General features: G+C 69.1%; 63 protein-coding genes and 1 tRNA gene (2 of these 64 cut by a window edge). 29 read left to right on the top strand and 35 right to left on the bottom strand.

Annotated elements, in window-relative coordinates; genetic code table 11:
* Both L8H00_RS07640 and L8H00_RS07635 read right to left on the bottom strand, forming a co-directional pair.
* On the bottom strand, nt 1-311 hold the beginning of the coding sequence (locus tag L8H00_RS07640) for an MFS transporter (protein WP_242096684.1). The gene continues 973 nt to the left of window position 1, outside the view; only the first 311 of its 1,284 coding nucleotides appear in the window; it begins with the start codon at nt 309-311; the stop codon falls past the left edge of the window.
* Complete coding sequence (locus L8H00_RS07635) at nt 308-631, bottom strand: antibiotic biosynthesis monooxygenase (protein WP_242096683.1); 324 nt, start codon at nt 629-631, stop codon at nt 308-310. Before L8H00_RS07635 ends, L8H00_RS07640 begins: the two co-directional genes overlap by 4 nt.
* 141 nt (nt 632-772) lie before the next feature.
* Between L8H00_RS07635 and L8H00_RS07630 the strand changes: the two genes are divergently transcribed.
* Nucleotides 773-1,387: a methyltransferase gene (locus tag L8H00_RS07630; protein ID WP_242096682.1), complete on the top strand. Its 615-nt coding sequence runs from the start codon at nt 773-775 to the stop codon at nt 1,385-1,387.
* A 13-nt stretch (nt 1,388-1,400) separates the two neighbouring features.
* Here the strand turns inward: L8H00_RS07630 and L8H00_RS07625 are convergent, their stop codons facing one another.
* The gene (locus L8H00_RS07625; protein ID WP_347340716.1) at nt 1,401-2,600 is read right to left on the bottom strand and encodes a phosphatidylserine/phosphatidylglycerophosphate/cardiolipin synthase family protein; all 1,200 of its coding nucleotides are present in this window, start codon (nt 2,598-2,600) and stop codon (nt 1,401-1,403) included.
* 81 nt (nt 2,601-2,681) lie between these two features.
* On the opposite strand from L8H00_RS07625, the gene rpoZ reads away from it, so the two are divergent.
* Nucleotides 2,682-3,026: a DNA-directed RNA polymerase subunit omega gene (gene rpoZ, locus L8H00_RS07620; RefSeq protein WP_242096681.1), complete on the top strand. Its 345-nt coding sequence runs from the start codon at nt 2,682-2,684 to the stop codon at nt 3,024-3,026.
* Between the two features lie 252 nt (nt 3,027-3,278).
* Here rpoZ and L8H00_RS07615 read toward each other — a convergent pair whose 3' ends face one another.
* Together L8H00_RS07615 and L8H00_RS07610 are read right to left on the bottom strand one after the other, a co-directional pair.
* Nucleotides 3,279-3,935: an RlmE family RNA methyltransferase gene (locus L8H00_RS07615; RefSeq protein WP_242096680.1), complete on the bottom strand. Its 657-nt coding sequence runs from the start codon at nt 3,933-3,935 to the stop codon at nt 3,279-3,281.
* Nucleotides 3,932-4,972 (bottom strand): Ppx/GppA phosphatase family protein, encoded by a 1,041-nt coding sequence (locus tag L8H00_RS07610; protein WP_242096679.1) that lies wholly within the window; start codon nt 4,970-4,972, stop codon nt 3,932-3,934. Before L8H00_RS07610 ends, L8H00_RS07615 begins: the two co-directional genes overlap by 4 nt.
* A gap of 155 nt (nt 4,973-5,127) precedes the next feature.
* Here L8H00_RS07610 and L8H00_RS07605 point away from each other — a divergent pair.
* A tRNA-Gln gene (locus tag L8H00_RS07605) sits at nt 5,128-5,201 on the top strand.
* 42 nt (nt 5,202-5,243) lie between these two features.
* Here L8H00_RS07605 and L8H00_RS07600 read toward each other — a convergent pair.
* Nucleotides 5,244-5,846, bottom strand: coding sequence for a TlpA disulfide reductase family protein (locus L8H00_RS07600; RefSeq protein ID WP_242096678.1), 603 nt, complete (start codon nt 5,844-5,846; stop codon nt 5,244-5,246).
* A 31-nt stretch (nt 5,847-5,877) separates the two neighbouring features.
* Between L8H00_RS07600 and argH the strand changes: the two genes are divergently transcribed.
* From argH to L8H00_RS07575, 5 genes are read left to right on the top strand one after another with little or no spacing between them, the layout of a single operon-like run.
* Nucleotides 5,878-7,239, top strand: coding sequence for an argininosuccinate lyase (argH, locus tag L8H00_RS07595; protein ID WP_242096713.1), 1,362 nt, complete (start codon nt 5,878-5,880; stop codon nt 7,237-7,239).
* A gap of 2 nt (nt 7,240-7,241) precedes the next feature.
* Nucleotides 7,242-7,493, top strand: coding sequence for a hypothetical protein (locus L8H00_RS07590; protein ID WP_242096712.1), 252 nt, complete (start codon nt 7,242-7,244; stop codon nt 7,491-7,493).
* Between the two features lie 10 nt (nt 7,494-7,503).
* Nucleotides 7,504-8,769, top strand: a complete 1,266-nt coding sequence (gene lysA, locus L8H00_RS07585; RefSeq protein ID WP_242096677.1) for a diaminopimelate decarboxylase — start codon at nt 7,504-7,506, stop codon at nt 8,767-8,769.
* Nucleotides 8,766-9,542: a bifunctional precorrin-2 dehydrogenase/sirohydrochlorin ferrochelatase gene (locus tag L8H00_RS07580; RefSeq protein ID WP_242096711.1), complete on the top strand. Its 777-nt coding sequence runs from the start codon at nt 8,766-8,768 to the stop codon at nt 9,540-9,542. The genes lysA and L8H00_RS07580 overlap by 4 nt, the downstream gene beginning before the upstream one ends.
* On the top strand, nt 9,539-10,489 hold the full coding sequence (locus L8H00_RS07575) for a zinc transporter ZntB (RefSeq protein ID WP_242096676.1): 951 nt from the start codon (nt 9,539-9,541) through the stop codon (nt 10,487-10,489). The genes L8H00_RS07580 and L8H00_RS07575 overlap by 4 nt, the downstream gene beginning before the upstream one ends.
* 15 nt (nt 10,490-10,504) lie before the next feature.
* On the opposite strand, the gene fliS is transcribed toward L8H00_RS07575, so the two are convergent.
* The 18 genes from fliS to L8H00_RS07485 are packed head-to-tail and all read right to left on the bottom strand — an operon-like array spanning nt 10,505 to nt 26,219.
* Nucleotides 10,505-10,903, bottom strand: a complete 399-nt coding sequence (gene fliS, locus L8H00_RS07570) for a flagellar export chaperone FliS (RefSeq protein WP_242096675.1) — start codon at nt 10,901-10,903, stop codon at nt 10,505-10,507.
* Entirely contained in the window at nt 10,903-12,399 is a 1,497-nt protein-coding gene (gene fliD / locus L8H00_RS07565; protein ID WP_242096674.1) for a flagellar filament capping protein FliD, read from the bottom strand. Before fliD ends, fliS begins: the two co-directional genes overlap by 1 nt.
* A gap of 57 nt (nt 12,400-12,456) precedes the next feature.
* The gene (locus tag L8H00_RS07560) at nt 12,457-13,584 is read right to left on the bottom strand and encodes a flagellar type III secretion system protein FlhB (RefSeq protein WP_242096673.1); all 1,128 of its coding nucleotides are present in this window, start codon (nt 13,582-13,584) and stop codon (nt 12,457-12,459) included.
* On the bottom strand, nt 13,584-14,357 hold the full coding sequence (gene fliR / locus L8H00_RS07555) for a flagellar biosynthetic protein FliR (protein ID WP_242096672.1): 774 nt from the start codon (nt 14,355-14,357) through the stop codon (nt 13,584-13,586). The genes L8H00_RS07560 and fliR overlap by 1 nt, the downstream gene beginning before the upstream one ends.
* A 3-nt stretch (nt 14,358-14,360) precedes the next feature.
* A complete protein-coding gene (gene fliQ / locus L8H00_RS07550; protein ID WP_242096671.1) occupies nt 14,361-14,630 on the bottom strand; it encodes a flagellar biosynthesis protein FliQ in 270 nt (89 codons plus the stop codon).
* A 6-nt stretch (nt 14,631-14,636) separates the two neighbouring features.
* Nucleotides 14,637-15,509, bottom strand: coding sequence for a flagellar type III secretion system pore protein FliP (fliP, locus tag L8H00_RS07545; protein WP_242096670.1), 873 nt, complete (start codon nt 15,507-15,509; stop codon nt 14,637-14,639).
* Nucleotides 15,506-15,760, bottom strand: a complete 255-nt coding sequence (locus L8H00_RS07540; protein ID WP_242096669.1) for a flagellar biosynthetic protein FliO — start codon at nt 15,758-15,760, stop codon at nt 15,506-15,508. The genes fliP and L8H00_RS07540 overlap by 4 nt, the downstream gene beginning before the upstream one ends.
* Before the next feature lie 4 nt (nt 15,761-15,764).
* Nucleotides 15,765-16,067 (bottom strand): flagellar motor switch protein FliN, encoded by a 303-nt coding sequence (gene fliN, locus L8H00_RS07535; RefSeq protein WP_242096668.1) that lies wholly within the window; start codon nt 16,065-16,067, stop codon nt 15,765-15,767.
* Complete coding sequence (locus tag L8H00_RS07530) at nt 16,064-17,017, bottom strand: flagellar motor switch protein FliM (protein WP_242096667.1); 954 nt, start codon at nt 17,015-17,017, stop codon at nt 16,064-16,066. The genes fliN and L8H00_RS07530 overlap by 4 nt, the downstream gene beginning before the upstream one ends.
* Nucleotides 17,018-17,020: 3 nt before the next feature.
* On the bottom strand, nt 17,021-17,617 hold the full coding sequence (locus L8H00_RS07525) for a flagellar basal body-associated FliL family protein (RefSeq protein ID WP_242096666.1): 597 nt from the start codon (nt 17,615-17,617) through the stop codon (nt 17,021-17,023).
* 11 nt (nt 17,618-17,628) lie between these two features.
* The gene (locus L8H00_RS07520; RefSeq protein ID WP_242096665.1) at nt 17,629-19,425 is read right to left on the bottom strand and encodes a flagellar hook-length control protein FliK; all 1,797 of its coding nucleotides are present in this window, start codon (nt 19,423-19,425) and stop codon (nt 17,629-17,631) included.
* 28 nt (nt 19,426-19,453) lie between these two features.
* The gene (locus L8H00_RS07515) at nt 19,454-19,882 is read right to left on the bottom strand and encodes a hypothetical protein (protein ID WP_242096664.1); all 429 of its coding nucleotides are present in this window, start codon (nt 19,880-19,882) and stop codon (nt 19,454-19,456) included.
* Nucleotides 19,882-21,213: a FliI/YscN family ATPase gene (locus L8H00_RS07510; protein WP_242096663.1), complete on the bottom strand. Its 1,332-nt coding sequence runs from the start codon at nt 21,211-21,213 to the stop codon at nt 19,882-19,884. Before L8H00_RS07510 ends, L8H00_RS07515 begins: the two co-directional genes overlap by 1 nt.
* Nucleotides 21,207-21,926 (bottom strand): FliH/SctL family protein, encoded by a 720-nt coding sequence (locus L8H00_RS07505; RefSeq protein WP_347340715.1) that lies wholly within the window; start codon nt 21,924-21,926, stop codon nt 21,207-21,209. The genes L8H00_RS07510 and L8H00_RS07505 overlap by 7 nt, the downstream gene beginning before the upstream one ends.
* Entirely contained in the window at nt 21,910-22,935 is a 1,026-nt protein-coding gene (gene fliG / locus L8H00_RS07500) for a flagellar motor switch protein FliG (RefSeq protein WP_242096662.1), read from the bottom strand. Before fliG ends, L8H00_RS07505 begins: the two co-directional genes overlap by 17 nt.
* Nucleotides 22,932-24,593: a flagellar basal-body MS-ring/collar protein FliF gene (gene fliF, locus L8H00_RS07495; protein ID WP_242096661.1), complete on the bottom strand. Its 1,662-nt coding sequence runs from the start codon at nt 24,591-24,593 to the stop codon at nt 22,932-22,934. Before fliF ends, fliG begins: the two co-directional genes overlap by 4 nt.
* A gap of 4 nt (nt 24,594-24,597) precedes the next feature.
* Nucleotides 24,598-24,960 (bottom strand): flagellar hook-basal body complex protein FliE, encoded by a 363-nt coding sequence (fliE, locus tag L8H00_RS07490; RefSeq protein ID WP_242096660.1) that lies wholly within the window; start codon nt 24,958-24,960, stop codon nt 24,598-24,600.
* Nucleotides 24,957-26,219 carry a sigma 54-interacting transcriptional regulator gene (locus L8H00_RS07485; protein ID WP_242096659.1) on the bottom strand — a complete coding sequence of 421 codons (1,263 nt, stop codon included), beginning with the start codon at nt 26,217-26,219 and terminating at the stop codon, nt 24,957-24,959. The genes fliE and L8H00_RS07485 overlap by 4 nt, the downstream gene beginning before the upstream one ends.
* 278 nt (nt 26,220-26,497) lie before the next feature.
* Between L8H00_RS07485 and L8H00_RS07480 the strand changes: the two genes are divergently transcribed.
* From L8H00_RS07480 to L8H00_RS07465, 4 genes are all read left to right on the top strand, one after another.
* Nucleotides 26,498-27,322 (top strand): flagellin, encoded by an 825-nt coding sequence (locus tag L8H00_RS07480; RefSeq protein WP_242096658.1) that lies wholly within the window; start codon nt 26,498-26,500, stop codon nt 27,320-27,322.
* Between the two features lie 221 nt (nt 27,323-27,543).
* Nucleotides 27,544-28,371 (top strand): flagellin, encoded by an 828-nt coding sequence (locus L8H00_RS07475; RefSeq protein WP_242096657.1) that lies wholly within the window; start codon nt 27,544-27,546, stop codon nt 28,369-28,371.
* 217 nt (nt 28,372-28,588) lie between these two features.
* Nucleotides 28,589-29,356, top strand: coding sequence for an EAL domain-containing protein (locus L8H00_RS07470; protein WP_242096656.1), 768 nt, complete (start codon nt 28,589-28,591; stop codon nt 29,354-29,356).
* A gap of 69 nt (nt 29,357-29,425) precedes the next feature.
* Entirely contained in the window at nt 29,426-30,412 is a 987-nt protein-coding gene (locus L8H00_RS07465; protein WP_242096655.1) for an amidohydrolase family protein, read from the top strand.
* A 10-nt stretch (nt 30,413-30,422) separates the two neighbouring features.
* On the opposite strand, the gene L8H00_RS07460 is transcribed toward L8H00_RS07465, so the two are convergent.
* The 9 genes from L8H00_RS07460 to L8H00_RS07420 form a co-directional block, all read right to left on the bottom strand.
* A complete protein-coding gene (locus L8H00_RS07460) occupies nt 30,423-31,070 on the bottom strand; it encodes a YoaK family protein (protein ID WP_242096654.1) in 648 nt (215 codons plus the stop codon).
* A 58-nt stretch (nt 31,071-31,128) separates the two neighbouring features.
* Entirely contained in the window at nt 31,129-31,902 is a 774-nt protein-coding gene (locus tag L8H00_RS07455; RefSeq protein ID WP_242096653.1) for a FliA/WhiG family RNA polymerase sigma factor, read from the bottom strand.
* Nucleotides 31,899-33,962, bottom strand: coding sequence for a flagellar biosynthesis protein FlhA (gene flhA / locus L8H00_RS07450; protein WP_242096652.1), 2,064 nt, complete (start codon nt 33,960-33,962; stop codon nt 31,899-31,901). Before flhA ends, L8H00_RS07455 begins: the two co-directional genes overlap by 4 nt.
* 4 nt (nt 33,963-33,966) lie before the next feature.
* A complete protein-coding gene (locus L8H00_RS07445; RefSeq protein ID WP_242096651.1) occupies nt 33,967-34,824 on the bottom strand; it encodes a lytic transglycosylase domain-containing protein in 858 nt (285 codons plus the stop codon).
* 79 nt (nt 34,825-34,903) lie between these two features.
* Nucleotides 34,904-35,218, bottom strand: a complete 315-nt coding sequence (locus L8H00_RS07440) for a flagellar protein FlgN (RefSeq protein ID WP_242096650.1) — start codon at nt 35,216-35,218, stop codon at nt 34,904-34,906.
* The gene (flgM, locus tag L8H00_RS07435) at nt 35,205-35,504 is read right to left on the bottom strand and encodes a flagellar biosynthesis anti-sigma factor FlgM (protein WP_242096649.1); all 300 of its coding nucleotides are present in this window, start codon (nt 35,502-35,504) and stop codon (nt 35,205-35,207) included. The genes L8H00_RS07440 and flgM overlap by 14 nt, the downstream gene beginning before the upstream one ends.
* A 69-nt stretch (nt 35,505-35,573) precedes the next feature.
* On the bottom strand, nt 35,574-36,098 hold the full coding sequence (locus L8H00_RS07430) for a flagella basal body P-ring formation protein FlgA (protein WP_242096648.1): 525 nt from the start codon (nt 36,096-36,098) through the stop codon (nt 35,574-35,576).
* Nucleotides 36,095-36,625, bottom strand: coding sequence for a flagellar motor protein MotB (locus L8H00_RS07425; RefSeq protein WP_242096647.1), 531 nt, complete (start codon nt 36,623-36,625; stop codon nt 36,095-36,097). The genes L8H00_RS07430 and L8H00_RS07425 overlap by 4 nt, the downstream gene beginning before the upstream one ends.
* Nucleotides 36,622-37,272 carry a MotA/TolQ/ExbB proton channel family protein gene (locus L8H00_RS07420; RefSeq protein ID WP_242096645.1) on the bottom strand — a complete coding sequence of 217 codons (651 nt, stop codon included), beginning with the start codon at nt 37,270-37,272 and terminating at the stop codon, nt 36,622-36,624. The genes L8H00_RS07425 and L8H00_RS07420 overlap by 4 nt, the downstream gene beginning before the upstream one ends.
* A 227-nt stretch (nt 37,273-37,499) precedes the next feature.
* Between L8H00_RS07420 and flgB the strand changes: the two genes are divergently transcribed.
* The 13 genes from flgB to L8H00_RS07355 all read left to right on the top strand — a co-directional run bounded on the left by flgB (nt 37,500) and on the right by L8H00_RS07355 (nt 48,202).
* A complete protein-coding gene (gene flgB / locus L8H00_RS07415; RefSeq protein WP_347340714.1) occupies nt 37,500-37,856 on the top strand; it encodes a flagellar basal body rod protein FlgB in 357 nt (118 codons plus the stop codon).
* 1 nt (nt 37,857) lies between these two features.
* On the top strand, nt 37,858-38,271 hold the full coding sequence (gene flgC / locus L8H00_RS07410) for a flagellar basal body rod protein FlgC (protein WP_242096641.1): 414 nt from the start codon (nt 37,858-37,860) through the stop codon (nt 38,269-38,271).
* A gap of 2 nt (nt 38,272-38,273) precedes the next feature.
* Entirely contained in the window at nt 38,274-38,969 is a 696-nt protein-coding gene (locus tag L8H00_RS07405; protein WP_242096639.1) for a flagellar hook capping FlgD N-terminal domain-containing protein, read from the top strand.
* A 22-nt stretch (nt 38,970-38,991) separates the two neighbouring features.
* Nucleotides 38,992-40,254, top strand: a complete 1,263-nt coding sequence (locus L8H00_RS07400; RefSeq protein ID WP_242096637.1) for a flagellar hook protein FlgE — start codon at nt 38,992-38,994, stop codon at nt 40,252-40,254.
* Nucleotides 40,255-40,280: 26 nt separating this feature from the next.
* The gene (gene flgF, locus L8H00_RS07395) at nt 40,281-41,033 is read left to right on the top strand and encodes a flagellar basal body rod protein FlgF (RefSeq protein ID WP_242096635.1); all 753 of its coding nucleotides are present in this window, start codon (nt 40,281-40,283) and stop codon (nt 41,031-41,033) included.
* Between the two features lie 12 nt (nt 41,034-41,045).
* Nucleotides 41,046-41,834, top strand: coding sequence for a flagellar basal-body rod protein FlgG (gene flgG / locus L8H00_RS07390; protein ID WP_242096633.1), 789 nt, complete (start codon nt 41,046-41,048; stop codon nt 41,832-41,834).
* A 1-nt stretch (nt 41,835) separates the two neighbouring features.
* Nucleotides 41,836-42,567: a flagellar basal body L-ring protein FlgH gene (locus L8H00_RS07385; RefSeq protein ID WP_242096631.1), complete on the top strand. Its 732-nt coding sequence runs from the start codon at nt 41,836-41,838 to the stop codon at nt 42,565-42,567.
* A gap of 52 nt (nt 42,568-42,619) precedes the next feature.
* The gene (locus L8H00_RS07380) at nt 42,620-43,720 is read left to right on the top strand and encodes a flagellar basal body P-ring protein FlgI (protein WP_242096709.1); all 1,101 of its coding nucleotides are present in this window, start codon (nt 42,620-42,622) and stop codon (nt 43,718-43,720) included.
* Nucleotides 43,717-44,025: a rod-binding protein gene (locus L8H00_RS07375; protein WP_242096630.1), complete on the top strand. Its 309-nt coding sequence runs from the start codon at nt 43,717-43,719 to the stop codon at nt 44,023-44,025. Before L8H00_RS07380 ends, L8H00_RS07375 begins: the two co-directional genes overlap by 4 nt.
* A 58-nt stretch (nt 44,026-44,083) precedes the next feature.
* The gene (flgK, locus tag L8H00_RS07370) at nt 44,084-45,427 is read left to right on the top strand and encodes a flagellar hook-associated protein FlgK (RefSeq protein WP_242096628.1); all 1,344 of its coding nucleotides are present in this window, start codon (nt 44,084-44,086) and stop codon (nt 45,425-45,427) included.
* 6 nt (nt 45,428-45,433) lie between these two features.
* Nucleotides 45,434-46,327, top strand: coding sequence for a flagellar hook-associated protein FlgL (gene flgL, locus L8H00_RS07365; RefSeq protein WP_242096627.1), 894 nt, complete (start codon nt 45,434-45,436; stop codon nt 46,325-46,327).
* 107 nt (nt 46,328-46,434) lie between these two features.
* Nucleotides 46,435-47,298 carry a flagellar motor stator protein MotA gene (gene motA, locus L8H00_RS07360; RefSeq protein WP_242096626.1) on the top strand — a complete coding sequence of 288 codons (864 nt, stop codon included), beginning with the start codon at nt 46,435-46,437 and terminating at the stop codon, nt 47,296-47,298.
* Between the two features lies 1 nt (nt 47,299).
* Nucleotides 47,300-48,202 (top strand): flagellar motor protein MotB, encoded by a 903-nt coding sequence (locus L8H00_RS07355; protein WP_242096625.1) that lies wholly within the window; start codon nt 47,300-47,302, stop codon nt 48,200-48,202.
* A 75-nt stretch (nt 48,203-48,277) separates the two neighbouring features.
* Here the strand turns inward: L8H00_RS07355 and L8H00_RS07350 are convergent, their stop codons facing one another.
* Nucleotides 48,278-48,775: a MucR family transcriptional regulator gene (locus L8H00_RS07350; protein ID WP_242096708.1), complete on the bottom strand. Its 498-nt coding sequence runs from the start codon at nt 48,773-48,775 to the stop codon at nt 48,278-48,280.
* A 245-nt stretch (nt 48,776-49,020) separates the two neighbouring features.
* On the opposite strand from L8H00_RS07350, the gene L8H00_RS07345 reads away from it, so the two are divergent.
* Nucleotides 49,021-49,815: a hypothetical protein gene (locus L8H00_RS07345; protein ID WP_242096624.1), complete on the top strand. Its 795-nt coding sequence runs from the start codon at nt 49,021-49,023 to the stop codon at nt 49,813-49,815.
* 15 nt (nt 49,816-49,830) lie between these two features.
* Here the strand turns inward: L8H00_RS07345 and cobU are convergent, their stop codons facing one another.
* Complete coding sequence (cobU, locus tag L8H00_RS07340; protein WP_242096623.1) at nt 49,831-50,349, bottom strand: bifunctional adenosylcobinamide kinase/adenosylcobinamide-phosphate guanylyltransferase; 519 nt, start codon at nt 50,347-50,349, stop codon at nt 49,831-49,833.
* A 40-nt stretch (nt 50,350-50,389) separates the two neighbouring features.
* Here cobU and L8H00_RS07335 point away from each other — a divergent pair, with 40 nt between their 5' ends.
* The 3 genes in view from L8H00_RS07335 to L8H00_RS07325 are tightly spaced (each overlapping or abutting the next) and all read left to right on the top strand, a layout consistent with a single transcriptional unit that may run on beyond the window.
* Nucleotides 50,390-51,409: an aminotransferase class I/II-fold pyridoxal phosphate-dependent enzyme gene (locus L8H00_RS07335; protein ID WP_242096622.1), complete on the top strand. Its 1,020-nt coding sequence runs from the start codon at nt 50,390-50,392 to the stop codon at nt 51,407-51,409.
* The gene (gene cbiB, locus L8H00_RS07330) at nt 51,402-52,340 is read left to right on the top strand and encodes an adenosylcobinamide-phosphate synthase CbiB (protein ID WP_242096621.1); all 939 of its coding nucleotides are present in this window, start codon (nt 51,402-51,404) and stop codon (nt 52,338-52,340) included. The genes L8H00_RS07335 and cbiB overlap by 8 nt, the downstream gene beginning before the upstream one ends.
* Nucleotides 52,328-53,354, top strand: the 5' portion of a protein-coding gene (locus tag L8H00_RS07325) for a cobyric acid synthase (RefSeq protein ID WP_242096619.1). 428 nt of this gene lie beyond the right edge of the window; the window shows 1,027 of its 1,455 coding nt (coding positions 1-1,027); its start codon is at nt 52,328-52,330; its stop codon lies beyond the right edge, outside the window. Before cbiB ends, L8H00_RS07325 begins: the two co-directional genes overlap by 13 nt.

Raw genomic sequence — 53,354 nt, 5'->3', positions numbered from 1 at the left:
GCGATCCAGTGGTTGATGCCGGCCGCCAGGAACAGGCCGCACAGCGTGAGCGACAGCGAAAACCCGCCGAGACCCAGCAGGATCATCGCGCGCCGCCCGAACCGATCGAGCCGGTTCGCCCAGAACGGCGCGGCGATCACCCACAACAGCGCCGAGACGGAAAAGGCCGCGGCCGTCTCGCGGTCGGCCACGCCCAGCGAGCGGCTGAGCGCGGGCAGGATCGATTGCAAAGCGGTGTTGCCGCCCGCGATCGTCAGCATCACGAGGAACATCAGCGCGAAATTGCGGTCGAAGCGCGGCGCCCGCGTCATTCGCCGGGCCCCGCATAGCTGCGCGCGACGGTGGCGACCGCGACGCTGTAGCGATCATACCAGACCGTACGCCCACGCGCGCGAATCGCGGCATGCGCCGGGTGCGCGCGCCAGGCGGCCGCAGCGGCCTCGTCCGTCCAATAGCTGACGGTGATGCCCAGCCCCGCGGCATCGCGAACGCTGTCGATCCCGCGATAACCCGGCTGCACGCGCGCGAGCGCCTCCATCGCCGCTGCCGCCGCCGCATAGCCTTCGGCATCCGAGTCGGAGCGCTGCGACACGAAGATCACCGCCGTCTGCCCTGTGCGATCCGCCATCATCCGCCCCGCGTAGGATGCTTCCTTCCTGAAACAAAGCGTCACGATCGGGCCGCGCGTGCAACCCACGGCCTTGAACATCGTTCGGCAAACGTGCGACGGGAGGACCTGTTGCCCGCGCTTGCGGATCAGGTAAGGAAGCCGATGCCCAGTTCGACCACCGCCGCCCGCCGCGCCCGAAGCCGCGCCGCCGGCGTCCCCTCGCCCTGGCAGATGTTCTTTTCCGGTTTCCTGAAACATCCCGTCATGGTCGGATCGATCGTGCCGTCGTCGGACAAGCTGATCCGCAAGATGCTCGATCGGGTGGACTGGGCCAATTGCAAGCTGTTCGTCGAATATGGCCCTGGCGTGGGCACCTTCTGCCGCCCGATCCTCGACCGGATGGCGCCCGATGCCAAGCTGATCGCGATCGACACCAATCCCGATTTCATCCGCTATCTGCGCCACACCATAACCGATCCGCGCTTCGCCGCGGTGGGCGGTTCGGCGGCGGACGTCGCGCAGATCGTCGGCGATCACGGCTTCGCGCATGCCGATTACATCCTGTCGGGTCTGCCCTTCTCCACGCTGCCGCCCGGCGTCGGTCCGGCGATCGCGGCGGCGACGCATGCCACGCTTCGCCCCGGCGGCGCGTTCCTCGTCTATCAGTTCAGCCCCAAGGTGAAGGATTTCCTCACCCCGCATTGGCAGACGATCGATCACGACATGGAATGGTGGAACGTGCCCCCCGCCCAGCTCTATTGGGCCTGGAAGGACTGAGCGCGCGCGCGGCTTATTCGTCGATACCGAAATTCAGCCCGCGCGATACGCCGGGATCGAGCACCGCGATCAGCAGATAGGCGCCGAACTGGCGCAGGCGCTGCCACCACCCCGTTCGCGCCTTGTAGAGCGCGGCGGTCACCTCGCCCGAATCGGCGATCTCGCCCTCGACATAGGCGCGGACATGATCGGCGAACGCCGCATCCTCGATCCGCAGCATGAGTTCGAGGTTGATGAACAGGCTGCGCATGTCGAAATTGGCGGATCCGACATGCACCGCCGAATCGATCACGTATAATTTGGTGTGGAGCTTGGTGGCGGCATATTCGAAGATCCGCACGCCCTTGCGCAACAGCCCGGCATAGGTGAAGCGCGCCGCTGCGATGGTGGCGTTGTTGTCCGATTTCGCCGCGGTGACGATCCGCACGCCCGCGTCGCGCCGGCCGGCCCGGTCGAGCCGCCGCAGCATCGTCGGGCTTGGGGTGAAATAGCCGGCGATCACGTCGATCCGGCTCGCCCGGCGCATATCCGTCCGCACCGTCCGCGCCCAGGGCGACAGCCGCCGCGTCGGGCCGCCGATCAGCCAGCGCAACGGCCCGTCCGTCTCGCTATACCGGGTCAGCGCGTGATTGAGGTGGCGCAGCTTGCCCTTGGGGCGCATCACCCATTCGTGCAGCGCATCGAAATAGGGCGACATCCGCCCCGCCGCGGCGCCTTCCACCACCAGCCCCAGATCGCGCCAGGCGGCATCCTCGGGCTTGCCGAAATAATCCTCCTCGATGTTGAAGCCGCCGATCATGATCCGCGCGCGCCCGGTTTCGCCATCGGCCAGCAACAATTTCTGGTGGTTGCGCAACAGATAGCGCCGGCCGAGCCGGGGCGAGAAGACGCACACCGTGATGCCCGCCTCTCGCAGGCGCGCGAAGGCGACGTGGCGCTCCGCCTCCTCGCTGCCGAAGCCGTCGACGATCAGCGTGACTTGCACCCCGCGCCCGGCGGCGGCGATCAACGCGTCGCCAAAGGCGCGGCCGGCCGCATCGTCGGCATAGATGTAATAGAGCGCGCGCAGGCTCGTCCGCGCGCCCTCGACCGTGGTGATCAACGCCGCCCAGCGCGTGGCGCCCTCGGTCAGGAGGGTCAGCCGGTTGCCGTCGACGGTGAAGCTCGGTTCGCTCATCGCGCCGTGATGGACCGCGGCCGCCCGGCACGGCAAGGCGAAATCCTTGACTTGCGGGCGCGCGGCCGCTAGCGAAACCGGCTTCCACCCATCGTCGTTTGCGAAGGAAGCGTTACCATGGCGCGCGTCACCGTCGAAGATTGCGTCGACAAGATCCCCAACCGCTTCGACCTCGTGCTGATGGCCGCGCAGCGCGCCCGCCAGATCTCGGGCGGTGCGGACCTGACGATCGATCGCGATCGTGACAAGAATCCCGTCGTCGCGTTGCGCGAGATCGCGGAGCAGACGGTGCGCCCGGCGCATCTTCAGGAATCGGTCATCTCGGGCCTGCAGCGCGTGCAGCAGGACGATGACGACGAGGCCGATGCGATCGGCAGCCTGGCCGCCTCGGCCGAGGCGCTTCGCCTCACCGCCGCCGCCCCGCCGCGGAACCAGAATCTGGGCGGCGATTACGAAGCGTGAGGTAGGTCGCTAGCATTTGCTAGCGACCGTTCGGCTCAGGCCGAACCGAATGCCGGCCGGCGAGGGGCCTGCGTGCCCCTCGACCGACGCCGCGGCTTCGCCGCGGCGCGAACGCTTGTAGCGGGATGCTACCTACAAGCGCGCTTTTATACCACTCCCCCTCCATTGGCCCCGCCGCGGCGAAGCCGCATCGTCAGACGGGCTTTGCCCGCTGGCCGGGCCGGAAATTGCGCTGTGCGCATCGGCAGGCGCCTACTTCCGGCCTTGCGCGACCACGAACCATTCCACCGATCCCTTGCGGCTCGCCGGTGGCTTGGCGTGCTTTACGCTCGTGAAATTGCGCTTCATCTCGGCGACGAGCTGCTGGTCCGCACCGCCGGCGAAGACCTTGGCGACGAACGCGCCGCCCGGCGCCAGCACGTCGCAGGCAAAGGCCAGCGCCGCCTCCACCAGCGCCATCGTGCGCAGCGCGTCGGTCTGCGGATGGCCGACCGTGTTGGCCGCCATGTCCGACAGGACAAGGTCGGGTGCGCCGCCGAGCGCCTCGATCAGCCGGTCGGGGGCGGCATCGTCCATGAAGTCCATCTGGAAGATCGTCACGCCCTCGATCGGATCGACCGGCAGCAGGTCGATGCCGACGATCGCCGCCTTGGGCACCTGGCGGCGCAGCACCTGGCTCCAGCCGCCCGGCGCCAGCCCCAGGTCGACCACCCGCTTCGCGCCCTTAAGGAACGCGAATCGCTCGTCCAGTTCGATCAGCTTGTACGCGGCGCGGCTGCGATAGCCCTCGGCGCGTGCGCGCTTCACATAGGGGTCGTTCAACTGGCGTTCGAGCCAGCGCGTCGATCCCGCGGTGCGCCCGCGCGCGGTCTTCACGCGGGTATGGCCGCCGCCACCGCCGCGGCTCACGGCCGGGGGGTTCCCATGAGCCGGCGCAGGATGCCCTCGCGAATGCCGCGATCGGCGATGCCGAGCCGTTCGGCTGGCCATAGGTCCATGATCGTCTCCAGGATGGCGCAGCCCGCCACCACCAGGTCTGCGCGCTCCTGCCCGATACAGGGCACACGCGCGCGCTCCTGGATCGACATGCGCGAAAGGTCGCGGCTGATGTCGCGCATCGCCGCCGAGGGCACGATCAGCCCGTCCACCGCGGACCGGTCGTAATGGCTCAGATGCAGGTGGACGCTGCCGAGCGTCGTCACCGTGCCGCTGGTGCCGAGCAGCCGTGGCGAACGCACGTTTCGCGGCAGGCGGCGCGCGAAGGCGGCGAAACTGTCCATCACCAGCGCGCGCATCCGGGCATAGGCGTCCGCACGCCCCGCTTCGCCCTCGCCGCCGCCCGCGCTTTCGGTCAGCGAGACGACGCCCCAGGGCGCCGAATGCCAGTCGAGCACGCGCGGCATCGGGCCCGAGGTGTCGATCAGCACCAGCTCGGTCGATCCGCCGCCGATATCGAAGACGAGCGCCGGATCCTCGCCCGGTTCGATCAGCGCGTGGCAGCCGAGCACGGCGAGCCGCGCCTCCTCCTCCGCCGAGATGACGTCCAGGTGGATACCCGTCTCGGCCAGCGCGCGGGCGATGAAGGCGGGGCCGTTGGTCGCGCGGCGGCATGCCTCGGTCGCGACCGAGCGTGCGAGCGTCACGTTGCGGCGCTTCAGCTTGTCGGCGCACACCTTCAGCGCCGCGAGCGTGCGGTCGATCGCCGCATCGCTCAGCTTGCCCGAGGCGGCGAGCCCCTCGCCCAGCCGGACGATGCGCGAAAACGCATCAACGATCGCGAAACCGGGCCCTTGCGGACGCGCGATCAGCAGTCGGCAATTGTTGGTGCCCAGGTCGAGCGCGGCAAAGGCCTGCGCATCGGACCATCGCCCGCGCATCGGGCGGGCCGGAACCGGACGGGCAGGGCTGTCCTGCCGGTACGGCATTCGGGCGGATTCGTCCCCCATGCCGCGGTGCTCGCTATTCTGTTATGCCGGCGCGGGCACGATGCCCGTTCGGTGCTTGGCCACAGATGTAGCGCAGGCAAGGCCTTGCGACAAGGCGAGCCGCCGAACCCCGTTGACAGCCCCGGACACCCCGCCTAGAGCCGCGCCGCTGCCGTTGCCCCGTCGTCTAATGGTAAGACTGCGGTTTCTGATACCGCCTATTGAGGTTCGAATCCTCACGGGGCATCCAGCGCCCACTCCCGCATCGATACCCGCCCGCGGCGACGCCGCGTTACGACGCCTCCGCGATCAGCTTGGCGGCCTCGGGCGTGTTCCAGGCGTTGCCGCCGGTCATCCGCCATACTTCGTGGCCCGTCGAATCGATCAGGATCGTCGTCGGCAGGTTGGCGCGATAGGCCAGGCTGAGGCCGAGCTTCGGATCGAGATAGGGTGTAAGCGCCTTGAAGGCATGCGCGGCGAAGAACGGCGCCACCTTGGCCTTGCCGTCGAGATCCTGGCTGACCGTCAGCACCGCGACGCGCCCCTTCAGCCGCTGGGCGGCAGCATCGAGCGTCGGCATCTCCGCGACGCAGGGCGCGCACCACGTCGCCCACAGGTTCAGCAGCACGGGCTTGCCGCGAAACGCCGCGAGCGTGACGGGCTTGCCCTCGGGATCGGTGAAGGCGAGCGCGGGCGGGGTCTCGCCCTTGTGGCTGCGATCGAGCTTCTGCGCCGGGGCGGCGGGCGCCGCGGGGGCGGTGGCCTCGTCGCTGGCGGCCACGATGTTGGCGGCGGGCGTCGGCGTCGCTTGCTCCGGCGCGGGCGATTTCCTATCGCAGCCAGCGGCCATGAGGCCGATGCCCAGGAGACAGGCGATAGCGGCGCGCGAGGACATGGTCGGTTCCACGGGGGACGGCTCCAATGCGATGTGGGGCGGCCGCTTCGCGGAGGGGCCCGCAGCGGTGATGCGCGAGATAAACGCGTCCATCCCCTTCGACAAGCGGCTGTGGCGCCAGGACGTGGCGGGCAGCAAGGCGCATGTCGCGATGCTCGGCGCGCAAGGGATCGTCTCGGCAGAGGATGCCGCCACGATCGCCGCCGGGCTCGATTCGGTCGCGGCCGATTATGCCGCGAACGGCGTGGCGGAGGATCTCGCGCTCGAAGACATCCACATGCAGACCGAGGCGAAGCTCGCCCGGCTGATCGGCCCCGTCGCCGGGCGGCTCCACACCGCGCGTTCGCGCAACGACCAGGTCGCGACCGATTTCCGCCTGTGGGTGCGCGATGCGATCGACCAGGTGCTCGCCGCGCTCGCCGGCTTCCAGGCGGCGCTGCTGGCGCGCGCGGACGAGCATGCCGCCAGCGTCATGCCGGGCTTCACGCATCTGCAATCCGCGCAGCCGGTCACGCTCGGCCATCACCTGATGGCCTATCATGCGATGATCGCGCGCGATGCCGGGCGCTTCGCCGATGCGCGCGCGCGGATGAACCGCTCGCCGCTCGGTTCCGCGGCGCTGGCGGGCACGGGCTTTCCGATCGACCGCGCGATGACGGCCAGGGCGCTCGGCTTCGACGGGCCGATGACCAATTCGCTCGACGGCGTGTCGGACCGCGATTTCGCGATAGAATATCTCACCTGCGCGACGCAGACCGCGCTGCACCTGTCGCGGCTGGCGGAGGAGTTCGTGCTCTGGGCGTCGCAGCCCTTCGGCTTCGTGGCACTCAGCGACCAATGGTCGACGGGCAGCTCGATCATGCCGCAGAAGCGCAACCCCGACGCCGCCGAGCTGGTGCGCGGGCATAGCGGCCGGATCATGGGCTGCATGACCGCGCTGATGGTGACGATGAAGGGCCTGCCGCTCGCCTATTCCAAGGACATGCAGGACGACAAGCCGCCGGTGTTCGAGGCGCACGACCTGCTCGCGCTGTCGATCGCGGCGATGACCGGCATGGTGGAGAGCGCGACCTTCCGCACCGACCGGATGCGCCGCACCGCCGAGGCGGGTTTCGCTACCGCGACCGATCTGGCCGACTGGCTGGTGCGCGAGGGCGGGTTGCCGTTCCGCGAGGCGCATCACGTCACCGGCCGCGCGGTGAAGCTGGCCGAGGGGCGCGGCGTCGCGCTCGACGCGCTGCCGATCGCCGACCTGAAGGCGATCGATGCGCGGATCGACGAACGCGTCTATGGCGTGCTGTCGGTGGACGCATCGGTCGCCAGCCGGACGAGCTTCGGGGGCACCGCGCCCGACAATGTCCGCGCGGCGATCCGCGCGGCACGGGGGGAATGACGATGCGGCGCTGGCCGATCCTGGCGATCACGATAGGGGGCGCGCTGGCGCTGACCGGATGCGGCTCGGCGGCGGCGCTCAAACCGCCGGCGGGGCAGGCGCTGCCGGTCGCGCCTTACGGCGCGCGCACGACGCCCACGCCCAAACAGCTGCTCACCCCCACGACGCAGCAACGCCCGCAGCGCAGCGACGAGCTGCTCACCCAATCCCAGGCCCGCCGCAGCGACGAGTTCGATTTGCCGCCGCCAAACTGACGAGGGTCCGATGGACCATTTCCACGAACAGGGCGGCATCCTCCATGCCGAGAACGTGCCGCTGACCGCGATCGCCGAAGAAGTCGGCACGCCCGTCTATGTCTATTCCGCGGCGACGTTCCGCCGTCACGCGCGCGTGTTCCGCGAGGCGCTCGCCGCGGCCGGGCCGCGCGTCCACATCGCCTATGCGATCAAGGCCAATCCCAATATCGCGGTGCTCCGCCTGCTTGCCGACGAGGGTTATGGCGCCGACGTCGTCTCGGCCGGCGAGATGGCGCGGGCGCTGGCGGCGGGGATCCCGGCCGCGCACATCGTGTTCTCGGGCGTGGGCAAGACGCGCGACGAGCTGGGCCGTGCGCTCGATGCGGGGATCGGCCAGTTCAACCTGGAGCTGGAGGAAGAGGGCGTCGTGCTTGCCGCCCTGGCCGCCGAGCGCGGAATCGTCGCGCCGGCGGTGCTGCGCGTCAATCCCGACGTCGATGCCGGCACCCACGCCAAGATCTCCACCGGGCGCAAGGAGAACAAGTTCGGCGTGCCGATCGACCAGGCGCCGGGCATGTTCGATCGGCTGGCCGGGCTCGAGGGATTGGACCTGCGCGGCGTCGCGATCCATATCGGCAGCCAGCTCGCCGATCTGGCGCCGCTGGAGGCCGCCTATGCGCGCGTCGGCGAACTGGTCGGCGAACTGCGCGGCGCGGGGCACGCGATCACGCATGTCGATCTGGGCGGCGGCCTGGGCGTGCCCTATCGCCCCGACGACGTGTTGCCGAGCCCGGCGGATTATGGCGCCATGGTCGCCCGCGCCACCGCCGGCTGGGACGTGACGCTGATGTTCGAGCCGGGCCGGGTGATCGCGGGCAATGCCGGGGTGCTGCTCACCAGCGTCATCTGGGTCAAGCCGGGCGTGACCCACCCCTATGTCATCGTCGATGCCGCGATGAACGATCTCGCGCGCCCGGCGCTGTACGACGCGTTCCACGATTTCGTCGCGGTGAAGCCCTCGGGCGCGCGGATGACGGCGAACATCGCCGGGCCGGTGTGCGAGAGCGGCGACACATTCGCCATGGGCCGCACGATCGATGCGGTCGCGAGCGGCGATCTGGCCGTCTTCCGCACCGCCGGCGCTTACGGCGCGACGATGGCGAGCACGTACAACAGCCGCGCGCTGGTGCCCGAGGTGCTGGTGGACGGCGACCGGTTCGCGGTCGTGGCGGATCGGGTGAGCGCCGAGACGCTGATCGCCGCCGAACGCGTGCCGGAGTGGCTGAAGCGGTGACGCTCCACAGCCTGCCGCTGTTCGTCAGGCTGGCAGGCCGGCCGGTGATCCTGCTCGGCGCGGGCGAGGGGGCCGACGCCAAGCGGCGGCTGCTCGAACGCGCGGGCGCGGCGATCGTCGGCGAGGCAGGCGTGGCGGCGCTCGCGATCGTGGCGATCGAAGATGAGGACGAGGCGACGGCGGCGGTCGCGCGGTTGAAGGCGCGCGGCGTGCTGGTCAACGCGGTCGACCGGCCCGATCTGTGCGATTTCACGCTGCCCGCGATCGTCGACCGGGCGCCGGTGCTGGTCGCGATCGGCACCGGTGGCGTGTCGGCCGGGCTGGCGGCCGCGCTGCGCCAGCGGCTGGAGGCGCTGCTGCCCGCCTCGCTGGGCGCGCTGGCGGATTCGCTGTTCGCGGCACGGGCACGGCTGCGCAGCGCGTTCCCGGATCCGGGCGAACGCCGCCGGGCGCTCGCCCGCGCCATGGCGGCGGGCGGCGATCTCGATCCGCTCGGCCTGAATCCGGACGTGGATGGCTGGCTGGGCAGCGATGATGCGCGCGACCGGGCTACGGGCGAGCGGGTGTGCATTCGCCTGGGCTCCACCGATCCCGACGAACTGACGCTGCGCGAGGCGCGCGCGCTGGCCAGCGCCGACCGCGTGTATCACCGCCCCGACGTGCCGCCCGCGATCCTGAACCGCGCGCGCGCCGATGCCGCGCGAATCGCTTGCGCCGCGCCGCCGTCGGATGTGGAACCCGGCCTGTCCGTCGATGTGGAGATGATGCGGTGAGCGGTTTCGGATTCCGGATCACGGGCGGCGAGGCGGTGCGCGTGGACGTGAAGGAGGCGCTGGGCTGCACCGCCGATCTCGTCTGGGTGCATCTGTCGACCAACGCCGAAGCCGCGCAGACCTGGCTGCGCGACGAGGCGAAGCTGTCCGATTACGTCGTCGATGCGCTCACCGCCACCGAGACACGGCCGCGCTGCGAGGCGTTCGGCGACGGCGCCTATCTCAACCTGCGCGGACGCAGCGACGAGCAGCTCGACAGTTCGGACCTGCTCGCCTCGGTGCGGATCTGGGCGGTGAAGGGGCGCGTCTTCTCGGTCACGCGCAAGCGCGTCGTGGCGGTGGGCGCGGTCGAAAAGGTGGTGGAGGCCGCCGAGATCCGCGATCCGGGCGATCTGATCGCCGCCTTCGCCACCGCGATCACCGAGGATCTCGATCCCGAGGTGGCGGCGCTGGGCGACCAGCTCGACGATTGCGAACAGGCGCTCGATGCCGACAAGGTCTTCGAACTGCGCCGCACCGTCACCCGCGTGCGCGTCGCCGCGATCGGCTATCGCCGCTTCCTCAGCCCACAGCGCGCCGCGCTGGAGAAGCTGGCGAGCCTGCCGGGCGAATGGCTGCAGGACGACGACCGGCTGCATCTCGCCGCCGCCGCCGACCGCGCCGCGCGCATGGCCGAGGAGCTGGAGGCGATCCGCGAGCGATCCTCGCTGACTCACGAGGCGCTGACCGACCTGCGCGCCGAGCAGATCGATCGCCGCACGCTCGTCATCTCGATCGTGGCGATGGTGTTCCTGCCGCTCACCTTCATCACCGGGCTGCTCGGCATGAACGTGAAGGGCATCCCCTATGCCGACGAGCCTTGGGCGTTCGACGGGGTGATGGCGTTGTGCACGGTGATCGCGGTCGTCATCACGCTCTATTTCGTCCGGCGGCACTGGTTCCGCTGAACCGCACCGGCCGCGTCACGCCGCGCGGGCGGTCTTCCAGGCGTCCGCGATCTCTTCCAGCGTGGCGGCGGTGTTGCGGAACGGCGCGGAATCATGGCCGATCGAGGCATTGACGATCGTGCGCCGCGCCCCGCCATAAAGCCGCGACAGCGTGACCGCGACCTCGCCGCCCTTCTCGAAATCGAGCCCGGCCTCCAGCGCGAAGAGGATCGCGGTCGCCCGCGTGACCCGCTCGCTCTTGACCGAAAACTTGCGGTTGTCGGTCGCCCAGGCGGCGGCGCGCAGCGCCGCGACCAGCTCTTCGTAGAGGAGCTGGACGAGAGCGGGGCCATCGGCCTGCGCGGTGCGGCCGGCGATGTCGATCCGGCGATAGGTGGCAGCGGGATCGCGCGTCAGGGTGGCGTAGCTGGTCATCAGCTGCTCTTGTCCCAGGCGGCGATCTGCTGCGTCAGGAACGACTGGGTCGATTTATACGCCGCGACTTTGGCGTCCATCGCCGAGAATTGCTGCGTCAGCCGCGTCTTGGTGTCCGCCGCCGCGGTCGTCTGATCCGCCTGCTCGCCGGTCACCGTGGTCTGTTGCGCGGTGTAGCGCGCGGTCGCGGCGTCGAGGCCATAGGTGTTGTTGGTGGCGGTCGTCGTGATCGCGTTGAGCGCGGCGTACAGCCCGTTGCCCGTGCTGGCGGTGCCCGTGCCCAGCGCGAACAGCGCCTCGACATCGGCGGGATAATTGGCGAGCGCGGTGGCGAGCTGCGTCGAATCGACGCTGAGCGTGCCGTCCTTGTTCGTCTTCACGCCGATCTCGGCCAGCGTGCTCGGGCCCCCGGTGGTCGAAGGAGTTGCCAGCTTGGTCGTCGTCAGCACGCCGAGGCTGCGCGCCAGGCCGGTCACCGTGGTCTCGCTCTTGAGCACGCCGTTCACCGGATCGGTCTGCGTCTGCAGCACGCCCATCACCTGGTTGAACGTGGTGACGATGTCGTTCACCGCCTGGCTCAGCGCCGATGTGGGCGGCGTCGTGCCGATCGTCACCGGCGTGGTCGATGTGCCCGTCAGGCTCAGGCGCACGCCGGTGATGAGGTTGTTGATCGTGTTGCTCGACCGCTGGAACGTCGCGCCGTCGAGCGTGACCACCGCATCCTGCGCGCCCGTGCCGATCGTCGTGCCGGTCGCGTTGCGCCCGACGTTCAGCGTCGACAGGCTCGTGCCGCCGGTGCTCGACGCATCGTCGGTACCGGTCAGCGTGAACGCCTGGCTCTGGCCGGTCGCGCCCTTGATCGACAGCCGCTGGCCGTTACCATCGGCGATCACCGTGGCGGTGACGTTCGCGCCCGCGGCGTTGATCTTGGCGGCGATGCCGGCGAGCGTCGCGTCACCCGATCCGATGGTGATGCTGACCGGGTTGCTGCTGCCCGCGGTGAAGCTGGTTTTGCCGTTCGCATCGGTCGAATCGCTGCCGAACTGGAGCGAGAAGGTGCCGGTGTTGAACGCCGTGGTGCTGGGGATCGCGGTGTTCATCGTCGCGGCCTGCGCGCTGGCGAGCTGCTTGACGAGAATGGAGGCGGACAGGCCGGCGAGCTTGGCGCCCGATTGCGCGGTGGCGGTCAGCACGCCGGTGTTCGAACTCGACGGCTGCGTGGTCAGGGTGCCCCCCGTCACGAGCGAGTTGAACGCCGAGCTGAAGCCGGTGACGCTGCTCTTGACGCTGGCGATGCCCGAGATCTGCGAGGTGAGCGTGTCCGCCTGGTTCGCGAGCAGCGTGTTCTTCGCGGCATATTGCGCGGCGACGAGCGACGTGACGAGCGAGGCGGTGTCGATCCCGGATCCGACGCCGAGCGTCGAGGTGATCGACGCGATCGACGAGGCCGCGGTCGTGCTGGTCGTCGTGCTGGAGGTACTCGTGGTCGTCGTCATGCCATGTTCCGCCCATGCTCCCGCGTCATTCTGTTAACGGCCGGCCGGCGCGAGAATTTAGGAGGTTTTTGCGCCATTCTCGTCGAAGCGCGCGCCCGGCGGCACGACGACCGGCGGCGGGGTGGCGCCGCCCGCGCGCGCGTTCACGCCGAACACGAAGGCGAGCACGGTGGCGATCGCCATGTACAGGTCGTCGCGCACCTCCTGCCCCTCGCGGCTGGTGTAATAGACCGCGCGCGCGAGCTGGGGATATTCGAGCACCGGGATGCTGCCGCCGGCCAGTTCGCGGATCGCCAGCGCCGTCGCGCCGCGCCCGCGCGCCACCACGACGGGCACCTGATCCTTGCCGTGATCGTAGCGCAGCGCGACCGCGAAATGCGTCGGGTTGGTCAGCACGACATGCGCGCTTTCCACCGCCTTGCGCATGCTGCGGTTCGCCATCGCGCGCTGCTTGGCGCGAAGCTGGCCCTTGGCCTCGGGCGAGCCTTCGGTTTCCTTGTGCTCGTCCTTGATCTCCTGCTTGCTCATGCGCAGCTTGCCGAGCAGGCGGATGAGCTGGATCGGCACGTCCATCCCCGCGATCAGCGCAAGACCGATCGCCATCACCAGCAGGATGCCCATGAACGTGCCCGCCAGCGCGGTGAGCGAGGTGGAGAGATCCGACGAGGACAGGCCGAGCGTCATGTGCGACGCGTTCCACAGCATATAGCCGCCGATCGCGCCCAGCAGCACGATCTTCAGCAGCGACTTGCCAAGCTCGATCCAGCTGTTCGCGCCGAACACGCGCTTCATCCCGGCCATCGGGTCGATCCGGCTGGCCTTGGGCGCGAGCAGCGATCCGTTGAAGCCGAACGAGCCGAGCCCCGCGGTGCTGAGGATCGCGGCCACCAAAGTCATCGCGAACAACAGGCCGATCGAAGGCAGCAGCTTCGATCCCGCCTCGGCGAGCGCGCGAAACGGCGAGAAATCCTCGATATCCCCGCGTCCGAACTGGAAGCTCGCCGTCATCAGCGCCTTGCACGCGCCGACCAGCGCCGGCCCGAACAGCGACAGCCATGCCACCCCCGCCAGCATCACGAGCGCGGTGCCGAAATCCTTCGAGCGCAGGACGTTGCCGTCCTTGGTCGCGTCGCGTTTGCGCTTGGCGGTTGGTGCTTCTGTCTTGTCGCCGAATTCGTCCGCCATCAGCCGAAGACCAGATTCTGCGTGGCGGCCAGGCTCTCGCGGACGATTACCAGCATGTAATCGCCCATCGCCGGAAACGCGACCGCCAGCGCCACGACGCCCGCCGCCAGGCTGGCGGGCAGGCCGATCGAGAAGAGGTTGAGCGCGGGCGCGGCGCGGCTGAGCATGCCCATCACGAGATTGAGGCAGAGCAGCAGGAAACCGACCGGCAGCGCGAGCAGCAGCCCGGCGAGAAACGCATAGCCGCCGAAGAACGCGATGCCGCGCAGCCGCTCCGTGCCGAGCCATGCGGCGCCCGGCGGCAGCGCATCATAGCTGCGCACGACCATGTCGACGAGGATCAGGTGGCCGTTCATCGACAGGAACAGCAGCGTGAGCATGACCGAGAAGAACTGGCCGAGCGCGGGGCTCGAATGGCCGTTCTGCGGATCGACCGACGAGGCGAAGCCGATCCCCATCGACCCGCCGATGATCTCGGCGGCGACGAGCGGCGCGGCGAACGCGATCTGGAGGACGAAGCCGATCGCGAGCCCCACCAGCGCCTCGGCCACGACGGACAGCATCGTGGCCACGCTGAAGATACTGGCAGGCGCCGCGATCGCATGCGTGCCCATCACCAGAATGCCGATCGCACCGGCGAGCGACACGCGCACGACGAGCGGCAGCGATACCGATCCGAAGACCGGCGCCGCCACGAACGTCGCCCCCACGCGCACCATCACGAAGACGAGCGTCCAGAGCTGCGGTTCGATCGAGAGGCCGAAGCCCAGCACGCGCTAGCGCACCAGATCCGGAATGCGTTCGAAGATGCCGATGGTGAAATCGCTCAGCAGCCCGAGGATCAGGCTGCCGAAGATCACGATCGACAGCGCCACCACGATCAGCTTGGGCACGAACGACAGCGTGGCCTCGTTGATCGAGGTGGCGGCCTGCACCATCCCCAGGATCAGCCCGCACAGCAGCGCGGGGATCAGGATCGGCGCGGACGCCAGCGCCAGCACCCACATCGTCTGGTTGGCGAGCGTCAGGAAATAATCGGCGTCCATCGCCCGTCAGACCGCGAAGCTGTTGGCGAGGCTGCCCATCGTCAGCGCCCAGCCGTCCACCAGGACGAACAGGAGGAGCTTGAACGGCAGCGAGATGATCTGGGGTGAGAGCATCATCATGCCCAGCGCCATCAGCACCGTCGCGACGACGAGATCGATGACGATGAACGGCAGGAAGATCAGAAAGCCGATCTGAAACGCGGTCTTCAGCTCGCTCGTGACGAAAGCGGGGAGCAGGACCGAGAAGGGAATGTCCTTCGGGCTGGCATAAGGGCCCGATTTGGCGAGGTTCGCGAACAGCGTGACGTCCTTGACCCGCGTCTGCTTGGCCATGAAGTCATGCAGCGGCACGCCTGCCGTCGTAATCATCTGCGTGCCGGCGAGCTTGCCCGCGGCATAGGGCTGGATCGCCTGTGCGTTGATCTGGTTGATCGTCGGCGCCATCACGAAGAAGCTGAGGAACAGCGCGAGGCCCAGCAGCACCTGGTTGGGCGGCGTCTGTTGCAGGCCCATCGCCTGACGCAGCATCGCCAGCACGATGACGATCCGGGTGAAGCTGGTCATCATCAGCAGGATGCCGGGCAGGATCGTGAGCAGGCCCATGATGATGAGCACCTGGAGCGACAGCGAGAGCGAACCGCTCTGGCCGGTGCCGCCCGATGCCTGGCCGCCCAATTGGCCGAGCGCGCGATCGACCGCATCGCCCACGCCGGGCGCTGCCACAGGGGCCGCTTGCGCGAAGGCGGGGGCGGCGATCAGGATCGCGACGAGGAGCGCCAGCAGGATCCAGACGAGCTTGGCCCCCGAGCGCTTCGGCCGCGCCCGCGCCGCCACGAACAGCGCGGGGCCGGTGCCGTGGCGGGTGATCGTCACGCTCATGCGTCGACCTTCTCGATCAGATTGACGCCGCCGCGGCCGACCGAGACGAGCAGCCGCTTGCCCTCGAAATCGATGACCGCGAGGCGCAGGCCGGGCGAGATCATCATCGTCTCGCGCACCGCGATCATCCGCGACGACGGCTTGCCGGGCATCCGCCCCTCGAACTTGCGCCACAGATAGAGGCAGCCGATCATCAGCCCGCACACCAGCGGCAGCAGGACGACGAGCTTCAGGATATAGGTCCACAGCATCGGATCAGGCCCGGCCCGCGACCGACTTGTCGGGACCGGCCAGTTCGGTCATCCGCACGCCGAAGCGCTCGCCCACCGTCACCACCTCGCCACGGCCGATCAGCGTGCCGTTGACGAACACGTCGAGCAGTTCGTTCGCCTGGCGATCCAGCTCGATCACGCTCGATTCGCCGAGCGCCAGCAATTCGCGCAGCGTCAGGCTGGTCGAGCCGATCTCGACGGTCAGCTTCACGTCGACGTCCTGCAGCAGCCGGAAATTGGCGGCGACCGATGCATCGACGGGGAACCCCCCGGTCATGTCGTTCATGAATTCTGTCCTTCGTCGAGGCGGGTGAGGGCGGTCAGGCGGATGGCGGCGCGGCCGTTCGAGGTGCCGACGGTGCCGACGCCCAGCCGGTCGGTGCCGACCATCACGGGCACGTCGCCGGCGATGGTGATCGGGATGACGTCGCCGGGCTTCAGGTTCATCAGCATCGACAGCGGCACGACGGGTTCGGCGAGCACCGACCGGATCGGGAAGCGCACGTCCATCGCCGCGCGGGTCAGACCGTTGCGCCAGGCGGGATCGGGCTCGGCCGATTTGCCCAGCACCTTGGCGGTGAGCGAGGCGCCGTGCGGCTTCAGCGCGGCGACGGGATAGACGAGGTCGATGAAGACCAGCTTGGCCGGCCCCGCCGCGATGCCGAACCGGGTGACGACCACGGGATCCTCGCCGTCGATATCGGCGATCATCGCCGCGTTCGATTCGGGGCGGCCGACGGTGAAGTCGATCCGGGCGAGCGGTTCCCATGCCGTGCGCAGCGGGGCGGCGACCATGGCGCCGATCCGCGCGATCATCGCTTCGGCCGCGGGCGAGAATTCGCCGGGCAGCGTGAGCGGCGCGGCGCCGGTGCCGCCGAAGAACAGATCGAGCAGCTCGAGCACGAACTTGCCGTCCAGCACGCACAGCGCCTGGCCGTGTGCCATCATGCCCTGCATGCCGAGCGGCAGCCACGCGATCAGCGGCTCCATCCGCTCGGCGCGGTAATCGGCGAAACGCTGCACGGCCAGCGGCTCGGCCCAGCAGCGGAGCTCCTGGCGCATCAGCGGCTCGAACACGCCGCGAAACGCGCGGGCCAGCCGTGCCGACAGATGCTGCAGCGTGTGCAGATCGCCGAACGGATTGAGCTTCGGCGCGCCGAGCATGCCCTCATGGGCCGCCTGGCGATGCCGCTCGCGCCGTTCGGGCGCCGTCGGGTGGGAGGCCGCGTTAACCATGCCTCACTGAACAACGAAATTGGTAAAGTAGACGTTACCAACGCCGCCGAATCCCTCCTTTTGCTTGAGAGTCGCGTTGATCGCATCGACGAGCCGCTTGGCCAGCTTGGCCTTGCCCTCGCTCGTGAACACCTGGTCTTCGGGGGTGTCGCCCAGCGCCATCAGGATCGCCGATCGCACCGCGATGTCGTCGGTCTTCAGATTCTGGATCACCGAATCGTCATAGGGCGTCGAAACCGCGAGGCCGACCTGGATGAAGTGCGGCGAATTCTGGAGATTGGCGGTGAAATCCTTCTCCATCGGATAATAGTTGGAGGCGTATTTGTCGCCGCCGTCGCCATGCGCGCCCTTTTCCGACTTGCCGCCGCCTTCACCGGCTTCCTTGGGCTGCTTCTGCTCGCTCTTGGGCACCAGCTTGGGGCCTTCGTCGACGGGCGCCGCCTTGGCGCTGCCGCCCATCATGCCCGATTTGGCCGCGTACAGCCCGGCGCCGACGCCCCCGCCCAGCAGGACGAGCGTGCCGACGCCGATCACCAGCAGCTTGCCGAGCTTGCCCTTCTTCTTGGGGGCGTCGGTGGCTGCGTCCTTCTTGTCGCTCATTTCGTGATTCCTCAGGCTATGCGGATGTCGTCATTCGCCCCCACGGCGACCGTCGCGCGTGCCGGGGCGGGGATGGGGGTGAGCAGGGGCTGGGCCGGCATGCGCTGCTGCTGCGCCTGGGGCTGGCCACCGCCACTGCCCACATTGGTGTCGCCCAGGCGCAGCCCGCGCGACTGCGCGATTTCCGCCAGCCGCGGCTGCGCGTCGGCCAGCATGGTGCGGGTGGCGGCCTGTTCGGCGGCGAAATGGACGTGGATCGTGTCGCCGTCGCGCTTTACCGACAGGTCGATCGTGCCGAGCGCATCGGGCACCACCCGGATCTTCGAACTCGTCGCGTCCGCCGCATCGCGCAGAGATTCGATGTGATCGATCATCTGCGCGGGCCAATGGTCGCGCCGGGTGTCGAGCGTCTGCTCCTGCGCCGCCCCCGTGGCGGCGACGGCGTGACGGACGGTTTCCATCGGCGCGAGCGCGGAGGCGGCCATCGGCGCGACCGGATCGCCGTCGTCGCGCGTGCCCGATGGCGTATCCTGTTTCCACCCGGCCCGCATCGCGCCGGCAAAGGCCTGAAGCGCGGGCGTCGCGGTCGCGGGGCGCGAAGGATCGGGCAACGCGATCGGCAGCGGCCCCGCCGCGATGGCGAGGGGCTGGATTCCCGAAACGCTCGACGCCGGAACGGGCGCGGGGGCCGGCGCGGTGATGGCCATGGTGCTCGCCAGATCGCTTCCGGTCACCGGCAGGGGTGTCGCGGCGAACCGTATCAGTGCGGGAACGGCCGTGACGTCGGGCGCCGCGCTTGGGAGCGGCGGGAGGAGCGCGGCCATCGCCGTGGCCGGGGTAGTCTGCGTGGCGACGGTCGGCGACGCGCTGGCCGCTACCGGTGCGGCGGCGGTCGCCGCCGGGGGCAGGACGGGTGCGACGATCGATGACGTCGGATCGGGCGAGGCCGGGATGGTCACCGAAGCCGGCGCGGCTTGCAGTGGCACCACCATCGCTGCGCCGGCCGTCGTCGGCGCGGCGGCGATCGCAGGCGTCGCGACCGGCGCCGATCCCGATGCGGGTGCGGGTGCGGCCGGGATCGGCGGTGCCGCCGGCGGGACGAAGGCGGCGATCATCGCCGCAGGGTCGAGGACCATCATGGTCGCCGCGCCGGAGTCGGCCACCGGCTCGGTGTCGGGTGCCGGATCGGGATCGGGATCGGCCGATGCGATCGCGGGAGTCTCCGAAGTGGCCTGGGCCACCAACGGCGACGCGGCGTCGTTCGGTGCCCGCTTTGCCGGGGTGGCGAGCGCGGCGCGCGCGGGAACCGGCTTCGCCTTCATGGGCACCGCCTGTAGCGGGACGGGCAACGGCGTCGTGGCGGGGGCGGGATCGGGCTCGAGCGTCGCGGGCTGGATCGCGAGCCCCGGCGCGGCCGGATCGGCGGCGAGCAACGGGGTGGCCGCCGCTACCGCGGCAGCGATGACCGGAACGGACCCGGCCGCCGGCTTGGGTGTATCCGCCGCGACGGCGGGCGCAGCCGCCACGACCATGTCGATCGTCGCCGTTGCGGTCGTGGGCGCTGCGATCCAGGCGAGGCGCGGATCGGACGAGGCGTCGCTATTCGGCAGATCGCTGCCGTCGGCGGCGGTGTCCTGCCGGGCGTTGCCGTCCGCCGCCGGCAGCGTCGCGCCCGCAACCGGCGGATCGGCGGGGGCGTCGCTGCCCGAAACCGCGGCCAGCGACAGCGTGAACGGCGAGGGCGACGACGCCACGCGGCCCGCCGTCGTGACGGAAGGGGTGCGGGGCGTGGACACGGGCTGGATCATGCGAAGGGTCTCTGAACAACGTCTCACGTTACGGTTCGCAAGGATCGTGCCGGGTGCGCGTGGTGGACGGCGCGGCTTCCAGTTCCTTCATCGCACGGCGCACCGCGTCGGCATCGGCGCGCGCGATCAGCTTTTCCATGGCGGCCTGATCGCGCCACGCCGATCGGGCGGTTTCGGTGGCCGCCTCCGCGCGGACCATGGCGCTGCGGGCACGCGCCTGCGCCGCATCGGCCGAGATCTGGAGCTTCTCGCGGTAATGAGCCGCCGCCCCGAGCGAGAAACCGGCCATGGCCTGAGGCGCGGGCGCGATGGCGTCGGCCAGTTCGGCGATGCGGGCGCCGAGCGCCGCTTCGGTCGCGGCCTTGTCGTGCGCGCGCGCTTCGTCGGCGCGCGCGAGGTTCAACTGGATGGTGCGCACGCGGTGCAGCCGCGCGAGCGTCTGGCCGCGGTCGCGCATCAGCCGGTGCCGAACACGCCGACGAGTTCGGCGACGGCATCGGCCTGCGCGACCGCGGCGTCGGCATCCTGGCGGATGAATTCCATGATCGCGGCGTGACAGGCGATCGCCTGGTCGATCGCGGGATCGGCGCCGCTGCGATAGGCGCCCATCAGCACGAGATCGCGATTCTCCTCGTACGTGGCGAGGTGGCGGCGCAGCTGCCGCGCGGCGCGGGCGTGTTCCGCGGGCACGATGTCGGTCATCACGCGGCTCACCGATTTGCTGACGTCGATCGCGGGATAGACGCCATGTTCCGCGAGCGCGCGGCTGAGCACGATATGGCCGTCGAGAATGGAGCGCGCCGAATCGACCACCGGATCGTTGCCGTCGTCGCCATCGGCGAGCACGGTGTAGATCGCGGTGATCGATCCGCCGCTATGCACGTCGACGCCCGCGCGCTCGATCAAATTGGGCAGCATCGCGATGGCGGACGGCGGATAGCCGCGTGCCGATGCGGGCTCGCCCAGCGCCAGGCCGATCTCGCGCCCGGCATGCGCCACGCGGGTGAGCGAATCCATGATGAGCAGCACGTTCTTGCCCTCGGCGCGAAACGCCTCGGCGATGGCGGTGGCGCGCAGCGCGCCACGGATGCGCAGCACGGGCGAGTGGTTGGCGGGCACCGCGACCACGACGGAGCGTGCCCGCGCCGCGCCTGCGACCTTGGTTTCAAGGAAATCGGCGACTTCGCGGCTGCGTTCGCCGATCAGCCCGATCACCACGACGTCCGCCTCGGCGGCGCGCACGATCATGCCGAGCAGCACCGATTTGCCGACGCCCGATCCCGCCATGATGCCGACGCGCTGCCCCTGGCCGACGGTCAGCAGCCCGTTGATCGCGCGCACGCCCACGTCGAGCGGCTGGAGCACGCGGCCGCGGTCGAGCGGCGATTGCAGCTTGCCCGCCAGCGGCCAGCGCCCGGCGCCGCGGATCGGGCCCAATCCGTCGATCGGCTTGCCCGCGCCATCGACCACGCGGCCGAGCAGCGCGGCGCCCACTTCGGCCTCGCCCGGCGCCCCCACCGGGCGCACCGGCGCGCGCGGCAGCAATGCGGCTGGGCCGCCGAGATTCATCAGCAGCGTGCGGCCGCCGCGAAAGCCGATCACCTCGGCCTCGACCTTGGCATCGCCATGCCCGCCCACCTGGCAGACCGTGCCGACCGGCAGCGTGAGGCCGACCGCCTCCATCAACAGCCCGTCATAGGAGGACAGCCGACCCGAGACCTTGGGCGTGGCCACGAAATCGGCCGCCGCCAGCGTATCGAGATAATCGGCGGTGAAGCGGTTCAGCATGCGCCGGGCATGCCCACGCGGTCGATCGCCGCGGTCAGTTGCTCCAGCCACAATTCGGGCCCGTCCTCGACGATGGTCGAGGCGGATTCGAGCACGAAGCTGCCCCGCGGCACCGCGGCGTCGCCGGCGGCGAACAGGTTGCGCGGCAGGCGCCCCTCGAGCAACGCCACGTCGTCGGGGTGGACGCGCAGCAGCGCGGATTCGGCTTCGTCGGCGAGCAGGTCGGTGGCCGCGTCGATCCGCTCGGCGAGCCGATCGGGCGAGATGCCGATCTCGCCGACCAGCTTGGCGACGAGCAGCATCACCGTCTGGCGCATCTGGCGCGCGACGCGTTCGCGGTCGAGCCGGCTGCCGGTGCCCAGGCTCTCGCCCAGCGCATCGAGCAGCGCGCGGTCGCGCGCGGCCTCTCCCGCGTTCGCCGCCTGCGCGGCGGCATAGCCTTCGGCATAGCCCGCAGAATGCGCGTCCTCGAGCGGATCGATATAGAGGCTGTCGGTCTGTTCCGGATCGAGCGGATCCCAGCCCTCGGTCGGCCGCGCGTCGCGGTCGGCGGGGCTGAAATGGCGCGGCGTGGCGGGCGCTCCGCCGCCGCTGCGTTCGCGGATGTCGATGGTAGCGAAGCCGCTGGCGGGGGCGAAGGCCTGGGCCAGCACGTGCGGCGCGGCCTGATGGCGGGGCGCGAAGCCGGCGACGAAATCAGACATAATCGTCATCGCCCGCGCCCATCATGATCGTGCCGTCCTTGGCCAGGTTGCGCGCGATCTGGATCATCGCCTTCTGCGCATCCAGCACCTCGGCGAGCTTCATCGGCCCGCGCGCCTCCATCTCGTCGCGGATGCCGTCGGCGGCGCGCGCGGACATGCAGCCGAGGAAGCGCGCCCGGATCGTCTCGTCCACGCCCTTCAACGCGCGGGTGAGGATGTCGCCGTCGACGTTGCGGATCAGCGTGCCGAGATTCTTGTCGTCCATCTCCAGCAGATTGTCGAAGACGAACATCGCCTCCTCGATCGCCTTGGCCACATCCTTGTCGATCTTGAACAGCTTGGGCATCACGCGCTGCTCGGTCGCCTTGCGCGCGCCCGACAGGATCTTGGCCGCCTCGCGCGTGCCACCCAGCGTCACGCCGGTGCTCTGGGTCGACGAACCGGTGCGGTTCGCCAGCATTGTCTTCAGCGTCTCGACCGCCTCGGGCGTGATCGGCCCCAGCCGAGCGATGCGGTGGAGGATATCGGGCTGCACCGCATCGGGCAGCAGTTCGAGCACCTGCCCGCCGACGGCGGCGTCCAGGTTCGCGATCAGCACGGCGGCAATCTGCGGATGCTCCTTCTCGATCATCGCCGCAATCTCGCCGGCATCGAGCCAGTCGAGCAGCTCGAGTTCGCACGCCGCCTCGGGCGGGGTGATACGCGCGAGCACGCTTTCGGCCTTTTCGGGGCCGAGCGCGCGGTTCATCACCGCCTCGATCTTCGGGCGCGGATCGAAGCCGATCGCGGTGCGCTCGCGGGCGCGGCCGACGAAATCGTCGAGCACGTCCTCGACCTCCTGTTCGGAAACATCGGCGACCTTGAACATCGCCGCGCCCAACTGGCGGACCTCCTCGGGATCGAGCTTCTGGAGGATGGCCGCGGCCTCCTCCTCGCCGACGAGCATCATCAGCACGGCGGCGCGCTCGACGCCGGTATAGCTGCGCAGCGCGGCCGGGGCGGGGAGGGCGTCGCTCATGACTTGATCATGTCGCGCACGGCGAGCGCGGCGCGCGTCGGATTGTCGCGGGTGAAGCCGCGCACCGCGCCGATCCGGTCGTCATAGCCGCGCGTGCTTTCGAGCTGGTCGAGGCTGACGGGCGCGGTCGGCACGCCCTCGGCGTCGGTTTCGGGCTCCGCGGGGCCGGCGATGGCCAGCGTAGGCGTGGCGTCCTCGCGCTTCTTCATCAGCGCCTTGGCGAGCGGCCGCACCCCCAGCATCAGCACAAGCAGCGCGATCAGGATCGCGGTCACGTTGCGCGCCACGATCGGCAGCCAGGCATTGTCGTACCAGGCGGGCTTGGCGGCGGCGAGGTCGTTTTCGGCGAACTTCTTGCTGATGACGGTGACGTTGTCGTTGCGTGCCTGGTCGAAGCCGACCGCGCTTTTCACCAGATCGGTGATCTGGCCGATCTCCATCGTCGTGCGGCGGCCCTTGTCGGGATCGCGCAGCAGCACCGCGACCGACAGGCGCTTGATGCTGCCCGGTGCCGCCCGCGTCACCGAAACCTCCTTGCCGAGATCATAGGCGCGCTGGAACTGATCGGACTGTTTCTGCGGATCGGGCGCGGCGCCGCCGGCGACGGGCGCGGGCGCCGGGGTGCCGGGATTGCCGGTCGCGGGCTGCGGCGTCGTCAGCGTGCTGGCGGCGGGCGGCGTGTTGCTCAGCGCGCCGGGAATGCCGCCCGGTGCGGTGGCGCCATCCTTCTGGTTGCCGGTCCAATTGCCGGTCTCGGCGCGCAGCACGCCCGCCTTGTCGTAGCTTTCGCGCGTCGCCTGGCTTTCATCGAGATTGACGTCGGCCTGCACCTCGGTGGTGAAATTGCCGGCGCCCAGCAGCGGCGTCAGCAGCTGGATCAGCTGGGTGCGGTACTTGTCCTCGACGCGGCGCTGGAAATCGATCCGCTCGTCATTGCCGTTGCCGCCGCCCGCGCCGCCGCCGGGCTTGGTCAGCAACGCGCCGAGCTGGTCGACGATCGTCACGCCCTCGGGCTTCATCCCCGGCACCGACGAGGCGACGAGGTTCACGATCGACGCCACCTGCGCGTCGGAGAGCGAACGGCCGCCCTGCAGCTTCAGGATCACCGAAGCGGAGGGGCTCGCATTGTCGCGCACGAAGACGCTCGCCTCGGGCATGGCGAGATGGACGCGCGCCTCGGCGACGGCGTCGATGTCCTGGATCGAGCGGGCGAGTTCGGTCTCGCGTGCCTGGCGCAGGCGTTCGCCTTCCACCGCGCGGCTGACGCCCATCGGCAACTGGTCGAGAATGGCATAGCCGCCGGGCGCCGCCTTGGGCAGGCCCTGGCCCGCCAGCAGCATCTTGGCCTTGCTGTAATCCTCCTCCGCCACGGTCAGCGCGCCGGTGCCCTCGTCGACATGGCTCTTGATGTTCGCGGTGGTCAGCGCGGACGTGACCGCGGCCTTGTCGGCATCGGGCAGCCCGGTGAAGAGCGTCTTCTGCGTCGGCGTCGCCAGCGCCATCCAGGCGAGTGCCGCGGCGGCGATCAGGCCGACCATCAGCGCCATCGGCAGCGAGCGGCGCACCGCGGGCTGCGCGAGCGCACCCCGGATCTGGTGGAGAGGATTGGCGAACCGTTCGGGCGCGCCGGGGGTGATGGTGGTGAGGGCTGTGCTCATGGCGTTACACCGGCATGCTCATGATGTCCTTGTAGGCGGACAGGAGCTTGTTGCGGACCTGAAGCGTGGCTTCGAAGCCGACCGAGGCCTGCTGGCGTGCCAGCATCACCTTGGCGATATCGACCGTCTCGCCGCGTTCGTAGCTTTCGGACAATTTGGCGGCCTGGGTCTGGCCGTCGTTCACGCTTTTCAGCGCATCGTCGAGCGTCGAGGCGAAGCTGGTCGGCTTCGTCTCGGCGGCGGGCGTGGTGGCCGCGGCGCTGGTGTTGGCGCGGGCGAGCGCCTGGTTGCGCTCCAGGATCTGCTGCCGAAGCTGCATCACCCGGTCGACGCTCATCGCGCCGCCGCCGATCCCGGCGATACTCATGCCGAGACCGCCCGGACGATGTCGTCACCCTGTTCGCGCGCCTTGGCGAGACGGTAACGCAAGGTGCGCTCCGAAATGCCCAGCCGCTTGGCGGTTTCGATCCGGCTGCCGCCGCACGCGCGCATCGTCTCGCGGATGGCGGCGAATTCGCTGATCTGGACGATGTTGCCGAGCGTGGCGGGCAGGTCCGCGCTCCGCTCCGCCGCCGCTGCGGCGGGCTGGGGCGGACGGTCGAACACGATGTGATCGGCATGGATGGTGTCGCCCGCGGCGAACAGCAGCGCGCGCTGGATCACGTTTTCCAGCTCGCGGACGTTGCCCGGCCATTCGTGCGCCACGAGCAGGTCGACCGCGGCCTGGTCCGGCCAGGGGATCATCTGCCGGTTGCCGGCATGGCGCAGGATCATCGTGGCGGCGAGCGCCGGGATATCCTGGCGGCGCTGCGACAGCGGCTTGGTGGTCAGCGGAAACACCGCGAGCCGGTAATAGAGATCCGAACGGAAGCGACCCTCGGCCACCTCGGTCTGCAGATCGCGGTTGGCGCAGGCAACGATGCGCACGTCGACCGGCTGCGGCGTGCTCGCCCCGATCGGGACGACTTCGCGCTCCTGCAGCACGCGCAGCAGCTTGGACTGGAGCTGGAGCGGCATCTCGGCGATCTCGTCGAGCAGCAGCGTGCCGCCGTTCGCCGCGCGGAAGAACCCTTCGCCGCCCGAGGATGCGCCGGTGAACGCGCCCTTCTGGTGGCCGAACAGCAGCGCTTCCAGCATCGATTCGGGCAAGGCCGCGCAGTTGATCGCGACGAACGGGCCGTCCTTGCGCGCCGACTGGTTGTGGATCGCGCGGGCCAGCACTTCCTTGCCGGTGCCGGTCGGGCCGTTGATGAGCACGGTGATGTCCGCCTGCGCCACCCGCTCGGACAGCGCCATCAGCGCGAGCGATTCGGGGTCCGCCGCGGTCGGCATCTCGGGGCCGGCGATCAGCGCGCGGGCGAAGGCGCGGCCGATCTCGGCATCCTGGGGGGCAAAGGCGATGCGCGCCGGATTGCCGTCGCGGGCGGGAAGGACGGTGCGCCCCTCGTCGCCGATCACGATCGTGCGGGCCGGTGCGGCCGGCACTTCGCCCTCGCAGACCAGGAACAGGTCGCGCGGGCCCGGCTGGGCGGTGGCCGATCCGATGCCGAAGCCTTGCGACCGCAGCGACGAGACGAGCGCGTATTTGCGGGCGGTGACGGCGGCAGATGGAAAAATCGAGCGCATGCAATGTCCCTTTCGACATGCTCCAAATGCCATCCGGTTGGTAAATCGACCGTTAATGCGGCAGCCGCCCGGCAGAATTTTTCCGGGCGGGCGATCGCGCGCGCGCGGGCGTGGTTTTCCTACGCGCGCGGGGCGGTTCTTGCCGGCAACGCGGCCGGCAAGAACCGGCAAAAATTGTTTGGTCGCCGGCTAAAGTCTGCCGGTGGGTTGCCGTTTGTGCATTCAGCGGCTCGGCTTCCAGTTCGGAAAACGGGGGGGCGCTGAAAAGGAGACCCAACATGACTGTCATCGGAACCAACATCTCGGCACTGCGCGCCACCAACGCTTCGACGAGCGCCCAGATGGCGCTGTCGACCTCGATGGAGCGCCTCTCGACCGGCAAGCGCATCAACAGCGCGAAGGACGATGCCGCCGGCCTCGCCATCAGCGCGTCGATGACCGCACAGATCACGGGCATGAATCAGGGCGTCCGCAACGCCAACGACGGCATCTCGATGGCGCAGACCGCGGAAGGCTCGCTCGACGAGGTCACGAACAACCTGCAGCGCATGCGCGAACTGGCGGTCCAGAAGACCAACGGCACCTATTCGGCCAGCGACATCACGAACATCACCGCCGAGCAGAACGCGCTCGCCACGCAGATCACCAACGTGCTGACCAACACCAAGTTCAACGGCCAGAACCTTTTCACCGGCACCGCGGGCACCAGCGGCTCAGTCACGATCCAGGCGGGTGCGAACACGTCGGACCAGATCCAGCTCAACCTGGGCGCCAACCTCATCACCGACTCGAACATCACCAACGTGGTCGCCTCGGGGGCATCGGTGACGTCGGCAACGCTCGCGAACTACGACACCGCGATCGCCACCGTGGTGAACCGCCGCGCGAGCCTGGGCGCCACGCAGAACCAGCTCCAGTCGGCGGTGAACAACCTGACCAGCAACTCGACCAACCTGTCGGACGCGCGCAGCCGGATCGAGGACACCGATTTCTCCTCGGAGACGACCGCGCTCGCCAAGGCGCAGATCCTGAGCCAGGCCTCCACCGCGATGCTGAGCCAGGCCAATCAGAGCTCGCAGAGCGTGCTTAAGCTGCTCCAGTAATCCAAGGGGTCCGATCCCGATACCGCCCCCCACATGGGTGTCGGGATCGGTCGCTCCCCCGGGCTTGCCCGGCCGCGCGAAATTCCCCGGCGAGGGTCTCGCCGGGGATTTTGTCGGCTCCCGATTTTTTTTGCTAAAAGTCGTTCCTAACCGGCCGTTATCCTTGCTGGCGTCTCGTCCCATGCCTTGGGGGCGGCGGAGAGCGTCTGAGGAGACCGGACATGACCGTCATCGGAAGCAATATCGCGGCACTGCGTGCCACCAACGCCTCGACCAGCGCACAGATGGCGCTGTCCACCTCGATGCAGCGCCTTTCGACGGGCAAGCGCATCAACAGCGCGAAGGACGATGCCGCCGGCCTCGCCATCAGCGCGTCGATGACGTCGCAGATCACCGGCATGGCGCAGGGCATCCGCAACGCCAATGACGGCATCTCGATGGCGCAGACCGCGGAAGGCGCGCTCGACGAAGTCACGAACAACCTGCAGCGCATGCGCGAACTCGCGGTCCAGAAGACCAACGGCACCTATTCCGCCAGCGACATTACCAACATCACCGCCGAGCAGAACGCGCTGGCGACCCAGATCACCAACGTACTGTCGAATACCAAGTTCAACGGTCAGAACCTGTTCAACGGCACCGCTGGGACCAGCGGCGTGGTCACGATCCAGGCCGGCGCGAATGCGAGCGACGCAATCTCGATGAATCTGGGCGCCAGCCTCATCACCGATGCCAACATCACCAATGTTGTCGCCTCGGGCACGTCGGTAACGACGGCGACGCTGGCGAATTACGACACCGCGATCGCCACCGTGGTGAACCGCCGCGCGAGCCTGGGCGCCACGCAGAACCAGCTCCAGTCCGCGGTCAACAACCTGACGAGCAACGAAACCAACCTGACGGACGCGCGCAGCCGGATCGAGGACACCGATTTCTCGACGGAAACCACCGCGCTCGCCAAGGCACAGATCCTGAGCCAGGCATCCACCGCGATGCTGAGCCAGGCGAACCAGAGCACGCAGAGCGTGCTGAAACTGCTGGGTCAGTAACCGCGCCGGCCCCGGCACCGCGCCCCCACTCGGGTGGCGGGGCCGACCGGACCGGTTCTCAGCGGATTTGGTCGAGGAGACCCCGGTGGCCCGTGCCGCCGGGGCTTTTCTGCGTGGCGAAGGACTCGCAGCGCGGGCGCGCGCATGCACCTAAATCTATGTTACATACGGTTAATTAGCAGTTTGAGTGCTAACGAATCGGCATGGATACGATGCGATGAGTGGCTGCCAGGGCTGTCGGCAGCCGGACACGAATTTCGACCTGGCGATGGCGTTCCAGCCCATCGTCGATATCGAGACCGGCCGCGCCTGGGCCTATGAGGCGCTGGTGCGCGGACCGAATGGCGAGGATGCGGGGCAGGTGCTCGCCGCCGTCACCGAGGCGAATCGCTATGCCTTCGATCAGCAATGCCGCGTGGCCGCCATCACCCAGGCGGTCGCCGCCGGTATCGTCGAGACGGGCGCACGGTTGTCGATCAATTTCCTGCCGAACGCCGTCTATTCGCCCGTCGCGTGCATCCAGTTGACGCTGAAGACCGCGGCGGCGGTCGGCCTGCCCACCGATCGGCTCGTCTTCGAATTCACCGAAAACGAGGAGTTCGCCGACACCGCGCATGTGGCCAACATCATCGACACGTACCGGCGCATGGGCTTCGCCACCGCGCTGGACGATTTCGGCGCGGGCCATGCCGGGCTTTCGCTGCTGGCGCGGCTGCAGACCGACATCGTCAAACTCGACATGGAATTGGTGCGCGACATCGATACCAGCCAGCCGCGCCGCATGATCGTCGAAGGCCTGATCGCCATGTTCGCCCGCATGAACATCGTCGTCGTGGCGGAGGGGATCGAGACGACCGCGGAATATGAGACGCTTCGCGCCCTTGGCGTGCGCTACATGCAGGGCTATCTGTTGGCGCGTCCCGGATTCAGGATCCTGCCGCCGCATGCTCTGCCGGAACCGGCGTCGATCGGGCAGGTCGCCTAGCGGACGCGAACCGATCCGGCAGGCGGCCCGTCGGATGGCCGCTCGTCAACGCCCAACCGGGGTTAGCCCATGCGCCTGATCGCGATCGAAGAGCATATCCTGCCGGCCGACGTGCGCGAGGCGTGGGCCGCGGCGCCGCCGCCGCACGATCCGGTGTCCGCCTTTGCCGATGGCGGCGAGAACGGATCGCGCCTCGCCGATCTGGGCGCGGGCCGTCTGGCGCTGATGGACGAGCAGGGCGTCGACGTGCAGGTGCTCTCGCTCACCACGCCGGGGCTCCACAATCTCGAAGCCGGACCCGCCGTCCAGATGGCGCGCCGCGTCAACGACCGGATCGCCGAGGCGTGCGTCCGCCACCCCGACCGGTTCCAGGGCTTCGCGGCCCTGCCCACCGCGGACGGCGATGCGGCGCCGCGCGAGCTGGAACGCGCCGTCCGCGAGCTGGGGCTGAAGGGCGCGCTGCTCTGCGGCCGAACGCGCGAACGCCATCTCGATCATCCCGCCATGCGGCCCATGCTGGCGAAGGCGGCGGAGCTCGGCGTGCCGCTCTTCATCCATCCGCAGACGCCGCTGGCGGCGGTGCGCGAGGCCAATTATTCCGGGATAAGCGACACGGCCGACCTCGTGCTCGCGGCGTTCGGTCTGGGATGGCATTATGAGGCCGGCCTGCAATGGGTCCGTCTGGCAGCGGCCGGCGTGTTCGACGAGCTGCCCGATCTGCAGATCATCCTCGGCCATTGGGGCGAGGTGGTGTTGTTCTATCTGGAGCGCATGGCCCCGGTCTTCCAGCGCGCGCTCCCGCTGCAACGCTCGCTGGCGGATTATGCGCGCGACAATCTCTACGTCACCGGAAGTGGGATGTGGAGCGACACCTATCTCCAACGCTGCCTCGCCATCGTCGGCCCGGAGCGGCTGCTGTTCTCCACCGATTTTCCCTACCAATATCGCGAAGGCGGGGCGCCGCGCCGCTTTCTCGAATCGGTCGCGCTCGACGATGCGGCGCGTACGGCCTTCGCGCACGGCAATTGGGAGCGGCTGACGGGTAGGCGCGGCTAGCGCGTCCGCCTCATCGCTCGCGCGTGGGGCCAAGCGCCGCCGCGGCCGCCAGCAACAGCGCTGCGCCCGCCGTGGCGATCCACAACGCGCGCAGGCCGAGGACGGGAAACACCGCCGCACCCGCGATCGCGCCGGCGACCAGCCCCAGCCACAGCAGCAGATACGGCACCCAGGCGAAGCGCGGACCCCCGGCGAGCGCGGCCGCCAGATGCTGGCCCAACTTCACGAGCGTGCCGGTCATATAGGTGACGCCGACGCTCACCTCGCCATCGCGCTGGAACACCGCATTGGCCGCGCCCATCGCGGCCGCCATCAGCAGCGGCGCAGGATAGGGGCCGATGCCGAGCGTGGCCGCGGCAGCCGCCATCGCCAGCGCCGTCAGCACGAACGCCAACACCGCCTGCCGGCGCCACCGCCCCGCGACCCGTCCGATGGTCGCGCCCGTCATGACTCCGCCGACGAACGCTGCGATCAGCACCGCCGCGGCCAGGCCGTTCGGCACGTCGCCGGCCAGGCCGACCGCCATGCGCGTCGAGTTGCCGCTCATGAACGAGACGAACAGGCCGCCCAGCTTCAGAAAACCGAGCGCATCGACGAAGCCGGCGAGCATGGCGAGCCCGATCGCCAGCAGACGCGGGCCTGTTTCGAAGCGGCGCATGGCACATCATAGCGCGGTCGCCCGGCAAAGGGGAGCCGGCGCGCGGCGACGAGGCGCCTCACCGCAGCGCGGCGAGCGCCTTTTTCAGCCGATCGTGCGCCGATTTCTTGATCTGGCAGACGCGTGCCTGGCCGACGCCGAGCACCTGGCCGATCTCCTCGAGGTTCATTTCCTCGACATAATAGAGCTGCACCACCTGCGCCTCGCGCGTCGGCAACGCGCCGATCGCCTCGACGAGCGCGGCGCGCAGGTCGCCATCGGCGAGCTGGGCGAAGGCGTCGGGGGTGTCGTCGGCGAACCAGGGCAGATCGTCGGCATAGATCTCGTCGACCGATTCGAACCGGATGGGATCGGCGGTGACATATTCGGCGCGCAGCTTGGCGACCGTGACGCCCAGCTTTTCGGCGGTTGCGGCCTCCGTCGGCGCCTTGCCGGTCTGCGCCGTCAGCGTGGAAACGGCATCGGCATAGGCACGCCGCCGCCGCATCGCGCCGCGCGTGGTGGTCGCCTGGCGGCGCAGTTCGTCGATCATCGCGCCGCGCAGCCGGGTGGCCACATATTGGCGAAAGGTCGCGCCGCCGCGATCCTCGAAATGGGCGGCCGCCTCGACCAGCGCGATCAGCCCGACCTGGACGAGATCCTCCACCTCGACGACGCTGCTCATGCAGCCATGGACGTGCCACGCGATCCGCCGGACGAGCGGCAGATGCTCGCGCACCAGCGTGTTCGCGTCCATGCCGGCGCGCTGGCCGGGACGATAGGTGAGGGGGCCGGTTCCCGACCCGAGCGCCGTTGCATCGACAAAGGCGGATTTCATGCTGAGCGCGTTCATGCGGGCAGGGCTCCGGATGCGCCGATCACCGCGATCACCTCCACCGCCTTCTCTTCGGGAACCTCGAAGAAGGAGAGGACGGGGGTGTCGGGCAGGCAGGTCTTGACGAGTTTGCGGATGGCCACGCGAATCGCGGGCTGGACGACGAGGGCGAAGGGCTTGGCCTCGGCGAGCATCGGCTGCGCGGCGCGTTGCAGCGCCTCGACGATGCGGCGGCCGAGATCGGGTTCGATGACGTGGCGGCGCGACGCGTCGGAGCGCATCGCCTGGCCGAGCAGGCCTTCCAACTGCCCCTCCAGCGTCATCACGCGCAGCGGCTCGCGCACGCCGCACAGCTTGCCGATGATGAGCGGGCCGAGTTCGGGGCGGATCGCCTCGATGATTTCCTCGGCGTCCTGCGTCTTCTGCGCGGCGACCGCGATGGCGGCGGCGATGCGGCGGAATTCCTTCAGCGGCACATTCTCCGCCAGCAGCCCGCGCAGCACCTGGGTGAGCGTGGTGAGCGGCAGCGGCGCCGGGCTGAGGCTCGCCACCAGTTGCGCGGCGCGCTCCTTCAGGCCGTCGAGCAGCGCCTGCACCTCGTCGGGGCCGAGCAGGTCCGACGCGTTCTGGCCGAGCGCGTGGTTCAGGTGCGTCGCCATCACGGTGCCGGGATCGACCACCAGATAGCCCATGCCGGTCGCGGCATCGGCGTCGCTGGTGGAAATCCAGGTGGCGTCGAGGCCGAAGGTCGGGTCCTTGGCGGTCTTGCCCTGAAGCGTGCCATAGGCCTGGCCGGTGTCGAGGGCGAGCATCTCGTCGGGCGCGACCTGGTCTTCGCCCAGGCACACGCCGTTCAGCATGATCCGATAGGTGTAGGGCGCGAGATTGATGTCGTCGCGCACGCGAACCTGCGGCACGACGAAGCCGAGTTCCTTCGACAATTGCCGGCGCACCCCGGTGATCCGCCCCATCAGCGGCGATCCGCGGCGTTCGTCCACCAGCGGCACGAGGCCGTAGCCGATGTCGAGATTGACCTGCATGCCCTCGGTCACCTCGTCCCAGCCGATCTTGGACTGGTCGACCGGCTCCACCACGGCGGCGGGAACGACCACCGGCCGGCGCGCGATCTGGCGCAGCTTCCACGCGGCGAAGCCGGCGATCGATGCCGCCCCCAGGATCACCAGATGCGGCATGCCGGGCATCAGCCCCAGCAATCCGAGGATCACCGCGACCGGCGTCCAGGTGCGAGGGCTGCCGAACTGGCTGCCGATCTGGCCGGCCAGATCGTGCGTCGAGGTGACGCGGGTGACGATCGCGGCGGCGGCGATCGAGAGCATCAGCGACGGGAGCTGCGCGACGAGCGCGTCGCCGATCGCCAGCAGCACGTAATTGTGCGCGGCGGCGCCGATCGTCATGCCGTGGCTGACCGGGCCGAGAATCAGCCCGCCGACGATGTTGGCCGCCAGGATCAGCATGCCCGCGACCGCGTCGCCCTTCACGAATTTGGACGAACCGTCCATCGATCCGTAGAATTCGGCTTCGGTCGCGGTGTCGATGCGGCGCTGCTTGGCTTCGTCGGGGGTGATGAGGCCCGCGTTCAGATCGGCGTCGATCGCCATCTGCTTGCCCGGCAGCGCATCGAGCGTGAAGCGCGCGCTGACTTCGGACACGCGGCCCGCGCCCTTGGTCACCACGATCAGGTTGATGATGAGCAGGATCGCGAAGACGAACAGGCCGACGACATAGTCGCCGCCGATCAGGAAGGTGCCGAACGCCTCGATCACATGACCTGCCGCACCCCCGCCTTCGTGCCCGTGCACCAGCACGACGCGCGTCGAGGCGACGTTGAGGCCCAGGCGGAACAGCGTCGTGAACAGCAGCACGGTGGGGAAGGCGGAGAAGTCGAGCGGCTTCTGCGCGTTCAGCGCCACCATCAGCACCGCGAGGCTGATCGCGATGTTGGTGACGAAGAACAGGTCGAGCATCGCCGCGGGGATCGGCACGACGAGCAGCACGACGAGCAGCAGGATCGCGAGCGGCAGGGCGCCGCGGCGAAGATTGGAGAGCAGTGCGTTCATCGCGTCAGCCGCCCATCCGTGCGAGCATCAGATAGGCGAGCCGCGCGGTATCGGGGGTCGGCCGCAGCAGCGACGCGGCGGTCGTGCCGGCCGCACCGGTGCCGCGTCCGAACTTGCCGAGCGTGGCCGATGCCCAGGCGAGTGCGTCGGTCGCACTCTCGCCCGCGCCGGTGACGACGGTGGCGCCGTTCATGTCGAGCGCCTGCGCGGCGAAGCCGGTGTTGGCGGCGGCGGTCGCGGCGGCGTCGGCCGTGCTGCCGTCCAGCTTCGCGGCGAAGCGGGCATAGATTTGCGACAGGCTGCGCGGCGTGCCGTCGCTGCCATAGAAGACGCTGCGATTGGCGGCGGCGGCGGCCGGGAACAGCGCCGCGCCGCTCGCGTCGGGCGTCGCCTGCATGGTCGAGAGGAATTTCTTCGCGCCGCCCAGCCCCAGGAAATGCGCCATGTAGAGATCGGTGCCGGTCACGCTGCGGCCGAGCGTGCCCTGGAGCGCATCCTTGTTGTCGGACGCATATTCGGCGGCCATCATCGAGGCGGTGGCGGGATCGTTGCGCAGCGCCAGGATCGCCGCCTTGGTGTTGCCGTCGGCGACCGACAGCTTGCCGCCCGTGCCCGGCTGGATCGCATCGGCGGCCCAGGACAGGCCGTTCTCGGCGCCGTGCTTCTTGACGATCGCGAGCCAGCTCTGGTCGATGAACTGGTAGAGGCCCGACGCGCTGGAGGTGGAGGCGTGGGCATCGCTGCGCAGGCCGCTTTCCAGCTTGGCCTGGCCCAGCAGATAGCCGAAATCCACGCCCGTCTTGCTGCTCGCAAGCTGGATCGCCGATTGAACCCTGGAATTGGTGATCGCCGTAACGGTCATGGTCTTGCGGAAATGCCCCCTGTTCGGAGGATCATAGGCAAGGACCGTGCCAACCGCCCGTCAGGCGGCGGCAGGGGCGTCAGGCATAGGCGCCGGCGATGCCGGGGCGGTAGGAAGCGGCATGATCGCCGGCCAGCATCTGCAGGCGGCGGCGAACATTTGCCGCCATCAGGTTCACATAGATCCGGCAGGTCTCGTTCAGCCGGTTCGCCTCGTCGGCCAGTTCGCGGATCTCGGGTCCGGCGGGGCCGGTGCCGAGCAGCGCGACCTGCTCGATGGCGGCCAGCTTCTCGCGCGTCGCGCGTTCCAGCGCGTGCACGTCGTTGGTCTTCAGCGCGGCGATCTCCGCATGGAGCGAATCGATCACCGTCACGAGCGCATCACGCCTTGTCATGCGTCGTCCAGTCCATCTTCAGCGCGAGCATGCGATCGGCGATCGTCGCCGGCAGAATGGGAAATGTGCCATCGGCGATGGCCTTGCGGATCTCGGCGACGCGTGCGGTGTCCACCGGCGCGGCGCTGGCCAGCTGCTTGGAAAGGGCGATCGACTGGCTCGCCGTGCTCGCCCCGGCCGGTGCGGCCTTCGGGGTATCCTGCGGCTCCGCCGAGGCGGTCACCGTTGTCGACGCGCGGAGGAGATCCGCGCCCGCAACCTTGTTCACGCCTATCGCATCGACCATGTCTGCACCTTCCCGGCATCGCTGACACGGGTAAAGACGGCCGATCGGCGCGAAGCTTTAGCGATTTTTTCATTCGCCCCAGCCCGGCAGCGTGGCACGGCCGCTGGCGCGCGCGATCGCCTGGACGGGCGTACGGGCATCGTCCACCTTCACCATGAAGCGCGCACCGGGCGCGGCATCGCCCATCGCGACGCCTTCGCGGCTGATCGCAAAGCCCTCGGTGCCCGCCTCGATCACCACCGGATCGCCGCGTTTGATGACGGCTTCGGCCCGTTGCATCGGCGGCTGGATCACCGTCGCGCCCGACAGGCCGACCGCCGGAACGGTGCGCATCGGCACGTAGATCCGCCAGTCCGGGCCCGAACAGGCGATCACCACCGCGTCGTGCGCGGGCGTGCGCCACGACAGCGCGACCGTCGGACATTGGGCGAGCTTCAGCCGCGCATCCACCGCGGTGCGCGCGCCGCCCTCGTCGCCGATCGCGTGGCCGGTAAAGGCCGCCACCGCGCGGTCGAGCGAGGCGGTGTCCTGGAACCCGCCGGCCGCCGCGACCGTGGGGGCGGCGAGCAGGAGGAGGGGAAGAAGCCGGATCATGGGACGCTCCGTGAAGGTTCGCCGGCAAAGGCGAGGGTGACGATCGCCCGGCGCAGGCCGGGCCGTTGGGTGGTGGCCAGCGCGATCCGGCCGGTCGCGACGTGCGCGGCGGCGAGCGCGGCCACGACGGCGCGCGCCCGGTCGGCGGCGAGCACCGCGCCGCTCTGCGTGGCCGGATCGACATCGGCGGCGGTGCCGTCGCTCGTGCCCGAGACGTTCAGCGCCACGCGCGGATCGGCGAGCGCCTGGCGCGCCCAGGCGATCAGTGACGCGGGGTCGTCGGGCAACGCGGCCGAGCCGGTCGCGAAATCGGTGGTCGCAAAGGCGGCGACCGGCATCGGCATGGATGCCGGGGCGAAGCCGGTGACGCCGAACCGGTCGTGCAGCCCCGCGACCAGCGCCTTGCGGTCGGCGCGTCCGGTCGCCTGGACGAGAACGAGGAAGCCGAGCAGCAGCAGCGCGAGGTCGGCGAGTGTCACCAGCCAGATCGGCCGCATCGGCGCGGGTACGGGGAAATCGTCGGTCATGCCGCGCTCGCCAAGGCCACACCCGGGGCTTCGCGGGCCGCGAGCGCGACGAGCGGCGCCTCGATCCGCGCGCGCTCCAGCCCTTCGTGACGGGCGGATGCGCGCAGCCGGTTGGCGATCGGCAGGAAGACGAGATTTCCGAACAGCGCACCATAGAGCGTGGAGAGCAACGCGATCGCCATCGCGCCGCCGATCGTCGCCGGGTCGCGCATCGCCGCGAACATCGCCGCCAGCCCGACGAGCGTGCCGACCATGCCCATCGCCGGGGCGGCCTCGGCGGCGCCCGCCCAGACATCGGCGGCCGCGGCATGGCGCTCGCAGCGCGCGCGGCGGCGCCAGGCGACGAGGGCCGCGATCGCATCGGGCTTGTCGCCATCGACGATGCCGGCGATCGCGGCGGCGATGTCGGGATCCGCGATCACCGAGCGATCGAGCGACAGCACGCCGCTGCGCCGGGCGATCCGGGCGAGCGCCGCGATCTGCGCCAGCGCCGGCTCCGCCGAGAAGGGCGCGCGGGCAAGCGTTCGCAAGGCGGCGAGGGCGCGGCGCAGGTCCCGCAGCGGCGAACGCAGCACCGCGGACAGGAGCGTGCCGCCACCGACGATGGCGAGCGCGGCCGGATCGAGAAGTTGCGAGAGAAGCACCATGACAGGCGTTCTGCAAGTCATGGGCCAATCGCGCCGGGGTCGCGTCCCTCCCCGCGGCCGATGCCGCCGCCATCGCCGGTGCGGCAAGCCTTGCCGCCGATCCGGCAAATCCTTGCCGCCCCCACGCCGCTGCCGCTGCCGGGACGCGCCGTGCAAAGGCGTCGATCGAATTGGCACGGCCATTGCTTGGAGGACGCCGAGCACATCCCGTGCAGGAGTTCGGTTCGGTGGCAGCGGAAACGCTTTTCGGAGTTCATGGCGCAGCGCTCGAGGTGCGATCGCGTCGCATGGGGCTGCTCGCGTCGAACATCGCGAACGCCTCCACGCCCGGCTTCAAGGCGCAGGACGTCGACTTCCGCTCGACGCTGTTCGCCGTCGAACAATCGGGCGATGCCGCGAGCACCGACGCGTTCCAGGCGGCGGTGAAATACCGCGTGCCGAATCAGACCTCGATGGACGCGAACACGGTCGACCTGAACCAGGAGCAGACCGCCTTCGCCGAAAACGCGGTGCAATATCAGACGACGCTGTCGTTCCTGAACGGGCGGATCGGCCAGATCACCCGCGCGCTGAAGGGAGAATAGGATGGCCGACGCATCCCCGATGACGATCTTCCAGGTGGCGGGTCGCGCGATGTCCGCGCAGCTGCTGCGGATGAACACCACCGCGTCGAACCTCGCCAATGCCGGCGGCATCGCCGGCTCGGCCGAGACCGCGTACAAGACGATGAAGCCGGTATTCCGCACCAGCTACGATTCCGCCTCCGGCCTCTCGACGGTCGACGTCGAGAAGGTGGTGAGCGCGGGCGAAGCCCCGACCAAGCGCTACGATCCCGCCAATCCCGTGGCCGACAAGGACGGCAACGTCTTCGAAGCCGCGGTAGACCAGACCCGCGAGCTGGTCGACATGATGGAAACCGCGCGCAGCTATCAGAACAACGTCGAGGTGATGAACACGGCGAAGTCGCTGATCCTCGACACCCTCAAGATGGGCCGCTGACCATGACCTCCACCACGATGGCATCCACGCTTTCCAGCCTCGGCATCGCCACCACCGCATCGGCCGCCGCCACGGCCGGCGCGGCGGCGAACAAGACCAGCCAGACGCTCGATCAAAGCGATTTCCTGACGCTGATGACCGCGCAGCTCAAGAACCAGGATCCGTTCAACCCGGTCGATAACACGCAGATGATCGCGCAGATGGCGCAGATGTCGAGCGTGACGGGCATCAGCCAGATGAACACGACGCTGACCGGCATCGCGACCAAGCTCGGCGCCACTTCGGCGACGGATGCGATGAACTATGTCGGCAAGACGGTGCTGACGGAAGGGTCGACGGCGTATGGCCGCACCGCAGGCGGCATCGCCGGCGCGGTCGAGCTCGACGGTGCGGCCACCAATGTCGACGTCACGATCGCCGATGCCAAGGGCAACGTGCTGAAGACGGTGTCGCTCGGCGCGCAGTCGGCGGGCACCGCCACCTATGATTGGGACGGCACCACCGATGCGGGCGCCAGCGCCGGCACCGGGCCGTTCAAGGTCACGGTCGCCGCGGACGACAACGGCACCACGGTCACCAGCCGTTCGCTCGTCTGGGCGCCCGTCGAATCCGTCTCGCTGCCGTCCAGCGGCGATCCCACGCTGACCGCCACCGGCATCGGCACGGTCAAGCTTTCCGCCATCCGTTCGGTCGGCTGAACATTTTCCAGGAGCAACGCGCATGACTTTCTACACATCGCTTTCCGGCCTCCAGGCCTCGCAGACCGAAATGTCCACGATCTCGCACAACATCGCGAACGTCGCGACCACGGGTTTCAAGAAGAGCCGCACCGAATTCGCCGACGTCATCGCATCGAGCCTGGCCTCGGATCCGACCAAGCAGGTCGGCTCGGGCGCGGTGGTGAAGGAAAACCGGCAGCAGTTCAGCGAAGGCAATCTGACGACGACTTCGTCCTCGCTCGACCTGACCGTCTCGGGCGACGGGTTCTTCGCGGTGAAGACGAACGGCACCACGCCGACGACGGCCTATACCCGCAACGGCAGCTTCCGCGTCGATACCGACGACAATGTCGTCGATGCGCAGGGCAGCTATCTCCAGGTGTATCCGGTCGATTCCGCGGGCAATGTGACGGCGGCGGGTGTGGACGGTCTGACCAACCTCATGCTCCCCGAAACCAGCGGCAGCGCGCAGGCGACCGGCAGCGTCGCGTTGAACGTCAACCTGTCGTCTAGCGCCGCGGCCCCCTCGACGGCGTTCGATCGCACCAAGGCGTCGACCTACAACAATTCGACCGCGACGACCGTCTATGACGCGGGCGGCAACGCGATGACGATGAGCAGCTATTATGTCCGCGACGCGAGCACCGCGACCGACGGATCGAGCACCTGGTCGGTCTACAGCTATGTCGGCAACCAGCAGCTCACGCAGGGCGGCAGCACCAATCCCGTCCAGATGACGTTCGATTCGACCGGCAAGCTGACCGCGCCGACGGCGCCGGCGAGCTATGATTCGTTCGTTCCGACCGGCGGCACGAAATCCCAGACGATCGCGCTCAACCTTGCGGGCTCGACCGCGATCGGCAGCGCCTTTTCGGTCACCGCGCGCAGCCAGGACGGAACGTCCGTCGGTCAGCTCCAGGGCGTGACCGTGGACAAATCGGGCATCGTCACGGCCAGCTTCTCGAACGGCGACAGCAAGGCGCTGGGCAAGGTGGCGCTCGCCAACTTCACCGACCCCGCCGGGCTTCGCCAGGTCGGCACCAGCTATTGGACCGGCACGGGCCTGTCGGGCACGCCGCAGCTCGGCGCCGCCAACGAAAAGGGCTTCGGCAGCCTGATGTCGGGCACGCTCGAGGGATCGAACGTCGATATCACCGAGGAACTGGTCGACCTGATCTCGGCGCAGCGCAACTTCCAGGCGAACGCCAAGGCGCTCGATACGCAGAACCAGATCTCGCAGACGATCTTCAACATCCGCAACTGATCGATCGGGGGCAGGGGCAGGCATAAATGGACAAGCTGGTCTACACCGCGGCGACGGGCCTGCGCGCGCACATGGCGGCGCAGGCGGCGATCGCCAACAACATGGCGAACGCCTCGACGACCGGCTTTCGCGCCGATCGCGTGGTGTTCGACCAGATCCAGCTCAAAGGCGGCGGCACCCAGCTGGAGGCGCGCGCGCCGGCCAGCGAAGAGGTGACCGACGCCGACCGCACGCCGGGGGCGATCCAGATGACCGGCCGATCGCTCGACGTGGCGATCACCGGCAACACCGACTGGCTGGCGGTGCAGGCCGCCGACGGCAGCGAAGCCTATACCCGGCGCGGCGATCTGGAGATCGCGCCGTCGGGCGTGCTGCAGACGGGCGACGGCCATCCGGTGATCGGATCGTCGGGCCCGATCACCGTGCCGCCCTATGATTCGCTCACCATCGCCGGCGACGGCACGATCTCGATCGTGCCGCAGGGTGGCGATCCCAAGAACCCACAGGTGCTCGACAAGCTGAAGCTTGCCAACACCAAGGGGTCGGACACGGTGAAGGGCCTCGACAACCTGCTGCGCGTGCGCGGCGGGGGCGTGCTGCCCGACGATGCCGAGGCCAAGGTGCAGGGCGGCGCGATCGAGGGATCGAACGTCAACATGACGCAGGCGCTGGTCGACATGATCGAGAACCAGCGATCCTACGAAGTGCAGGCCAATCTGATGAAGTCCGCCAAGGACATGGACGAAAGCGGCGCATCCGTGATGCGCCTGCCGAGCTAAGGGAAACAAGCGATGTCATCCGCCGCCATGCATATCGCGCGCACCGGGCTCGACGCCCAGGACATGCGCATGCGAGTCATCTCGAACAACCTCGCCAACGTGAACACGACGGGGTTCAAGAAGGACCGCGCCGCGTTCGAGACGCTCGCGTACCAGACCGTCACCGCGGCGGGCGCGCCCAGCACGGCGGAGAGCAAATATGCGACCGGCCTGAACCTCGGCACCGGCGTGCGCGTGCAGGGGACTGCGCGGATCGATACGCAGGGGTCGATGCAGACGACGGGCAACAGCATGGACCTGGCGCTGGACGGCGACGGCTATTTCCAGGTGCAGATGCCCGGCGGCACGCTGGGCTACACCCGCGCCGGCAATTTCTCGCGCTCGGCCGAAGGGCTGCTGGTGACGAGCGAAGGCTATCAGGTGCAGCCCGGCATCACCGTGCCGCAGGGCGCGACCGGCCTGACGATCGGCAACGACGGCACCGTCTCGGCGACGATCGCCGGCCAGACCGAACCCGCCACGCTCGGCCAGATCGCGGTGGCGAGCTTTCCCAACGGCGCCGGGCTCCAGTCCAAGGGCGACAATTACCTGGTCGAGACCGCGGCCTCGGGCGCGGCCAACGTCGGCGTGGCCGGCACCGAGGGGCGCGGTTCGATCAAGCAGGGGATGCTCGAGGCATCCAACGTCAACACCGTCGAGGAGCTGGTCGACATGATCGAATGCCAGCGCGCGTATGAGGTGAATTCCAAGATGATCTCCGCCACCGACGACATGCTCAAATATGTCAACCAGAACATCTGACATGGCATCCAGGGCACCCAATCCGTTCCGCATCGGCCATCACTGGATCGAGATCGCGCTCGGCGCCGCCACCGCGGCGCTGCTCGTCGCCGGGCTCAGCCCGCAGGCGGCGGACGCCGGCCTTCTCGGCAAGAAGAAGACCCCGGAGGATTTCACCGCCATCCGCGCCGCGCCCGTCGCGGTGCCGCCGGCGGCGGCCAACGGCTCGATCTTCCAGGCCGAAGGCGGCTATGCCGCGCTGTACGAGGGATCGCGCGCGCGCCGCGTCGGCGATCCGCTGACGATCGTGCTGGTCGAGAAGACCGCGGCGACCAAATCGGCGGGTTCCAAGCTCGATTCCAAGGGCGACCTGAGCATCACCGCGCCGACCACCGGGGTGCTGTCGTTCCTGAAGAACCAGAGCACCAGCGCGGGCACCGGCCGCACCTTCAACGGCACGGGCGCGGCGGACCAGTCCAACTCGCTGTCGGGCGAGGTGAGCGTGACGGTGGCGCAGGTGCTGCCCAACGGCACGATGCTCGTCCAGGGGCAGAAGCGCGTGACGCTCAACCGCGGCGACGAGTTCGTCCAGATCAAGGGCCTCGTGCGCACCGCAGACATCGATGCGGACAACCGCATTCTCTCCACCCGCGTGGCCGATGCGCAGATCGCCTACACCGGCAAGGGCGACGTCGCCCGTGCGAGCCGCCAGGGCTGGCTCGGGCGGTTCTTCTCGGTCGTCAGCCCGTTCTGATCGCCGTGGTTAGCGGGATGGTAACCTTTTGGGCGGCAGGATCGGCGGCATGATGGTTCTTCGCAGCTTCGTCCTCGCGCTCGCCTCGCTCCTGGTCGCGGTGGCGCCCGCCCATGCCGACCGGATCAAGGATCTGGGCGGTTTCCAGGGCATCCGCGCCAACCAGTTGACGGGCTATGGCATCGTCGTCGGGCTTCCCGGCACCGGCGACGACAATCTCGAATATACCGTGCAATCGCTGAAGGCCGTGGCCTCGCGGTTCGGGCTTCAGCTTCCCGCGGGCGTCAATCCGGGGATGAAGAACGCCGCGGTGGTGATCGTGACGGCCGAACTGCCGCCCTTCGCCAAGCCCGGCCAGCGGCTCGACATCACCGTCGCGTCGATGGGCAAGGCCAAGTCGCTGCGCGGCGGCAGCCTGATCCTTACCCCGCTGATGGGTGCCGACAACCAGATCTATGCGATGGCGCAGGGCAATCTCGCGGTCGGCGGCCTCGGCGCCGAGGGCGCGGACGGCTCCAAGATCGTCATCAACATTCCCTCGACCGGCCGCATCCCCGAGGGGGCGACCGTGGAGCGCGCGGTGGCGACCGGCTTCGGCACCACGCCGACGCTGGTGTTCAACCTCGCGCGTGCCGATTTCACGACCGCGCAGAACGTCGCGGGCGCGATCAACAAGAAACTCGGCTTCGGCAGCGCCGAAGCGGTGGACGCGGTGTCGGTGTCGGTGCGCGCGCCGCAGGGCGCCGATGTGCGCGCCACTTTGATGTCGGAGATCGAGAATCTCGACGTGGTGTCGGCCGAACCGCCCGCCAAGGTGATCGTCAACGCACGCACCGGCACCGTCGTCATCAATTCGGCGGTCCGCGTCGGCCCGGCGGCGGTCACGCACGGCAAGCTGACCGTCCGCATCGACGAGACGCAGCGCGTCAGCCAGCCGGGGCCGCTGAGCAACGGACAGACCGCGGTCGTCACCAAATCGGGCGTCGCGGTGGATGAAGAGAAGAAGCCGATGTTCCTCCTCTCACCGGGGCCGCGCCTGGCCGACATCGTCAAGGCGGTGAACGCGATCGGCGCATCGCCCGCCGATCTGGTGGCGATCCTCGAGGCGCTGAAGGAAGCCGGCGCCCTGAAGGCGGAACTGATCGTCCTGTGACCGACATCGTCACGCCTCCGGCGGCGGCGGCCGCGCCGACGACCGGCATCGCCACCGACACCAGCCGGTTGAAGTCGGCCGCCAATCTTAAGGCGGCGGGCCAGAAGTTCGAGGCGGTGTTCGACGGCATGATGCTGAAGGCGATGCGCCAGACGAAGCTGGCCGATCCGCTGTTCGATTCGAAGGCGATCGACACCTTCACCGAGATGCAGGATGCGCGCCTCGCGCAGAGCATGGCCGAACACGCCCCGATCGGGATCGGCAAGGCGATGACCGAATTCCTGAAGAAGTCCGCCGGCCAATGATCGACTTTTTCGTGAAATCGCAATCAGATATTAACCCGGGCGCGGCAGACCGCTCCCCATGAGCGACTTGCTCTCCATTGGCGCCTCGGGCGTCCGCGCGTATCAGACCGCGCTGTCGACCGTTGGCGAGAACATCGCCAATTCGGGCGTCACCGGCTATTCGCGCCGTTCGGTCGCGCTGACCGAGATCGCCGGCGTCTCGGGCACGGTGGCGATCAAGGCCGATGCCGGAAGCGGCGTCGCGGTCGGCAGCATCGCGCGATCGACCGACACCTATGCGACGGCAGCTTTGCGCTCGGCCAGCGCCGATCTCGCGCGCACCACCACCGCCTCCACCTGGCTGACGCAGATCCAGTCCGCGTTGACGGGCAACAATCTCACGTCGCGCATCACTGCCTTCTACTCCTCGGCCAGCAGCCTGTCGGCGGATCCGTCCTCCACCTCGCTGCGCGCCAACATGCTCGGCACGGCGACCTCGACCGCTGCCGCGTTCACCGCGACCGGGAATGCGTTCGACCAGATCCAGACCGACCTCGACACCAGCGGTGGCGAAGCGGCGCAGACGCTCACGTCGCTCGGCGCCTCGCTCGTGCGGATCAACGACGGGCTCGGCCGCACCCAGCCCGGCACCTCGGCGGCGGCGCAGCTCGCCGACCAGCGCGATTCCGTGCTCGGCCAGATGAGCGCGCTTGCCAGCGTCGATGCGAAGGCCGATTCGCTCGGCCGCGTGACGGTGAAGCTGGGCGGGGCGAACGGCACGCCGTTCGTGTCCAACACCCAATCGGGCGCGGTCGGCTATGCGCGTGCCGCCGATGGCTCGGTCGGCTTCACGGTCAGCTATGCCGGCGCCAACACGCCGCTGGCCACCGAGGGCGGCGCGATGGCGGGGATCGTCGACGGCGCGCAGAAGATCGCCGCCGCCCGCACGGCGCTCAACACGATCGCGAGCGGCTTCACGACCTCGGTCAACACAGTCCAGGCGCAGGGCGACGATCTCAACGGCACCGCCGGACAGCCGATCTTCGCGACCGGCGCCGACGCCACCGACATCACGGTGGCGATGACGGACGGCCGCGGGATCGCGGCGGCCACGCGCGGCGCGGGCGTGCGCAACGCGGGCAATCTTGATGCGCTCCAGGGCGCGCGCATGACCGGCGGGTTCGAATCGAACACGACCGATCTCATCACCAACACCGCAACGGCGATCACGCAGAAAGCGACCATTTCGGATGCGCAGACCGCGATCCGCGACGGGGCGGCGACCGCGCTTGCCAACTCGACCGGCACCAGCCTCGATTCCGAAGCGGTCGACCTGATGCGCTTCCAGCAGGCCTATTCCGCCTCCAGCCGCGTGATCCAGGTCGCGCGCGATACCTTCTCCACGATCCTCGAAATCAAGTAGGGCACGATGCAGATCTCCAGCAGCATGTTCTACGATACCGCGGCCAAGCGGATGTCGGCGCTCAACGATCATGCCACGCTGCTCCAGACGCAGATCTCGACGGGCAAGAAGATCCAGAGCCCGTCGGACGATGCGGTGCTGTCGCAGCAGATCGCGCAGTTCGACCAGCAGGATGCCGCGGCCGCGGTGTATCAGACCAACATCACGCTCGCCTCGTCGCAATTGGAACAGACCGACGGGACGCTGTCGTCGATCGCCACGCAGGTGCAACGCGCGATCGAGCTGACGACGCAGGCCGCCAACGGCACGCAGAGCGATTCGACCCGTTCGATCATCGGCAACGAACTGAGCTCGATCGTCACTTCGCTGACCGGCCTTGCCAACACCAAGGACGTCCGCGGCCAGCCGCTGTTCGGCACCGCCAGCGGCACGCCCGCGGTGACCGCGAACAGCGACGGCAGCTTTTCCTATGCGACCACCGATGTCAGCGCGATCCCGATCGCGCAGGGCCAGTCGGTGCAGGCCAATGAATCGGCATCGCGCGTGTTCATGACGGGCAGCACCGATCTGCTGAGCGTGATCTCCAATCTCGCCAAGGCGCTTCAGGGCGGCGGCGACGTTTCGAGCACGGTGTCAAGCGCGCTCGACAGCCTCAATGCGGGCAACGACCAGATTTCGGCGGTCCGCGCATCGGTCGGCGCGCGCGCGGCGCGGGTCGATCTCCAGCAGACGCTGCTCACCAATGCCAACACCGATCGCGCCGCGCTCCGCTCGAAGGACGAGGATGTCGACGTGACGTCCGCCATCGCCGATCTGCAGAAGACGATGACCGTGCTGTCCGCCACACAGGCGAGCTTCACCAAACTGTCGCAGCTCTCGCTGTTCGATTATCTCAAATAAGGCGCTGCGCCGACGGCGCATCTGGTAACCGGATGGCTACGATTTCCGGTTAACGCTGTTCCCGAAACGGTCCGTTCGGATCGATGCTTTCGGGGAAAGTCACCGCCATGTTTCCGGCTATCGGCCTCGTCGTTCTTCTCGCCATGGTGTTCGGCGGCTTTGCCATCACCGGTGGCAATCTCGGCCCCGTCATGGAGGCCATCCCGCACGAGATGCTCATCATTGGCGGTGCCGCTGCGGGCGCGCTCATCATCGGCAATTCGGGCAAGGAACTGAAGGCCATGGGCGGCGGCCTCGGCAAGGTGTTCAAGGGCCCGAAATACAAGAAGCAGGATTATCTCGACGTCATCTTCCTCGTCAGCAAGCTGATGAAGATGCTGCGCACCGAGGGGCCGATCGCGGTCGAGCCGCATGTCGAGGATCCGCAGTCCTCCGCGGTTTTCTCGGAATATCCCAAGCTTCTGAAGGACCATACGCTCGTCAACCTGATCGCCGACACGCTGCGCCTCGTCGTGGTGTCGAGCGGCACGCTCGACGTGCATGCGGTCGAGGAGGTGATGGATCATTCGATCAAGAGCCACCATCACGAGGTGGAGGGGCCGCACACCACGCTGTCCAGCCTTGCCGATTCGCTGCCCGCGCTCGGCATCGTGGCGGCGGTGCTCGGGATCGTGAAGACGATGGGCTCGATCGACAAGCCGCCTTCGGTGCTGGGCGGCATGATCGGCTCCGCGCTCGTCGGCACGTTCATGGGCGTGCTGCTCGCCTACGGCATCGTCTCGCCGCTCGCGGGACGGCTGAAGCAGGTGATCGATGCCGACGGCGCGATCTACGACGTGGTCAAGCAGATCATCATCGCCTCGCTTCACGGCCATCCGCAGCCGCTGGTGATCGAGGCGGCGCGCGCGGGGATCGCGCACAAGAACCAGCCCGGCTTCGCCGAGGTGTTCGACGGCCTGCGGGGCCGCTGAGATGGCGCGCGCGCCCCATGGGCAGAACGTTCCGCCCAAGATCATCGTCAAGAAGATCTATATCGAGGGGCATGGCGGCCATCACGGCGGCGCGTGGAAGGTGGCCTATGCCGATTTCGTGACCGCGATGATGGCGTTTTTCCTGCTGCTCTGGCTGCTCGGCGCCACGACCGAGAAACAGCGCAAGGGCATTGCCGACTATTTCGCGCCCACCGTGCTCGACACGCATGCGCTCGGCATCGGCGGCAGCGGGCTGTTCGGCGGTGAATCGATCCTCGACAAGAACCGGCTGGGGCCCAAGACGGGGCAGGGCATGATGCCCGCACTCGTCGTTCCCAATGCCGGGCGCGGCGGCCCGCAGCCCGGCACCGCCGACAAGGGGCTGACGCGCAGCAGCAGCGCACTGGCGAACGAGGATCGCAAGAATTTCGAGCAGATGCGCCGCCAGGTGATGGAGCAGATCAGCAGTTCGGCGACGCTGTCGAAACTCGCGAACCATATCCGTTTCGTGCGCACGCAGGACGGGCTGCGGATCGATCTGGTCGACGATGCGGATTATTCGATGTTCGCGCTCGGCACGACCGCGCTCGATCCGCGGGCGGCCTCGCTGATCGGGCTGATCGCGGGATCGATCAAGACGATGACCAATCCGATCATGATCCGCGGCCATACCGACAGCGTGCCCTATGGCGATCCGCGCGCGATGAACAACTGGATGCTGTCGAGCGGTCGCGCCGAGGCCACGCGCCGCCAGCTCGCCGCCAGCGGCATCCCGGAAGCGCGCTTCAACCGGATCGAGGGCGTCGCCGACCGCGAGCCCATGATCGAGAAGGATCCGAGCGATCCGCGCAACCGCCGCGTGGCGATCACGCTGCTCTATCGGGCGGGCAGTTTCGGGCAGTAGCGGCCGAAGCGCGCCTCATCAAAAAGCCCGCGCACCACGCGGCACGCGGGCTTTGTGTCGTGCCGGACGGGGCGATTACTCCGCGGTCGTCTCGGGCACCTTGCGCTTGCGGGGCGCGGGCGCAGGTGCGGCGTCTTCGGTCTTGCGCGCGCCGGGCTTGCGGCCGAGGCCGATCTTCTTGGCCATCGCGCGGCGGCTTTCCGAATAGCTTTCGGCGACCATCGGATAGTCGGGCTTCAGGCCATAGCGTTCACGATATTCGGCGGGCGTCATGCCGTTGGTCGAGAGATGGCGACGCAACGTCTTGTAAGGCTTGCCGTCGATCATCGAGATGATGTGATCAGGCGACGCCAAGGATTTGCGCACCGATACGGCGGGCGTATACTCAGTGGGTGCGCTTTCCGCCGGCGCCTGATCGGACGTGCCAAGCAGCGCCGCAACGGTCTCGTGCATCCGGCCAAGGAACGCGGGCACCTCGTCTGCCGAGATCCGGGTGTTGGGATTGCCGAGCCAAGCAATCGTCAACTCCGTCGCCAGTTCCAGTGCATTCAAATCGGGGGTATCGTCGTTCATGGCCTGCTCCTTGATTTGATCGAAGTCCGTAACGGGCCTTTCGGGCAGGTCAATCGCAATGTTGTCTTCACGCAACGACAACGCTTTGCGCAGGGCTGTGGCGCTCCGCGGGTCCTTGTCTCTCCCGCCCAACTCTCCGCCCGTTTTGTTTGTCGTTTCGAGGGCGGCGGACTCGACCGGTGGGCTGTGCCGCTGTGCATCATCGCCGTTGCGGCACCGGGGCGGCCCGCCTAGGGCGGCTCGCGATGCGCGCCACCTATTCGTCTCGGCCGGATTCGACCCGAGCGCCCGCGCGGCGGCGTGCGGTGTCGTTCGCGCTCACGATCGTGGCGCATATCCTCATCATCCTGCTGCTGCTGCACCTCACGCCCACAGCGGTCGTCCCGCGCAAGCCCGATGCGCGCCCGGCCGCGTTCCAACTCCTGCCCGATCCCCAGGCCGCACCGATCCCGTCGCCGCGCGTGCCACGGGTCGCGAAGGTCAAGCAGCCGAGCGGCGGCGCTGCCCCCCGCGCGCCGCGGCCGCCCGCGCCGCCGACCGCGCCGCCTTCCACCCAGCCGCCATCGGCGTTCCCCGCGATGCTCGGCGGGCGCGAACTGTTCCAGGCCGCCGATGTCGCCAAGCTGCCGGCCCATCCCGAGGATCGGCAATTGGCGGGCGGCGACAGCGACGGCGCGGGGCAGGGGCAGGGCAAGGACAGCGGCTCAACCTATGGCCCGGGCGCCGGGCCGGGCGGCGAGCGGCTCTACAATGCGGATTGGTATCCTCGCCCGCCGAGCCATGCCGAGATCGCCGGTTATATGCCGCCTTCCGGCGCGCCGATGGGCAGTTGGGCCGAGATCGCGTGCCGGACGATCGAGAATTATCATGTCGAGAATTGCCGCTCGCTGGGCGAATCCCCGGTCGGCTCGGGGCTGGCGCGGGCGATGCGCGAGGCGGCGTGGCAATTCCGCGTGCGGCCGCCGCGCGTGGGCGGCAAGGCGATGGTCGGCGCCTGGGTGCGCATCCGGATCGATTTCACCGAAAAGGGCGGCGACTGACGCGCGTCCGCGCGGTCATTTCAGCCGCAGCGGCAGCCCGGCCACGATCAGGTCCACCCGCTCGACCGCGGCGGCGACGCGCTGATTGATGATGCCCGCCGAATCGCGAAAGGCGCGGGCGAGCGCGTTGTCGGGCACGATGCCGAGCCCCACCTCGTTGGCGACGAGGACGATGCGCGCCGGCGTGGCCGCGATCGCGGCGAGCAGCGTATCGGTGGCGGCGGACGCATCCCGATCGGCCAGCAGCAGGTTCGACGCCCAGAGCGTCAGGCAATCGACCAGCAGCACGCCGCCGCGGGCGCCCGCTTCGCCGATCGCGTCCGGCAGGTCGATCGGCGCCTCCACCGTGCGCCAGTGGTCGTCGCGATCGGCGCGGTGGCGCGCGATTCGATCGGTCATCTCGTCGTCGAACGCCTGGGCGGTGGCGATGAAGACGCAGGGCTCGCCGCACGCCTCCGCCAGCCGCTGTGCGTGGCGGCTCTTGCCCGATCGCGCACCGCCGATCACGAACAGGCTTCGCCCGAACGACTCCATCGCTTCCTCCCGGCCCTTGCCGCATCGCGTGCGATTGGCGATGGCGGCGGATCGAAGCGGTGTCGAGGGGCGTGGGGTGCGGGGCTTGAGCGAACATGGCGGCCGCCTCGACATCGCGGCCGCGCGCTTCCCGGCGGCGCCCCGGCCCTGGCTCGACCTGTCGACCGGGATCAACCCCCTGCGCTGGGACGGCGAAGCGGGCCCGGTCGATCTCGGCGCGCTGCCGTCGCCCGCCGCGCTGGCGGCGCTCGAATCCGCGGCGGCAGCCCTGTTCGGAGTGGCGGCAGAGCGCGTTGCGGCGGTGCCCGGCAGCGAGACGGGGTTGCGCGCGCTCGCCGGGCTCGATCTGCCCGCGCCCCATGCGCATGTCGCGCCCGCTTACGGCACGCATGCCGCGATCTGGGCGGATGGCGTGGCGATCGGCGTCGACGCGCTGGACGCCACCGCCTCGCGTGGTGGCACGATCCTGCTCGCCAATCCCAACAACCCCGATGGCCGATTGCTCGCGCCCGATCGGCTGCTGGCACTCGCCCGCGCACTTGGGGCGCGGGGCGGATGGCTGGTGGTGGACGAGGCGTTCGCCGACACCGATCCCGCGATCGGGCTGCTGCCGCATCTGGCGGCCGACGATCCGGTGCTGGTGCTGCGCTCGTTCGGCAAGTTCTTCGGCTTGGCGGGCGTGCGGCTCGGCTTTCTGTGTGGGCCGCCCGCCATGCTCGACCGGTTGCGTGCGCGGCTCGGGGCGTGGCCGGTCTCGGCGCAGGCGATCGCGATCGGCACCGCCGCCTATCGCGACGCCGGGTGGATCGCGGCGACGCGGGCGCGCCTGCCCGTCATGGCGCGCGATCTCGATACGGTGCTGATCGAACATGGGCTGGTTCCGGTCGGGGCCTGCCCGCTGTTCCGCCTCGTCACGCGGGGCGACCTGCCCACCCTGTTCGACCGGCTCGCGCGGGCGGGGATCCTGACGCGGCCGTTTGCGGACACGCCGCATCTCCGCTTCGGCCTGCCGGGCGACGCCGCCGGGCTGGCGCGACTCGATCGGGCGCTTCGTGGTTGAGCCTTATGCGCTGCTCGCGCTGGCGATCGATGCGGCGTTCGGCTGGCCCGCCTGGCTCTATGCGCGCATCGGCCATCCCGTGGGCGGCTTCGCGCGCGCGATCGATGCGGCGGAGCGCGCGTGGAACGCACCCGCGCGCTCAACCGCCCGGCGGCGAACACTTGGTACGCTGCTGCTGGTCCTGCTCGTCGGCACGGTCGCGGCGATCGGCTGGGGCGTGCAGATGGCGCTGGCGGCGTGGCTCGGCCGATACGCGTGGATCGGCACGGCGCTGCTGGCCGCCCCGGCGCTCGCGCAGCGCAGCCTTCACCAGCATGTGCGGGCGGTGCGTGATGCGCTCGCCACGGGCGATCCGTTCGCGAGCCGGCGGGCGGTCGCCCGGATCGTCGGGCGCGACACCGCGCGGCTCGACACCGCCGGGGTCGCGCGGGCGGCGATCGAAAGCCTCGCCGAAAGCTTTTGCGACGGCATCGTCGCGCCGCTGTTCTGGCTGGTGCTGCTCGGGTTGCCGGGGATCTGGGCGTATAAGGCGATCAACACCGCGGACAGCCTGATCGGCCACCGCGAGCCGCGCTACGCGGCGTTCGGCTGGGCCTCGGCGCGCACCGACGATGGCGCGAACTGGGTGCCGGCGCGGATCGCGGGGCTGGTGCTGTGCGTGGCGGGCGGGGGCGGCTTCGCCACGATGCGCCGCGACGCGCGCCGCCACGCCTCGCCCAATGCGGGCTGGCCGGAGGCGGCGCTGGCGGGCGTGCTTGGTCTCCGGCTCGCCGGGCCGATCGCCTATGACGGCGTCACCCGGATCAAGCCCTGGATCGGCGACGGCCGCACCACGGCCAACGCGGCGGACATCACCCGCGCGCTCCAGGTCCATGCGCGCGCCTGCCTGATCCTTTGGGCGATCACGGGGGTGCTCGCATGGGTGCGGTGATGCTGCAGGGCACCGGGTCGGACGTCGGCAAGTCGGTGCTGGTGGCCGGGCTGTGCCGCGCGCTCGCCAATCGCGGGCTCGTCGTGCGACCGTTCAAGCCGCAGAACATGTCGAACAACGCCGCCGTCACTGCGGACGGCGGCGAGATCGGCCGCGCGCAGGCGACGCAGGCCTTCGCCGCGCGGGCGGCGCCCAGCGTCGACATGAACCCGGTGCTGCTGAAGCCGCAGGGCGACCGGACCTCGCAGCTCGTGGTGTGCGGCGTCGTGCGCGGCACACTGGCGGCAGCGAACTGGCGGCAGGGGCGCGAGGGACTGCTGGCCGAGATCCTCGCCAGCTATCGCCGGTTGCGCGCTGAGGCCGATATCGTCGTGATCGAGGGCGCGGGCAGCCCGGCGGAGATCAACCTGCGCGCGGGCGACATCGCGAACATGGGCTTCGCGCGCGCCGCCGGCGTGCCCGTGCTGATCGTCGGCGATATCGATCGCGGCGGCGTCATCGCCGCACTCGTCGGCACACAGGCGGTGATCGCGCCCGAGGATGCCGCGATGATCCACGGCTTCCTCGTCAACAAGTTCCGCGGCGACCCCGCGCTGTTCGACGACGGTTACCGGGCGATCGCCGAGCGCACCGGGTGGCGCGGCCATGGCGTGGTGCCCTGGCTGCCCGAGGCGGCGCGGTTGCCGAGCGAGGATGCGGTCGTGCTCGAACGGCGTGGCGGGCCCGCCAGCGGGCGGACCGTCGTGGCCTGCCCGATCACCGCGCGGATCGCCAATTTCGACGATCTCGATCCGCTGAAGCTGGAGGCCGACGTCGATCTGGTCATGGTGCCGCCGGGCACGCCGATCCCGCCCGCCGCGCTGATCGTGCTGGCGGGCAGCAAGGCGACGATCCCGGATCTGGCCTTTCTGCGTGGCCAGGGGTGGGACGTCGATATCCTCGCGCATCATCGCCAGGGGCGGCCGGTGCTCGGCCTGTGCGGCGGATACCAGATGCTGGGGCGGACGATCGCCG

The organism is Sphingomonas sp. CROZ-RG-20F-R02-07 (assembly GCF_022662335.1).
GTDB lineage: Bacteria > Pseudomonadota > Alphaproteobacteria > Sphingomonadales > Sphingomonadaceae > Sphingomonas.
This window is presented reverse-complemented; position numbering and strand designations above follow the sequence as displayed.

Excerpts from the sequence above, each read along its gene's own strand:
- L8H00_RS07530 (WP_242096667.1), bottom strand. The coding sequence starts at position 17,017 with ATGGTTAACGCGGCCTCCCACCCGACGGCGCCCGAACGGCGCGAGCGG.
- L8H00_RS07460 (WP_242096654.1), bottom strand. The coding sequence starts at position 31,070 with ATGCGCCGCTTCGAAACAGGCCCGCGTCTGCTGGCGATCGGGCTCGCC.
- flhA (WP_242096652.1), bottom strand. The coding sequence starts at position 33,962 with ATGAACGCACTGCTCTCCAATCTTCGCCGCGGCGCCCTGCCGCTCGCG.
- L8H00_RS07525 (WP_242096666.1), bottom strand. The coding sequence starts at position 17,617 with ATGAGCGACAAGAAGGACGCAGCCACCGACGCCCCCAAGAAGAAGGGC.
- L8H00_RS07635 (WP_242096683.1), bottom strand. The coding sequence starts at position 631 with ATGATGGCGGATCGCACAGGGCAGACGGCGGTGATCTTCGTGTCGCAG.
- L8H00_RS07385 (WP_242096631.1), top strand. The coding sequence starts at position 41,836 with ATGGCATCCAGGGCACCCAATCCGTTCCGCATCGGCCATCACTGGATC.
- rpoZ (WP_242096681.1), top strand. The coding sequence starts at position 2,682 with ATGGCGCGCGTCACCGTCGAAGATTGCGTCGACAAGATCCCCAACCGC.
- fliP (WP_242096670.1), bottom strand. The coding sequence starts at position 15,509 with ATGAGCGTGACGATCACCCGCCACGGCACCGGCCCCGCGCTGTTCGTG.
- L8H00_RS07475 (WP_242096657.1), top strand. The coding sequence starts at position 27,544 with ATGACCGTCATCGGAAGCAATATCGCGGCACTGCGTGCCACCAACGCC.
- L8H00_RS07485 (WP_242096659.1), bottom strand. The coding sequence starts at position 26,219 with ATGCGCTCGATTTTTCCATCTGCCGCCGTCACCGCCCGCAAATACGCG.
- L8H00_RS07510 (WP_242096663.1), bottom strand. The coding sequence starts at position 21,213 with ATGCTGAACCGCTTCACCGCCGATTATCTCGATACGCTGGCGGCGGCC.
- L8H00_RS07420 (WP_242096645.1), bottom strand. The coding sequence starts at position 37,272 with ATGGTGCTTCTCTCGCAACTTCTCGATCCGGCCGCGCTCGCCATCGTC.
- flgF (WP_242096635.1), top strand. The coding sequence starts at position 40,281 with ATGGACAAGCTGGTCTACACCGCGGCGACGGGCCTGCGCGCGCACATG.
- L8H00_RS07515 (WP_242096664.1), bottom strand. The coding sequence starts at position 19,882 with ATGCGCGACCGCGGCCAGACGCTCGCGCGGCTGCACCGCGTGCGCACC.
- L8H00_RS07440 (WP_242096650.1), bottom strand. The coding sequence starts at position 35,218 with ATGACAAGGCGTGATGCGCTCGTGACGGTGATCGATTCGCTCCATGCG.
- L8H00_RS07355 (WP_242096625.1), top strand. The coding sequence starts at position 47,300 with ATGGCGCGCGCGCCCCATGGGCAGAACGTTCCGCCCAAGATCATCGTC.
- L8H00_RS07560 (WP_242096673.1), bottom strand. The coding sequence starts at position 13,584 with ATGGCGGACGAATTCGGCGACAAGACAGAAGCACCAACCGCCAAGCGC.
- L8H00_RS07520 (WP_242096665.1), bottom strand. The coding sequence starts at position 19,425 with ATGATCCAGCCCGTGTCCACGCCCCGCACCCCTTCCGTCACGACGGCG.
- L8H00_RS07600 (WP_242096678.1), bottom strand. The coding sequence starts at position 5,846 with ATGTCCTCGCGCGCCGCTATCGCCTGTCTCCTGGGCATCGGCCTCATG.
- flgG (WP_242096633.1), top strand. The coding sequence starts at position 41,046 with ATGTCATCCGCCGCCATGCATATCGCGCGCACCGGGCTCGACGCCCAG.
- fliD (WP_242096674.1), bottom strand. The coding sequence starts at position 12,399 with ATGACGACGACCACGAGTACCTCCAGCACGACGACCAGCACGACCGCG.
- fliN (WP_242096668.1), bottom strand. The coding sequence starts at position 16,067 with ATGAACGACATGACCGGGGGGTTCCCCGTCGATGCATCGGTCGCCGCC.
- L8H00_RS07480 (WP_242096658.1), top strand. The coding sequence starts at position 26,498 with ATGACTGTCATCGGAACCAACATCTCGGCACTGCGCGCCACCAACGCT.
- fliG (WP_242096662.1), bottom strand. The coding sequence starts at position 22,935 with ATGAGCGACGCCCTCCCCGCCCCGGCCGCGCTGCGCAGCTATACCGGC.
- L8H00_RS07465 (WP_242096655.1), top strand. The coding sequence starts at position 29,426 with ATGCGCCTGATCGCGATCGAAGAGCATATCCTGCCGGCCGACGTGCGC.
- L8H00_RS07380 (WP_242096709.1), top strand. The coding sequence starts at position 42,620 with ATGGTTCTTCGCAGCTTCGTCCTCGCGCTCGCCTCGCTCCTGGTCGCG.
- fliQ (WP_242096671.1), bottom strand. The coding sequence starts at position 14,630 with ATGGACGCCGATTATTTCCTGACGCTCGCCAACCAGACGATGTGGGTG.
- L8H00_RS07470 (WP_242096656.1), top strand. The coding sequence starts at position 28,589 with ATGAGTGGCTGCCAGGGCTGTCGGCAGCCGGACACGAATTTCGACCTG.
- flgC (WP_242096641.1), top strand. The coding sequence starts at position 37,858 with ATGGCCGACGCATCCCCGATGACGATCTTCCAGGTGGCGGGTCGCGCG.
- argH (WP_242096713.1), top strand. The coding sequence starts at position 5,878 with ATGTGGGGCGGCCGCTTCGCGGAGGGGCCCGCAGCGGTGATGCGCGAG.
- L8H00_RS07540 (WP_242096669.1), bottom strand. The coding sequence starts at position 15,760 with ATGCTGTGGACCTATATCCTGAAGCTCGTCGTCCTGCTGCCGCTGGTG.
- L8H00_RS07405 (WP_242096639.1), top strand. The coding sequence starts at position 38,274 with ATGACCTCCACCACGATGGCATCCACGCTTTCCAGCCTCGGCATCGCC.
- flgM (WP_242096649.1), bottom strand. The coding sequence starts at position 35,504 with ATGGTCGATGCGATAGGCGTGAACAAGGTTGCGGGCGCGGATCTCCTC.
- L8H00_RS07350 (WP_242096708.1), bottom strand. The coding sequence starts at position 48,775 with ATGAACGACGATACCCCCGATTTGAATGCACTGGAACTGGCGACGGAG.
- L8H00_RS07505 (WP_347340715.1), bottom strand. The coding sequence starts at position 21,926 with ATGACGATTATGTCTGATTTCGTCGCCGGCTTCGCGCCCCGCCATCAG.
- L8H00_RS07445 (WP_242096651.1), bottom strand. The coding sequence starts at position 34,824 with ATGACCGTTACGGCGATCACCAATTCCAGGGTTCAATCGGCGATCCAG.
- L8H00_RS07345 (WP_242096624.1), top strand. The coding sequence starts at position 49,021 with ATGCGCGCCACCTATTCGTCTCGGCCGGATTCGACCCGAGCGCCCGCG.
- lysA (WP_242096677.1), top strand. The coding sequence starts at position 7,504 with ATGGACCATTTCCACGAACAGGGCGGCATCCTCCATGCCGAGAACGTG.
- L8H00_RS07425 (WP_242096647.1), bottom strand. The coding sequence starts at position 36,625 with ATGACCGACGATTTCCCCGTACCCGCGCCGATGCGGCCGATCTGGCTG.
- flgK (WP_242096628.1), top strand. The coding sequence starts at position 44,084 with ATGAGCGACTTGCTCTCCATTGGCGCCTCGGGCGTCCGCGCGTATCAG.
- flgL (WP_242096627.1), top strand. The coding sequence starts at position 45,434 with ATGCAGATCTCCAGCAGCATGTTCTACGATACCGCGGCCAAGCGGATG.
- cobU (WP_242096623.1), bottom strand. The coding sequence starts at position 50,349 with ATGGAGTCGTTCGGGCGAAGCCTGTTCGTGATCGGCGGTGCGCGATCG.
- L8H00_RS07630 (WP_242096682.1), top strand. The coding sequence starts at position 773 with ATGCCCAGTTCGACCACCGCCGCCCGCCGCGCCCGAAGCCGCGCCGCC.
- fliE (WP_242096660.1), bottom strand. The coding sequence starts at position 24,960 with ATGAGTATCGCCGGGATCGGCGGCGGCGCGATGAGCGTCGACCGGGTG.
- fliS (WP_242096675.1), bottom strand. The coding sequence starts at position 10,903 with ATGACCAGCTACGCCACCCTGACGCGCGATCCCGCTGCCACCTATCGC.
- L8H00_RS07610 (WP_242096679.1), bottom strand. The coding sequence starts at position 4,972 with ATGGGGGACGAATCCGCCCGAATGCCGTACCGGCAGGACAGCCCTGCC.
- L8H00_RS07590 (WP_242096712.1), top strand. The coding sequence starts at position 7,242 with ATGCGGCGCTGGCCGATCCTGGCGATCACGATAGGGGGCGCGCTGGCG.
- L8H00_RS07400 (WP_242096637.1), top strand. The coding sequence starts at position 38,992 with ATGACTTTCTACACATCGCTTTCCGGCCTCCAGGCCTCGCAGACCGAA.
- fliF (WP_242096661.1), bottom strand. The coding sequence starts at position 24,593 with ATGAGCACAGCCCTCACCACCATCACCCCCGGCGCGCCCGAACGGTTC.
- motA (WP_242096626.1), top strand. The coding sequence starts at position 46,435 with ATGTTTCCGGCTATCGGCCTCGTCGTTCTTCTCGCCATGGTGTTCGGC.
- L8H00_RS07430 (WP_242096648.1), bottom strand. The coding sequence starts at position 36,098 with ATGATCCGGCTTCTTCCCCTCCTCCTGCTCGCCGCCCCCACGGTCGCG.
- L8H00_RS07455 (WP_242096653.1), bottom strand. The coding sequence starts at position 31,902 with ATGAACGCGCTCAGCATGAAATCCGCCTTTGTCGATGCAACGGCGCTC.
- L8H00_RS07335 (WP_242096622.1), top strand. The coding sequence starts at position 50,390 with ATGGCGGCGGATCGAAGCGGTGTCGAGGGGCGTGGGGTGCGGGGCTTG.